General features: G+C 66.3%; 41 protein-coding genes and 1 pseudogene (2 of these 42 cut by a window edge). 25 read left to right on the forward strand and 17 right to left on the reverse strand.

Going from position 1 to position 57671, the window contains the following annotated elements; genetic code table 11:
• The 6 genes from KY501_RS10725 to KY501_RS10750 form a co-directional block, all read left to right on the forward strand.
• Window positions 1-975, forward strand: partial view of a hypothetical protein gene (locus KY501_RS10725; protein ID WP_224362721.1) — the 3' portion only. It extends 4374 nt beyond the left edge of the window; the window shows 975 of its 5349 coding nt (coding positions 4375-5349); the start codon falls outside the window, past its left edge; the stop codon is at window positions 973-975.
• Window positions 976-1227: 252 nt separating this feature from the next.
• Window positions 1228-7200 (forward strand): FG-GAP-like repeat-containing protein, encoded by a 5973-nt coding sequence (locus KY501_RS10730; protein ID WP_224362733.1) that lies wholly within the window; start codon window positions 1228-1230, stop codon window positions 7198-7200.
• Window positions 7201-7437: 237 nt separating this feature from the next.
• Window positions 7438-7986, forward strand: coding sequence for a hypothetical protein (locus KY501_RS10735; protein WP_224362735.1), 549 nt, complete (start codon window positions 7438-7440; stop codon window positions 7984-7986).
• 156 nt (window positions 7987-8142) lie between these two features.
• Window positions 8143-14208 (forward strand): FG-GAP-like repeat-containing protein, encoded by a 6066-nt coding sequence (locus KY501_RS10740; protein ID WP_224362737.1) that lies wholly within the window; start codon window positions 8143-8145, stop codon window positions 14206-14208.
• Window positions 14209-14216: 8 nt separating this feature from the next.
• Entirely contained in the window at window positions 14217-14522 is a 306-nt protein-coding gene (locus KY501_RS10745) for a hypothetical protein (protein ID WP_224362739.1), read from the forward strand.
• Window positions 14523-14741: 219 nt separating this feature from the next.
• Window positions 14742-16025, forward strand: a complete 1284-nt coding sequence (locus tag KY501_RS10750) for a YecA family protein (protein ID WP_224362742.1) — start codon at window positions 14742-14744, stop codon at window positions 16023-16025.
• A 27-nt stretch (window positions 16026-16052) separates the two neighbouring features.
• Here KY501_RS10750 and KY501_RS10755 read toward each other — a convergent pair whose 3' ends face one another.
• On the reverse strand, window positions 16053-17282 hold the full coding sequence (locus KY501_RS10755) for a cyclic nucleotide-binding domain-containing protein (protein ID WP_224362744.1): 1230 nt from the start codon (window positions 17280-17282) through the stop codon (window positions 16053-16055).
• 11 nt (window positions 17283-17293) lie between these two features.
• Complete coding sequence (locus KY501_RS10760) at window positions 17294-18532, reverse strand: cyclic nucleotide-binding domain-containing protein (RefSeq protein ID WP_224362746.1); 1239 nt, start codon at window positions 18530-18532, stop codon at window positions 17294-17296.
• A gap of 677 nt (window positions 18533-19209) precedes the next feature.
• Between KY501_RS10760 and KY501_RS10765 the strand changes: the two genes are divergently transcribed.
• The 4 genes from KY501_RS10765 to KY501_RS10780 are packed head-to-tail and all read left to right on the forward strand — an operon-like array spanning window position 19210 to window position 23094.
• On the forward strand, window positions 19210-20511 hold the full coding sequence (locus KY501_RS10765) for a WD40/YVTN/BNR-like repeat-containing protein (protein ID WP_224362940.1): 1302 nt from the start codon (window positions 19210-19212) through the stop codon (window positions 20509-20511).
• Entirely contained in the window at window positions 20508-21143 is a 636-nt protein-coding gene (locus KY501_RS10770) for a hypothetical protein (RefSeq protein WP_224362747.1), read from the forward strand. The genes KY501_RS10765 and KY501_RS10770 overlap by 4 nt, the downstream gene beginning before the upstream one ends.
• The gene (locus KY501_RS10775) at window positions 21140-22399 is read left to right on the forward strand and encodes a beta-propeller fold lactonase family protein (RefSeq protein ID WP_224362748.1); all 1260 of its coding nucleotides are present in this window, start codon (window positions 21140-21142) and stop codon (window positions 22397-22399) included. The genes KY501_RS10770 and KY501_RS10775 overlap by 4 nt, the downstream gene beginning before the upstream one ends.
• Window positions 22396-23094, forward strand: a complete 699-nt coding sequence (locus KY501_RS10780; RefSeq protein ID WP_224362749.1) for a c-type cytochrome — start codon at window positions 22396-22398, stop codon at window positions 23092-23094. Before KY501_RS10775 ends, KY501_RS10780 begins: the two co-directional genes overlap by 4 nt.
• Before the next feature lie 84 nt (window positions 23095-23178).
• On the opposite strand, the gene KY501_RS10785 is transcribed toward KY501_RS10780, so the two are convergent.
• The gene (locus tag KY501_RS10785) at window positions 23179-23361 is read right to left on the reverse strand and encodes a hypothetical protein (protein WP_224362750.1); all 183 of its coding nucleotides are present in this window, start codon (window positions 23359-23361) and stop codon (window positions 23179-23181) included.
• Window positions 23362-23509: 148 nt separating this feature from the next.
• Between KY501_RS10785 and KY501_RS10790 the strand changes: the two genes are divergently transcribed.
• Window positions 23510-25066, forward strand: a complete 1557-nt coding sequence (locus KY501_RS10790; protein WP_224362752.1) for a serine/threonine-protein kinase — start codon at window positions 23510-23512, stop codon at window positions 25064-25066.
• An 88-nt stretch (window positions 25067-25154) separates the two neighbouring features.
• Here KY501_RS10790 and lnt read toward each other — a convergent pair whose 3' ends face one another.
• The 4 genes from lnt to KY501_RS10810 form a co-directional block, all read right to left on the reverse strand.
• Complete coding sequence (gene lnt / locus KY501_RS10795) at window positions 25155-26618, reverse strand: apolipoprotein N-acyltransferase (RefSeq protein ID WP_224362754.1); 1464 nt, start codon at window positions 26616-26618, stop codon at window positions 25155-25157.
• Window positions 26612-27787 carry an exonuclease/endonuclease/phosphatase family protein gene (locus KY501_RS10800; protein WP_224362758.1) on the reverse strand — a complete coding sequence of 392 codons (1176 nt, stop codon included), beginning with the start codon at window positions 27785-27787 and terminating at the stop codon, window positions 26612-26614. Before KY501_RS10800 ends, lnt begins: the two co-directional genes overlap by 7 nt.
• Window positions 27788-27817: 30 nt before the next feature.
• Window positions 27818-28930, reverse strand: coding sequence for a lipase secretion chaperone (locus KY501_RS10805; RefSeq protein WP_224362760.1), 1113 nt, complete (start codon window positions 28928-28930; stop codon window positions 27818-27820).
• Window positions 28931-28998: 68 nt separating this feature from the next.
• Complete coding sequence (locus KY501_RS10810) at window positions 28999-30063, reverse strand: DUF6891 domain-containing protein (protein ID WP_224362761.1); 1065 nt, start codon at window positions 30061-30063, stop codon at window positions 28999-29001.
• A 338-nt stretch (window positions 30064-30401) separates the two neighbouring features.
• On the opposite strand from KY501_RS10810, the gene KY501_RS10815 reads away from it, so the two are divergent.
• The gene (locus KY501_RS10815; protein WP_224362762.1) at window positions 30402-31691 is read left to right on the forward strand and encodes a Kelch repeat-containing protein; all 1290 of its coding nucleotides are present in this window, start codon (window positions 30402-30404) and stop codon (window positions 31689-31691) included.
• Between the two features lie 22 nt (window positions 31692-31713).
• Here the strand turns inward: KY501_RS10815 and KY501_RS10820 are convergent, their stop codons facing one another.
• Window positions 31714-33549 (reverse strand): ATP-binding protein, encoded by a 1836-nt coding sequence (locus tag KY501_RS10820; protein ID WP_224362764.1) that lies wholly within the window; start codon window positions 33547-33549, stop codon window positions 31714-31716.
• Window positions 33550-33591: 42 nt separating this feature from the next.
• Between KY501_RS10820 and KY501_RS10825 the strand changes: the two genes are divergently transcribed.
• From KY501_RS10825 to KY501_RS10840, 4 genes are all read left to right on the forward strand, one after another.
• On the forward strand, window positions 33592-34179 hold the full coding sequence (locus KY501_RS10825; protein ID WP_224362765.1) for a hypothetical protein: 588 nt from the start codon (window positions 33592-33594) through the stop codon (window positions 34177-34179).
• 346 nt (window positions 34180-34525) lie between these two features.
• Window positions 34526-36196, forward strand: coding sequence for a DUF4231 domain-containing protein (locus KY501_RS10830; RefSeq protein ID WP_224362766.1), 1671 nt, complete (start codon window positions 34526-34528; stop codon window positions 36194-36196).
• Complete coding sequence (locus tag KY501_RS10835) at window positions 36193-37773, forward strand: TIR domain-containing protein (protein ID WP_224362768.1); 1581 nt, start codon at window positions 36193-36195, stop codon at window positions 37771-37773. Before KY501_RS10830 ends, KY501_RS10835 begins: the two co-directional genes overlap by 4 nt.
• A gap of 386 nt (window positions 37774-38159) precedes the next feature.
• Window positions 38160-39137 carry a CHAP domain-containing protein gene (locus KY501_RS10840; RefSeq protein WP_224362770.1) on the forward strand — a complete coding sequence of 326 codons (978 nt, stop codon included), beginning with the start codon at window positions 38160-38162 and terminating at the stop codon, window positions 39135-39137.
• A gap of 402 nt (window positions 39138-39539) precedes the next feature.
• Here the strand turns inward: KY501_RS10840 and KY501_RS10845 are convergent, their stop codons facing one another.
• Window positions 39540-41321, reverse strand: coding sequence for a discoidin domain-containing protein (locus KY501_RS10845; protein ID WP_309242957.1), 1782 nt, complete (start codon window positions 41319-41321; stop codon window positions 39540-39542).
• A gap of 221 nt (window positions 41322-41542) precedes the next feature.
• Between KY501_RS10845 and KY501_RS54260 the strand changes: the two are divergent.
• A pseudogene (locus KY501_RS54260) lies at window positions 41543-41732 on the forward strand (Imm52 family immunity protein).
• Window positions 41733-41751: 19 nt separating this feature from the next.
• On the opposite strand, the gene KY501_RS10855 reads toward KY501_RS54260, so the two are convergent.
• The 3 genes from KY501_RS10855 to KY501_RS10865 form a co-directional block, all read right to left on the reverse strand.
• Complete coding sequence (locus KY501_RS10855) at window positions 41752-43710, reverse strand: choice-of-anchor A family protein (protein WP_224362776.1); 1959 nt, start codon at window positions 43708-43710, stop codon at window positions 41752-41754.
• A 117-nt stretch (window positions 43711-43827) separates the two neighbouring features.
• Window positions 43828-44319 carry a hypothetical protein gene (locus KY501_RS10860; RefSeq protein ID WP_224362777.1) on the reverse strand — a complete coding sequence of 164 codons (492 nt, stop codon included), beginning with the start codon at window positions 44317-44319 and terminating at the stop codon, window positions 43828-43830.
• A gap of 164 nt (window positions 44320-44483) precedes the next feature.
• Window positions 44484-45680: a glycoside hydrolase family 19 protein gene (locus KY501_RS10865; protein ID WP_255636364.1), complete on the reverse strand. Its 1197-nt coding sequence runs from the start codon at window positions 45678-45680 to the stop codon at window positions 44484-44486.
• Window positions 45681-46036: 356 nt separating this feature from the next.
• On the opposite strand from KY501_RS10865, the gene KY501_RS10870 reads away from it, so the two are divergent.
• The gene (locus KY501_RS10870) at window positions 46037-46657 is read left to right on the forward strand and encodes an NAD(P)-dependent oxidoreductase (RefSeq protein ID WP_224362780.1); all 621 of its coding nucleotides are present in this window, start codon (window positions 46037-46039) and stop codon (window positions 46655-46657) included.
• Window positions 46658-46774: 117 nt separating this feature from the next.
• Here the strand turns inward: KY501_RS10870 and KY501_RS10875 are convergent, their stop codons facing one another.
• Complete coding sequence (locus tag KY501_RS10875; RefSeq protein WP_224362782.1) at window positions 46775-48538, reverse strand: DUF5011 domain-containing protein; 1764 nt, start codon at window positions 48536-48538, stop codon at window positions 46775-46777.
• A gap of 501 nt (window positions 48539-49039) precedes the next feature.
• Between KY501_RS10875 and KY501_RS10880 the strand changes: the two genes are divergently transcribed.
• From KY501_RS10880 to KY501_RS10890, 3 genes are all read left to right on the forward strand, one after another.
• Complete coding sequence (locus KY501_RS10880) at window positions 49040-49954, forward strand: hypothetical protein (RefSeq protein ID WP_224362784.1); 915 nt, start codon at window positions 49040-49042, stop codon at window positions 49952-49954.
• Window positions 49955-50122: 168 nt separating this feature from the next.
• Window positions 50123-50812 carry a class I SAM-dependent methyltransferase gene (locus tag KY501_RS10885; protein ID WP_224362785.1) on the forward strand — a complete coding sequence of 230 codons (690 nt, stop codon included), beginning with the start codon at window positions 50123-50125 and terminating at the stop codon, window positions 50810-50812.
• A gap of 150 nt (window positions 50813-50962) precedes the next feature.
• Entirely contained in the window at window positions 50963-51757 is a 795-nt protein-coding gene (locus KY501_RS10890; protein ID WP_224362786.1) for a hypothetical protein, read from the forward strand.
• A 49-nt stretch (window positions 51758-51806) separates the two neighbouring features.
• Here the strand turns inward: KY501_RS10890 and KY501_RS10895 are convergent, their stop codons facing one another.
• Window positions 51807-52412, reverse strand: a complete 606-nt coding sequence (locus KY501_RS10895; RefSeq protein WP_224362787.1) for a hypothetical protein — start codon at window positions 52410-52412, stop codon at window positions 51807-51809.
• Window positions 52413-52629: 217 nt separating this feature from the next.
• On the opposite strand from KY501_RS10895, the gene KY501_RS10900 reads away from it, so the two are divergent.
• Window positions 52630-53460 carry a hypothetical protein gene (locus tag KY501_RS10900; protein ID WP_224362788.1) on the forward strand — a complete coding sequence of 277 codons (831 nt, stop codon included), beginning with the start codon at window positions 52630-52632 and terminating at the stop codon, window positions 53458-53460.
• Between the two features lie 93 nt (window positions 53461-53553).
• On the opposite strand, the gene KY501_RS10905 is transcribed toward KY501_RS10900, so the two are convergent.
• Window positions 53554-54720 carry a hypothetical protein gene (locus KY501_RS10905; RefSeq protein ID WP_224362789.1) on the reverse strand — a complete coding sequence of 389 codons (1167 nt, stop codon included), beginning with the start codon at window positions 54718-54720 and terminating at the stop codon, window positions 53554-53556.
• Between the two features lie 261 nt (window positions 54721-54981).
• Here KY501_RS10905 and KY501_RS10910 point away from each other — a divergent pair, with 261 nt between their 5' ends.
• Both KY501_RS10910 and KY501_RS10915 read left to right on the forward strand, forming a co-directional pair.
• The gene (locus KY501_RS10910) at window positions 54982-55893 is read left to right on the forward strand and encodes an NmrA/HSCARG family protein (RefSeq protein ID WP_224362790.1); all 912 of its coding nucleotides are present in this window, start codon (window positions 54982-54984) and stop codon (window positions 55891-55893) included.
• Window positions 55894-56013: 120 nt separating this feature from the next.
• Complete coding sequence (locus tag KY501_RS10915; RefSeq protein ID WP_224362791.1) at window positions 56014-56727, forward strand: hypothetical protein; 714 nt, start codon at window positions 56014-56016, stop codon at window positions 56725-56727.
• A gap of 6 nt (window positions 56728-56733) precedes the next feature.
• On the opposite strand, the gene KY501_RS10920 is transcribed toward KY501_RS10915, so the two are convergent.
• Complete coding sequence (locus KY501_RS10920) at window positions 56734-57027, reverse strand: YgaP family membrane protein (protein WP_224362792.1); 294 nt, start codon at window positions 57025-57027, stop codon at window positions 56734-56736.
• Between the two features lie 216 nt (window positions 57028-57243).
• Between KY501_RS10920 and KY501_RS10925 the strand changes: the two genes are divergently transcribed.
• Entirely contained in the window at window positions 57244-57528 is a 285-nt protein-coding gene (locus KY501_RS10925) for a PRC-barrel domain-containing protein (RefSeq protein WP_224362793.1), read from the forward strand.
• A gap of 49 nt (window positions 57529-57577) precedes the next feature.
• On the opposite strand, the gene KY501_RS10930 is transcribed toward KY501_RS10925, so the two are convergent.
• Window positions 57578-57671, reverse strand: the end of a protein-coding gene (locus KY501_RS10930; RefSeq protein ID WP_224362794.1) for an ornithine cyclodeaminase family protein. It continues 869 nt past the right edge of the window; 94 of the gene's 963 nt are visible here — the last part of the coding sequence; the start codon falls outside the window, past its right edge; the stop codon is at window positions 57578-57580.

The following is a 57671-nucleotide window of genomic DNA, read 5'->3' on the forward strand; positions in this document are numbered from 1 at the left end:
ATGGAGGGCCGCGTGACGCAGCTGCTCCTCGAGGGCAAGCAGGTGGTGGCGCAGGAGGAGGGGCGGCAGATCGCGCACTTCTCGCACGACTTCTGGCTGGACTCGCGCATCGTCACCGCCCGGGAGCTGTTCGCCACGGCTCGGCGCTCCGGCTTCCTGTTCTCCAAGGCACTGGAATACGAGAAGCAGCAGAGCCACCCGGCGCTCGGGGCCATTCTGGCGGCCACGGGGCCCAACCAGCTCGAGCTGGCGCTCAACCAGTACGCGTTCCAGGTGCTGGACAAGACGGTGAATGGGGCGGAGCCGGATGATGGGCAGTTCGTGGTGCAGCTGCGCGGCCACGTGCTGATGCTGGAGGATCGCTACTCCGTGCCCTCGGGAGAGCGCAGCCTGTCCAAGGGGGAGCGCTTCACTCGCCGGCTGCTGTCGCCCGACAACGCGGTGTACGACGACAACGGCAACTACCTGGGCCAGGGCTTGCGCTTCTCCATGCCCAATGGCGTCTCACCGTTCCGGTGCGGCGAGCGGGTGTGGACGGTGCATGCCCACCTGGCGGGTGATGACCGGCTGGCGGCGTGGATCGAGCGCGAGGGTCCCGCGCCGCTCATCCTGCGCAAGCGCAACACCTTCAGCAGCCACCTGTGCGCCGAGGAGGGTTGGCAGACGCGGGCGGTGCGTCCGTCGCTGCGCAGCGGCGCGGGGACGGCCAAGCCCGGTGAGGAGGGCACCTTCACCCTCGCGAGCGTCTCCGCACTCACCGGCCTCAGCCCGCTGCAGTTCACGACCAACCCGGTGGGCGATGGCTCCACGGAGTGGAAGGGGCGAGGCCTTTACGGCGACTACGAGATCCTCTTCCCGTGGGTGGGGCTGATGACGCGCAACGGCTCGTCCCGAAACTTCCCCCTGGATGGAGTGACGGACGTGTGGCTGCGCTTCGACGAGGTGTCCGTGGCCACGCCTATCGTCTATGAGTAGCTGCGCCCCTGCGGCGTCAGCCGTGGGGTGAAGTGGCGCGCCTCCGCCTTCTTCCGCGAGAGGAAGCGGAGGCGCCTGCGTCGTGAACAAGCCGGGGCCCTCCCGCGCCAACCTCGCCATGCGCAACGGCGAGGTTGAGCGTGAGGAGATGCGCTCCGGCTGCATGTCTCACAAGCGTCCTTCAACATGAGAGGCCTGTCGATGCACGGGCAGAGATGCGTTTTGGAACGAAGCAGGGTGTTGGCGGTGGCGATGGCGTTGTGGGGTGCGACGGCCTGGGCAGTGGCGGATCCGTCGCCTGGGGCGGTGAATGCGCAGACGCTGAAGCTGCCAGACGGGCCGGGCAGCGTGCGGGGGATGGCCGACGACCCCAGTGTGGAGGTGTTCAGCGGACAGGTCAGCTACCAGGTGCCGCTGGACGTTCCGACAGGTATGGCGGGCTTTGCTCCGAAGCTGTCGCTTTCGTACTCGGGCGAGGTGGGCAACGGGCCGCTGGGAGTGAGCTGGGCCCTGCCTCAGATGGCCCTCAAGCGCAGCGTGAGGCTGGGCGTGCCGACTTACGGCGCATCGGATGAGTTGGAGCTGGTCGGCGTTGGAGGGGGAGGTCGGTTGGTGGCACTGGCCGACGGCACCTGGCGGCTGGAGGGACGCGGACAGGCCTTCAAGGTGGAGAGAGACGGCGATGGCTATGTGGTGACGGAGAGCGGGGGCGTGCGCTACCGGCTGGGAGTGACGGCCGCGGGGCGACAGGCCGAGGGCACTCGAGTGGCTGGCTGGTTTGTGGAAGAGGTCATTCACCCCACTGGCCAGGCGGTGACGTATGGCTACCTCCAGCACAACGGGCAGCAGTACCTCTCCTCGGTGGTGTGGGGGCCCAACTCCTCCTTCCGCGTGGAGTTTGCTTATGGGGCCCGGCCCGACACCACCGTCAGCTACCGCACCGGCTTCCGCGTGGAGACGGCACAGCGCCTCACCGAAGTGCGCGTCTTCTCCTTCGGCACCCTGCTGCGCGTCTACGTGCCCGGCTACGACGTGTCCCTTCCTCTCAGCCGCCTGGCCTCTCTCTCCATGCTCGGCAAGCTGCGCCAGGGCTCTCTTCCCACCCTCTCCTTCTCCTATGCACCACGCTCCAACCCCAACCTGGTGCAAACCGAGGCCGCTGCCGGCTGGGCCCTCAACGTCAACGGCACTTCCCTGGTGGACGTGGACGGCGACGGCGTCACCGACCTGCTGCGGCTGACCGCTTCGGGGCATTCCTGGCGCAAGGGCACGGGGACGGGCTTTGCCCCTCTGCGCACCATCTCAGGCGCTGCCGGCGCTGTGCTCTCCTCCTCGCGCCTCATCGACGTGGACGGTGACTCACGCCCGGAGTTGGTTCGCTCCTTCAGCGAGGCCTGGCAGATCAACTCCCTGCAGGGCGAAGCGTTTGGCCCTACCACCAAGTGGCTGGGCACTGATTCCCTTCCCCTCTTCAATGACTCCACCTTCTTTGCTGACTTGAATGGTGACGGGCGCGTCGATGTGGTGCGTACCGGCAGCGAGAGCCTCAGCGTCCGCTGGAACAGGGCCTCCGGGCTGAGTGCCTCGGTGACTCGCCCGGGTATCGACGGAGCCATCCTCATGCCGGGCCCCAACGTGCGCTTCCACGAGGTGAACGGCGACGGCCTGGCTGACGCAGTCCAGCTGGGCAGCGGCTGGTACAAGCTGTTTCTGGGCAAGGGCGACGGCACCTTCGTCTCCGCTGGCACCTTCAACTACCCCTGGGGGGATTCCACCAACACCGCCAACGTGCGCCTGGGAGACCTCAATCGCGATGGCCTCATGGACCTGGTGTACCTGCTCAACGGCTACGCCCATTGGTACCCGGGCCGCGGCAACGGAGCCGTCGAGACGACTGCGCGCATCCTGGCCTGCCCTGGTCCCAACGACACCGCCACTGTGCTGGCGCTGGGAGACATCACCGGCAACGGCAGTGAAGACATCGTGTGGAGCAGCACCAACGGCATGTGGGCCCTGGACATGGCGGGCGCCACCAGCGCAGGCATGCTGACCGGCATCGACAATGGCATGGGCAAGGCCCTCTCCATTTCCTACCAGGGCAGCGGTCAGCTCTCTGTCGCCGCGGAGGCCGCTGGTACTCCCTGGACGCGCAAGCTGCCCACCTCCATTCCTGTTCCCGTCCGCCTGGAGGTGCAACCCGGAGCCGGTGAGCCCGCACGCGTCGTCGAGTACACCGTGCGCGACGGCTTCTGGGACGGTGTGGAGCGCCGCTTCGGCGGCTTCCTCACGGGCGGCACCCGCGCCGTCGGCTCTTCTCCTTCAGACACCCTCTCTATCGAGACGCGCTACGAGGAGGGCTCTGGCGCCTCGCGCGTGCTGCGGGGCCTGCCTCTGGAGGCGACGAAGAAGGATGGGCTCGGCACCTTGTACACAAGAGCCCTCTCCTCTTACGAGGCGCGCCCGGTGGACGGGCTTCCCGATGTGCCTCTGCTTCGCAAGCCGGCACTGCTCGAATCGCGCACCTTCCATTACGAGGGCGTCTCCTCTCCCATCGAAACCCTCACCACCTACAGCTACGACGTACGCGTGCGCCCCATCGAGGAGGTTCACCACGGTCGGCTCGATATCACCGGCGACGAGAAGACTGTGCGGCGCGCCTTCGCCAGTGACGACGTGGCCTGGGTACAAGATGTCCTCTGCGAGGAGCGGCTGCTGGAGGCTGACGGCACCCTGGTGTCCCACTCCCGCGTCTTCTATGGCGACGCTTCCCAGGTCTACTCCTGGACCGATGGCACCCAGTGCCGCGCTGGCCGCCTGGTGCGCGAAACCCATTCCTGGCTTGCTGACTCAACCAACCCTCACTGGGTCCTCCAGTCCTCCACGGAGTACGACGCCTGGGACAACCCCACGCACATCTATGAAAAGGGAGGCTGGCGCACGCTGACGTACGACGCCAACCACCTGCACCCCGTCTCTGAATCCATTTCTCCGGAGTCGGGGCGAACCCTCACGTGGGGAATGCAGTGGGACGACGTGCTGGGCCAGCCCTGGCAAATGACGGATGCCAGCGGCGCCATCACGGAAGTGGCGTACGACCCCTTGGGACGCCTCTCCACGGTGGCGCTTGGCGGCGCGGAGCCCCACGTGCGCTACTTCTACGACTGGACAGCCCCTCAGCCCCGGACCTTCACCTATACCTTCGATGGGACGCCCGAGACACTCGCGGGGAGCTGGACGGGCACCTGGTCGGAGACGGGAGACTGGCGTGAGGTGGTGGCGGTGTCCAATGGCGCCGGCGAGGCGCTGTACTCGGCCACGAGGCTGCTCGGAAGCCGGTGGATCATCTCCGGCTGGCAGGAGCACAACGTCCGCGGTCAGGCGACCTACCACGCGGACAATTTCTACTGGGATGGCGTCGCGCTGCCCACCACGCGGCCTATGCAGGCGACCGGCCAGACGCTCGCGTACGACGCGCAGGGCCGGCTCGTCACCCAGACGCTGCCTACAGGGGTATCTCGGACGCTCCAGTACAAGGCCTTCGAGCTGACACGGAACATGCCGGAGATGGCGTCCGTCATCTCGCGGCAAGATGGATTGGGGCGGATCATCCGCACCGAGCGCTCCGTGAACGGCACCGTGGAGTCGGTGGACGCGGTGTACGACGCGGCGGACCGCATTCACCTCCTGAAGCTGCAGGGCCAGGCGGTGACGCACCGCTATGACTACGACACGCTGGGCCGCCTGGTGTTCGCGCAGGACCCGGACATCGGCTCGCGCTCGATGCAGTACACCGACAGCGGCAGGCTGACGCACCACACCAACGGTGCCAACCAGACGCGCCAGTACTTCTACGATGACGTGGGCCGGCTCACCCAGACGCTGGGCGAGGATGGCGCCACCTTCATCTACCATTACGACACGCCCCAGGATGGCAACACCACGAGCTACACGGCCGGACGCCTGGCCTGGGTGGAGGAGGCGCGCGGTGAGGTGCACTTCACCTATGACGCCTTCGGGAGGGGGGTGCACCGGAGCCGCGCCATCGACGGTTCCTGGGCGGAGGAGGCGACGGGCTTCAGCCCCTCGGGTCTGCCTCTGTTCTCAGAGCTGGACGGAGTGCGTATCGAGACGGCCTACGACGTGGCCGCTCGCGCGATCCAGGTGGGCAGCTACTGGCAAGCACTCCAACTGGATGCGGCCGGCCGGGTGCTGGAGGAGCAGTACGGCAATGGAATCCACCAGCAATACACTTGGGATGAGACAGGCCTGGCCCGCCACATCCAGGTGCTGCGCGACGCCAGTGCGTTGTACGACGTGACGCTCACGCGCAACCCGTATGGAGCTATCAAGACGGTGCGGGATGACGACGGAGTGGGCCTCAATCACTCGGCCGTGTTCGGCTATGACGGAGCGGCGCGGCTCACGGACATCCTCCTGGGAGCGGAGAAGCAGGCGGACGGGACATTGGTGGCCGGAGCGCAGTCGTATGTCTTCGCTTATGGCTACGACGGATTGCAGAACCTGACGTCCAGGACGACCACAGGCCCCAAGGCACTGGGGCTGCTGCAGGGCACCTACCATTACGGAGAGCGTGGTTACGGGCCGCGGCAGCTCTCGCGGGTGTCCTCTCCCACGGGCAACACGCTGCTGGACCATGATGCCGCCGGCCGCCTGGTGCATCTAGGCAACCGGAGCATGGTCTACAACGGGCTGGATGAGCTCGTGCAGGTCACCCAGCCAGGGGCTGGCGGAGGCAGCGACGAAATCATCTCGCACGCCTATGGGTACGACGGGCAGCGCACGGTCACGAGCAGTTCGAGCGGGGAGTCGCAGTACTGGTACTTCCCGGAGCTGACGCAAACGGGCGTGAACCGTGAGCGGTACGTGAAGCTCGGAGACAGGACGCTGGCGAAGGTGACCCAGCTCGCCGAGCTCAGCATGCGAACTGGAGCAACGGGCACGGTAAGTGGATCCGCGCTGAGGAATGGCCTGACGAAGGGCCTTACGGGCCTGCTGTGGGCTGGACTGGTGCTGTGCGCCCTGACGGCCGTTGCCCTGCGCGACTCACCACGGGCCCGCTGGCGGCGCCTGATGGCGGGGGCACTGGCCGTGGCGCTGGTGGGAATCTCCTGCGACACGGGCCTGCCCGCCTCTCGCTTCACCCAGCGGGGACGGGCGCTCTGGGGGCTGGGTGAAACGGTGTACTTCCAGCAGGGAATCGCCGCGGGTCCGGTCATGCTCACGCGAGAGGACGGCACCATCCAGGAGGAGCGGCGCTACGAGCCCTTTGGCACGCCCATCGAGGCCTTCCGCGAGCTGCCATCGGGCAGTGAGGTGGGGGACATCAATCACCAAGCCGAGCCGCTCAACGTGCTCAACAAGCAGACGGACGCCCACACCGGATGGAGTTACCACGGAGCGCGCTGGATGGCACCCGAGACGACGCTCTGGCTCACTCCGGATCCGCCCGCCAAGGCTCCACAGGGGAAGTTCGTCGAATCCCCCTGGGATATGAACCCCTACCAGTATGTCCGCCAGAACCCCATCCTCTACTGGGATCCGGACGGGCTGGATCCCGTCATCATCGCGGGTGAGGTCTCCCTCAAGGGAAGTCTGCCCAATCGATACCAGGGGCGTTTGGTCAACCTCGACATCAAGGACATTCGAAGCCTGCCCGGCTTCGAACAGGCCGCGCGGGCGCTGGCGACGAGCAGCGGGGCATCCGATGTGAGCAGCAGCACGCCGGTCATCCGCGTCAATACCAGGGAAGAGGCGCTCAACGCGCTCAGGAACAGCGGTGCAGGAGGCTCCAAGGTCTACATTGGCCATGCGGGGCTCTATCGCGACATCAACACAAATCAGATCCGGAACGCGGGCAAGCTCGCCATCAATCTGACGAATGTATATACGCATGTGTCAGGAACAGAGTTCGGGGCGATCGTGCGGGAGCAGAAAGGCACGCCCTTCGCGTTGATGTGTTTTGGTGGCACGCTGGATCTCGGCGAGCCCCCAGAGGGGCAGCAGCCTCCTTGGACTCCCAGAGGTCCGAGTGAATACCGCGAACTGCAAGCCAAGGTCGAAGTGCCGCACAAGGCCATGGACCGCCAGATCAACACCCTGAACAATCAGGGCAAACCGTCGAATGCACCGCTGCTGTTCCAGGGTACAGACGGGCCCGAGGTCAAGCGCCTCTCATTGGAGTGGGTCACCCCCCAGGCCCACTAGGGAGCCAGAGCAGACATGCGCGCGCGTGATGGAATGAGGCAGCTCCGAAGATGGGGAGGAGGCCTGGCCCTCTCTCTGCTGATGGCAACCGCGGCCCGGGCGGAAGATGCTGGAACGCGGGGGCAGTGTCTCTCGAAAGAGCATGTATCGCGTTTACTCGAGGCCACCGCGAGGCTCGCCCTGACGCTGGCCACGGACGCCAGGAGGTATTATCCGAAAGGGCCCGCGGAGGCAGGTGTGCGGGTGGACGCCGAGTTGCTCAAGGCTCGTCTGCCGCGGGACGCATTCCCCATTCCCAGGATGCCGCCAACGGGAGACACGCCCCGGTGTCTGACAGCCACGCTCTCTGGAACAGGGAAGGAGGCCGCGCCAGGAGGGGCGAACTGGAAGACGTGCCCCAAGAGTTCCTCGGCTCCGAAGCAGCCGCACTACCAGGTGTTCGCACAGCTCCTCGTGGACTGCGAGAGCCGGACCACGGCCTTCGTCTTCGAGAAGCCCCTCCTGGTGCGTCCAGGAGACAATGATGCCCTCCTCAGCGACTACGATGTCTGGCTCTTGGTGTCCGATGATGGTGCCAGCTTCGGCGAGGTCCTCAGCGGCTGCCTTCCTGGGGGAGGTAAGAGGCTCGACAGCCGTGTCGGCGTGAAGCAGGGCATTGAACGGATCGGGGAGATGTGTTTCCCGTATTACATGCCGGCTCCCGACGGAATGATGTATCCCTGGCAGGGCGTCAAGGACCGCGAGCAACGGCAGCGGGAGATCAAAGTGCTCGGAAGCGCCGGATGAGAGCCGATCCGGACTGCGGAATTCATTGAACGTTTGTCTTTTGCTGTGTGGTGCCCATCCAGCCCCCGAGATTGAGGGCGGGGAGGTGTGCCCCAGTTGCATGTCTCAACATTCTTTCATCACGGAGGCCTGTCGATGCACGGGCGGAGATACGTTTTGGAACGAAGCAGGGTGTTGGCGGTGGCGGTGGTGTTGTGGGGGGCGGTGGCCTGGGCGGCGGCGGATCCATCGCCTGGGGCGGTGAATGCACAGACGCTGAAGCTGCCAGACGGGCCGGGCAGCGTGCGGGGGATGGCCGACGACCCCAGTGTGGAGGTGTTCAGCGGACAGGTCAGCTACCAGGTGCCCCTGGACGTACCAGCGGGCGTGGCCGGCTTTGCTCCGAAGCTGTCGCTTTCGTACTCGGGCGAGGTGGGCAACGGGCCGCTGGGAGTGGGCTGGGCCCTGCCGCAGATGGCCCTCAAGCGCAGCGTAAGACTGGGCGTGCCGACTTACGGCGCATCCGACGAGTTGGAGTTGGTCGGCGTTGGAGGGGGAGGTCGGTTGGTGGCGCTGGCCGATAGCACCTGGCGGCTGGAGGGGCGCGGGCAGGCTTTCAAGGTGGAGAGGGACGGCGATGGCTATGTCGTGACGGAGAGTGGGGGCGTGCGCTACCGGCTGGGCGTGACGGCTGCGGGGCGCCAAGCCGAGGGCACTCGGGTGGCCGGCTGGTACCTCGAGGAGGCGGTTCACCCCACTGGCCAGACGGTGACGTATGGCTACCTCCAGCACAACGGGCAGCAGTACCTCTCCTCGGTGGTGTGGGGGCCCAACTCCTCCTTCCGCGTGGAGTTTGCTTACGGGGCACGGCCCGACATCACCGTCAGCTACCGCACCGGCTTCCGCGTGGAGACGGCACAGCGCCTCACCGAGGTGCGCGTCTTCTCCTTCGGCACTCTGCTGCGCGTCTACGTGCCTGGCTACGACGTGTCCCTGCCTCTCAGCCGCCTGGCCTCCCTCTCCATGCTCGGCAAGCTGCGCCAGGGCTCACTTCCCACCCTCACGTTCTCCTATGCACCACGCTCCAACCCCAACCTGGTGCAGACGGAGGCCGCTGCTGGCTGGGCCCTCAACGTCAACGGCACTTCCCTGGTGGATATAGATGGGGACGGTGTCACCGACCTGCTGCGGCTGACCGCTTCGGGGCATTCCTGGCGCAAGGGCACGGGGACGGGCTTTGCCCCTCAACGTCCCATCTCAGGCGCCGCTGGCGCTGTGCTCTCCTCCTCACGCCTCATCGACGTGGACGGCGACTCACGCCCGGAGTTGGTGCGCTTCTTCAGCGAGGCCTGGCAGATCAACTTCCTGCAGGGCGAGGCCTTTGGCCCCACCACCAAGTGGCTGGGCACTGATTCCCTTCCCCTCTTCAATGACTCCACCTTCTTTGCTGACTTGAACGGAGACGGGCGCGTCGACGTGGTGCGTACCGGCAGCGAGAGCCTCAGCGTCCGCTGGAACAGGGCCTCCGGGCTCAGCGCCTCGGTGACACGCCCAGGCATCGACGGGGCCATCCTCATGCCGGGCCCCAACGTGCGCTTCCACGAGGTGAACGGCGACGGCCTGGCTGACGCAGTCCAGTTGGGCAGCGGCTGGTACAAGCTGTTTCTGGGCAAGGGTGACGGCACCTTCGTCTCCGCTGGCACCTTCAACTACCCCTGGGGGGATTCCACCAACACCGCCAACGTGCGCCTGGGCGATCTCAACCACGATGGCCTCATGGACCTGGTGTACCTGCTCAACGGCTACGCCCACTGGTACCCGGGCCGCGGTGGCGGAGCCGTCGAGACGACGGCGCGCATCCTGGCCTGCCCTGGCCCCAATGACACCTCCACCGTGGTGGCGCTGGGAGACGTCACCGGCAACGGCAGTGAAGACATCGTGTGGAGCAGCACCAACGGCATGTGGGCCCTGGACATGGCGGGAGCCACCAGCGCAGGCATGCTGACAGGCATCGACAATGGCATGGGCAAGGCCCTCTCCATTTCCTACCAGGGCAGCGGTCAGCTCTCTGTCGCCGCGGAGGCCGCTGGTACTCCCTGGGTGCGCAAACTGCCCACCTCCATTCCCGTTCCCGTTCGCCTGGAGGTGCAACCCGGAGCGGGCGAGCCCGCACGCGTCGTCGAGTACACCGTGCGCGACGGCTTCTGGGACGGTGTGGAGCGCCGCTTCGGCGGCTTCCTCACGGGCGGCACCCGCGCCGTCGGCTCTTCTCCTTCAGACACCCTCTCTATCGAGACGCGCTACGAGGAGGGCTCCGGCGCCTCGCGCGTGCTGCGGGGCCTTCCTCTGGAAGCGACGAAGAAGGATGGGCTCGGCACCTTGTACACAAGGGCCCTCTCCTCTTACGAGGCGCGACCGGTCGACGGCCTTCCCGATGTGCCTCTGCTTCGCAAGCCGGCACTGCTCGACTCGCGCACTTTCCATTACGAGGGTGTCTCCTCCCCTATCGAGACCCTCACCACCTACAGCTACGACGTGCGCGTGCGCCCCATTGAGGAGGTTCACCACGGTCGGCTCGATATCACTGGCGACGAGAAGACGGTGCGGCGCGCCTTCGCCAGCGATGACGTGGCTTGGGTACAAGATGTCCTCTGCGAAGAGAGGCTGCTGGAGGCTGACGGCACCCTGGTGTCTCACTCCCGCGTCTTCTATGGCGACGCTTCCCAGGTCTACTCCTGGACCGATGGCACCCAGTGCCGGGCGGGTCGCCTGGTGCGCGAAACCCACTCCTGGCTTGCTGACTCAACCAACCCTCACTGGGTCCTCCAGTCCTCCACGGAGTACGACGCCTGGGACAACCCCACGCGCCAGTATTCCTCCGGCACCTGGCGCACGCTGACGTACGACGCCAACCACCTGCACCCCGTCTCCGAAACCGTCTCTCCCGAGGCAGGCCGCAACCTCACCTGGACGCTGCAGTGGGATGACGTGGCGGGCCTGGCGGGCACGCTGACAGACCCCGATGGCATCACCACGGAAGTCACCTACGACAGCCTCGGCCGCCCCATGACCCTCGCGGTGGGCGGCGCCTCGCCCCACGTGCGCTACTTCTATGACTGGGCAGCGCCTCGTCCCAAAACCCTCGTCTATTCCTTCGACGGCGCCCCCGAAGCACTGGAAGGCAGCTGGACGGGAGACTGGGTCGAGGGCGGGCCCTGGCGCCAGCAGGTGACGGTGTCCAACGGCGCTGGCGAGGCGCTCTACTCCGCCACCCGTCTCTCCCCGTCACTCTGGACGGTGTCCGACTGGCGCGAGAGGGATGCACACGGCCGCGTCGTCTACGTCGCGCAGCCCTTCTACTGGGACGGAGCCCTGCCCACCGCGCGGCCCACGAATGCCGTGGGGCAGCTCCTGGCCTATGACGCGCAGGGGCGCATCGTGCAGCAGACGCTGCCCAACAACGCCATCCGCACGTTCGGCTACAAGGCCTTCGAGACGACGCTGACGGACTCGGAGCTCGCCCCCGTGGTTTCGCGGTACGACGGGCTGGGGCGCATCACTCGCACCCAGCGGCAGGTGGACACCACCCTCGAGTCGGTGGGTGCTTCCTACGACGCCGCCGGCCGCATCCGTACGCTGAGCCTGCAGGACGGAACCGTCACCCACAGCTTCTCCTATGACTCGCTGGGCCGGCTGGTGAGCGCGGACGACCCGGACATTGGTGCGCGCACCTTGCGCTATGACGATCGCAACCGGCTGACGCACCACACCAACGGCGCCAACCAGACGCGCCAGTACTTCTACGACGACGTGGGCCGTCTCACCCGCACGCTGGGCGAGGACGGCACCGCCTTCGTCTACCACTACGATCTCGCCCAGGACGGCACCTCCTCCGGCTACACCTCGGGCCGCCTGGCCTGGGTCGAAGAGCCTCGAGGACAGGTGCACCTCACCTACGACGTGTTTGGCCGCGAGGCGCGCCACCGCCGCTCCGTCGACGGTATCTGGGCCGAAGAAGCCACGTCCTACAGCCCCTCGGGCCTGCCGCTCGCCTCCGAGGTGGATGGCGTCCGCATTCCCACGACCTATGACCCCGCCGGCCGTGCCATCCGCATCGGGACCTACTGGGAGGCGCTGCAGCTGGATGCAGCGGGGCGAGTGCTGGAAGAAAGGTACGGCAACGGCGTGCGCCAGGTGTACGAGCGCAACGTGCTGGGCCTTCCCCGTCACATCCAGACCCTGCGCCCCACCACGGGCGTGGCCCTCTACGATGTCACGGTGACGCGCAACAGCTACGGCGCGCCGACCACCGTCACCGACGACGACGGCGTGGGCCTCAACCACGCCTCGACCTTCGACTATGACGAGGCGGCCCGCCTCACCGATGCCATTCTCGGCGCGGTGAAGCTGCCCGACGGCACCCTGGGCGAGGGAACCGCCTCCTTCCACTTCAGCTACCAGTATGACGGCCTGCAGAACATGGTGCAGCGCCAGGCCTCGGGCCCCAAGGCGCTGAGCCTTCTGCAAGGCAGCTACCACTACGGCGAGAGGGGTTTCGGCCCGCGCCAACTCACGCGCGTGGCTTCCGCCAGTGGTGACACCCTCCTGGACTACGACGCCGCCGGCCGCCTCATCAGCCAGAGCGGACGCACCATGGAGTACAACGGCCTGGACCAACTGGTGCGCGTGACGCTGCCGGGCACGGAGACTCCCGCCGCCACGGTGGAGCACGCCTACGGCTATGACGGCCTGCGCATCCTCACCCGCGATCCCGACGGGGACACCCAGTACTGGTTCTCCTCCCAGCTCACCGAGCGCCAGGGCCAGCGCGAGCGCTACGTGATGCTGGACAGCCGCGTCATCGCCCGAGTGACACAGACGCCCGTGCCAGAGTCGGGCGCCCTCGCGCGCGCCACGGGCCTGGGAAGCGTGACGGGCGCCACCGTGGACGAGGCCGTGGCCTTCGGCCTGCCCGGGTTGGTATTGGGCGCCATGGGCCTCGTCCTGCTGGCAGTCCTCGCGCTGCGGGCACCCATGCGCGGCCGAGGCCAGCGCCTGCTGGCAGGCACGCTGGCCGTCTCGCTGCTGGCGCTGTCCTGTGATGCAGGCGTGCAGGGGGCACGGCTGTCACTTCAGCAGCGCGCCCTGTGGGAGGCAGCGGGCACCCTCTACTTCCACGCGGGTCTGTCCGCCGGTCCCGCGCTGCTGACGCGCGCGGATGCCAGCGTGTACGAGGAGCGCCGCTACGAGCCCTTCGGCGTACCCATCGATGCGTACCGGGAATTCGAAGGCGGAGGCAGCCAGGTGGGTGAGGTCGACCACGCGGGCGAGCCGCTCAACACCCTCAACAAGCTGACCGACGCACACACCGGCTGGAGCGATCACGGTGCGCGTTGGATGGCACCGGAGACAGCTCGCTGGCTGACCCCCGATCCTCCGGTGAAGACTCCCGATCCGAAGTTCCTCACGTCTCCCTGGAGCCTGCACCCCTACCAGCACGTCCGGCAGAACCCCGTCCTGTACTGGGATCCGGATGGACAGATGGAAGTCCCCATCGTGACTCCGGGCACGCCGACATACGTGCCACCGCCCTCCGGGAACATGCCCTACGCGGACCCCACGCCGGTGCGCGTACCCATGCAGTTCCCGACAGTCCGCGGGCCTCCCATGGTGGCCCCCCCGGTGCCCGAGCTGCCTCCCATCGAGGCGCCACCGCCGGGGTTCTGGGTGACAGCCGGCCGCGGACTCCTGGCGGCCGTGCGATTCGTCGGCAGCGCCGCCGTGGTAGGAGTGACCGTTCTCCTGTTACCCGGTACGGCTCATGCCCCTGGCCCTCACACGGGGATCAAGCCTTCACCGGCTGATGTCATGCAAGCGGCTCCGGGTGACGCCGCAAAGAACCTCGGGCGAGTCGTCTACCCGCGCGGGCCCGGAGCAGCGACCAGCCCTGTCCCGCCAGGGTATGTGCCGGTGAGCCGATGGGTCACGGAGACCGAAGCGAAGCTCTGGATCGATAATGGTGGCACGTACATCCCTGGCGGAGTCGGCGGGGAGAGTGGACGCATCTACGTGACCGTGCCTGGGGAACCACGACCTGGAGGGACCGGGCCCGTCCGTATCGACTTCACAGTAGACTCCGCAGCGCTCAACAAGGCTGGCAAGGAGGGTTGGTTCCAGATCTTCCAGCCCGTCCAGAACATGCCCGTCCACAACGTCACGATCACATACCCACCAGAAAAGTAGAGGCGATCATGGCCACCGTGAACCTCTCATCGGAGTTCGGCCTTGTGGTGCGGCGAGCGGCGCTTGAGCAGCGTGGCGTAAGCTACCGCAAACTGCTCGACACGATGGAGACCGAGGCGCCACTGGATGTGAACGAGGAGCTGATCTCCTTCGGTCCGCATTTCGGATTGGAGGCGGCGACAGAGTTCGCCCGTCGCCTGGAGTCCATCGGACTGATTAACATTGATGACTTCTTCGTCTTCGCTGGCGACTTCCCGGAGTGGTGTGGGTTCACCGGATACTTCAACAAGCGGGACACCCCGTCGACAGGCTGATCGCGGGGCACAACCTTGCTAAGTGCGATGTCCGAAGCCATCGCGGCGGCGCAGGGTTTCTCCGTTTCGTTCGAGGAGGACTGACGGCGCAGTTGCGCACGCAACGAGGGGCGGCCTGCTTGCCGCGGGCCGCCCCGAATTCATGGGGTGTACAACTACTCCGCTCTCGGGCCTGCCGCGAGACTCTGGAAACAGGTCGAAGGGCGGTAGGGTGGCGCCATGAGCTCGTCCAAGCCCGGCCGCAATGATCCCTGCCCCTGTGGCAGCGGGAAGAAGTACAAAGCCTGCCACGCCGCCGAGGATCGCGCGCGTGCCGCGGCCCCGTCTGCCGCCCCCCACCCGCTCGCCGCGGACCTCAAGGCCGCGATGGAGCTGCTCGGGGATCCGGATGTGTCCAAGCTGTCTCGCGCGCTGGACCACCTGGGCTCCCTGCTGGCGAAGTGGGGCCCCGCTCCGAGCCTGCGCTTCGACTCAGCCGCCTTCGATGCCCACCTCACCCAGGCGTTCGAGGCCCTGCCGGACACCGTCGAGCAGAATCCCGCCCAGGCCCACCGGGAGCTGCTCATCGGCACCGTGCGCCAGTTCGGCACCCGCGCCTTCCTGGATGCCTTCCGCGCCGCCGTGCTCCAGCGCGCCGTTGAGTCCGGCCTCTCGCCCGAGGACCGCCAGGCCCTCTGTGTCGCGGCGCTGCTCTCCTCGCCTTCGAGCAAGGGCACCTTCCGCCCCGAGGACATCCCTGTGCTGGATGTCGTCTTCGACGTCCAGTTCCGCGAGTGGTGCACCCAGCACCACGAACTCGCCAACAAGTTCGAGGCGCTCACCCGCTTCGCCGAGGACGAGCTGTCCCCCGAGGTGCTCGACGCGCTGAACAAGGCTCGCGAGGGCAACATGGATGCCCTGCTCCAGCACGTGCAGTCCGACCCGCGCATCATCGAGCGCATCACCCGCGAGGCCAAGGAGCGCGCCACCCGCGTCGAAGCGAAGCTCCGCGAGCGCTCCACCCCGCCCCTCTTCACTCCCGAGGAGGAGCTCTGGTTCACCTGCGTCCTCTGGGAGCCGCTGCGCGCTGTGAAGGGCTCCGCCACCAGTGAGACCACGCGCCGCGCCGCCGTGGAGAACCTCATCCGCGCCGTGAAGGGCGCGCTCGACTCCGAGCTGCTCTCCGGCATGCTGGAGCGCCTGCGTCAGAAGGCTCGCGATACCTCTCTGGACGAGGCCACCCGCACCTGGTTCACCGACGCCGCCATCGCCGTGGAGGCCGAGCCCTCGCGCATGGTCATGGCCGCGCTCTTCACCGCCAGCCAGGAGGCCGTGGGCCGCTCGGCCGAAGAGATGGTCATGCTCGCCGACATCAAGGCCCGCCCCGTGTGGACGCCCGAGGACTTCGAGCCCTACCGCAAGCTCCTCGAGGACATGGGGCTACCCACCGCCGCCGCGCGCATCCGCCGCTGCCAGGACTGGCTGAGCGAGCACCCCATCGCCCTGGCTCCCGAGAGCGCCTGAGCAGCGCCCGGCCGGGAGCCGAGAGATTCAGACGCGCAGGTCGCCCTCGTGGAGCTCCCGCCCCGAGAGCAGCTTCGCCGTGCGCTGGAGCCGCTCCGTGCCCACCCGCGTGAGCGCGCCCCGCATCCCCGGCTGGCTGAGAATGAGCCGCTCGAAGGCGGCCCGGTCCAGCTTCAGCACCACGCTGGGCACCTCGGCCCGCACCGTCGCCGTCACCGGCTTGCCGAGCAGCAGGGAAATCTCTCCGAACACATCGCCCTCGCGCAGCGGCGGATAGGCCCGCTCCCGGCCATCCCCCTGCACGTGGTACGGCGTGCAGCGGCCGCGCAGCAGCAGGTAGAACGCGTCGCCCTGCTGCCCCTGCTCGAGCACCACCTCGCCCGGCTTCACTTCGCGGAGCTCGAACTCGCGCGCCACGGCCTGCTTCTGCTCGGGCTGAAGCGGCGTGAACACCGGGTTGCTGCGCAGCAGGTTCTCCACCATCCGCTCGCGGTAGAAGGACTGCACCACCTGCCCCACCACCGGGTGCCGCCGCTCCAGTTGCACCAGCCGCTCGCGCGTGAACTCCAGGAGCACCACCGGCGCCAGCGTCAGCACGCTCGCCAGGCGCGGCCCCTCCGAGATGAGCGCCAGCTCTCCGAAGAAGGAGCCCTCGTTCAGCTCGCCCACCTTGCGCCGCTCTCCGCCCTCGAGGTGGCGCACCACCGCCACCCGGCCCTCCACCAGCGCGAACATCGACGCGCCGTGATCGCCCTCCTCCACCACGGACTGGCCCAGCGGCAGCTTGCGGACCTCCATCGCCTCCACCACCGCGGCGAAGGGCTCGCGCGCCAACTGCGAGAACAGCGGCACCGCCGGCATCCCCGCTGCAGGCCCACGCCCGTCCGGCAGCGGCGCGAACTCCTTGTGCGGCGGGTTCGCGGTGCCTCGCAGGCTGGGCCCCTGCCATCCATAGAGATCCGCCAAGGAGCGCGGCGTCCGCGTGTGCCCCGGCTCCAGCTTCAGGAGCCCCTTGCACGCCACGATGGCGCGCAGCAACTGGCCCACCCGTGCGAAGGCCAGCGCAGCCTCCTCATAGGCAGCCACCGCCTCCGCCCGGCGCCCGAGCCGCTCCCGCAGCTCGGCCACCTGCTGATGACTCGCCCCATCATCTGGCGCGAGCTTCACCACGTGCTCATACTCCGCCAGGGCTCCCTCGAGCTGTTCCAGCCCGAGCAGCCGAGCGCCCTTGTCCTTGCGTCGCTGAAGCTCGTCCATCGCGCCGAGCCTCACGCACTCAATGCGCGCACTCGAGCCGCGAGGTTGCGCGTGAAGAGTCGATAGATGCGCAGCGCAGCGCCCTCGTGCGTGTCCAGGTAGTGCTGGAACCCCGCGCGGGTGATGCGCAGCGCCCGGACGGCGGTACGAGCCCGAACATGCGCCGACGTGGGCCCGTCCTGGATGAGCGAAATCTCTCCCAGGTAGGCACCGGGCCCCAGGGTGTTGAGCCGCTTGGCATCCGGCTCCGGGCCACTGAACACGTCCACGGTGCCCTCCAGCAGCACGAAGAGCCCCGTGCCCTGTGCTCCCTTCTCCAGCACCGTCGCCCCCTCCGGGATGAGCACCTGCTGCGCCACCCGGTACAGATCCTTCATGTCCTCCAGCGACAGCTCCCCGAAGATGGGGATGGCCTTGAGATAGCCATAGCCGCTGGTGGCCGGAGTCACCCGAGCCACGGGCGGCACGCCCGAATTGGAGCTGCCCAAGCCCGGCAACTGGGCCAGCACCTCGTCCGCCTCCGCGTCCCGGCCGACCCGCCGCAGCAACCGTGCCTGCTCGGCCAGCACCGCCGGATCCTTGCGCGCCTCCTCGGAGCCCCTCAGCGTGTCCACCAGGAGCGCCAGCGCGCGCCGTGGCTGCCCCTCGTTGTCCAGCAGGGTGCAGATGCGAAGCACGGACTCCAGGTGCCGCGGATCATCCACCGGCACGCCGCACAGCGCCTCCACCTCGGCGTGCACGTTGCCCAGCTCGCGGTACACCGCCGCGGCCTCCAGGGGCCTGCCAAGCCGCGCCAGGCACTGCGCCATGGACTCGCGCGCGCCCAGGCCGCGGTACAGCTCCAGCGCCCGCTCCAGCGCGCCGCCCCGCTCCAGCGCCGCCGCCGCCTTGGCGATGTCGCCCGCGCGGAAGTACGCCTCGGCCGCCTCCACCTGGTTGCCACCCTGCTCGAACAGCGCCGCCGCATCCGCGTCCGAGCCGAAGCCCTGCAGCAGCCGCGCCGCGCCGGTGAAGTCGCGCGCCTTGCGCAGCACCTCCACCAGACTCTTGCGCTCTTCCACCGTCGCGCCGACCGCTTCCTTCAGCAGCCGATCGCGCTGGGCCGCGCTCATGTCCTCGTAGAGCTGGACGGCCGTATCCACCTCATCGCGCGTGGCCAGCCACTGCACGACTTGATAGGCGCTCCCGCCGGGTGCGCCCGGCTGCCCGCTCTCATCCACTTTGTTGGATCCCGCCGAGGATTGCTCCATGCCGTATTCCTATACCGCTTGGAACTGTCTGGCGACGTGCTTCAACCCCCACCGTGTCGGGACAGACCCGCCGGAGGTGGACCAAACAACCACACCCCGCCCGCGTGCACCGCTCTGAAGAAGAGGGATTCCCTCAGGGGGCCTTCGACAGCCCACCACCGCGAACCAGGTGCGGGGCTGGCCCAGCATCCCGCCCACCTTCTCGGCCATGCGTGCGTTGCGCTCATAGAAGCGCTTCTCGTACAGGGGGCGCGGATCGGGGTGGGCCTGCTCCGCTGTTTCCAATTCGACAATTGGGTTCAATCCGCGCGGGTGAAGACGAGAAAGTACTGGTTCGGGAGGAAGCAGTGGTCCTCCACGCGCCCGCGCGGCGGGCGGGAACGAGCCCAGAACCCGCCGGAAGGAGGACCGCCGTGAGGTTGCTCAGCCCCTCGTGCCGTGCGCACTCGGCCAGATAGCGAGCCATGTCCGGCTCAAGGGCCGGGCATTTTCGCGGCGGGCGCGCGTTGGGGGACGGATCTCCTGCGCGAAGCGGGCAGGCAGACCGCGAAGCTGCTCCCCTGGGGCAAAAAGCCACATCGACTCACCGCGAAGTCGATGCAAGGCTCGCGCTCGGACAGCGTCCGGGCGCTATCGTAGGAGCCCCGTCCGCTGCCCGGAGTCCATCCGTGAAGAAGATGTCCCCCCTTCCCCCCTGGAGGCTGCTGCTCGTCCTGCTGACGCTGAGAGCCGCCCCCGCGCTGGCCCACGCGGGTCTGCCCGAGACGAGCAACGCCAGCGTGCGGAGAGGAAGCGAGAACGACTTCATCCTGGGAGCATCCTTCGGCGCGGTCATCTCTCGCGACCACGGGCAGACGTGGCGGTGGCTCTGCCCCGAGGGCATGGGCATCGGCGCCTGGCGTCCGGAGCGCTACTTCTGGCTGACGGGCGGGGAGATCCTCGCCGCCACGGGCAGCACGCTGATCCGCTCGAAGGACGGGGCGTGCACGTGGACCTCGCATCCGTTCTTCAAGGACACCTGGGTGACGAACCTCGCCGTGCACCCCACGGACGAGCGCATCATGTACGCCACCACGGGCAAGCCCTCGGCGGGCAACGGCATCTTCCGCTCGGAGGATGGCGGAGAGACGTGGACGGCGCTCACCCCGTTGACGCCGGACATCCGCTACTCCGCCATCCGCATCGCGGCTTCGGACCCTCGGATCATCTACGTGTCCGCCCAGGACACACAGACGGCGATGTTCCTCCTCCGCAGCGAGGACGGAGGCCAGACGTGGACGCGCCTGCCCCAGCCGCTGTCCCAGTTCGAGCGTCCGTATGATCTCATCCTGCTCCTGGTGAGTGACGCCTCTCCGGACGTGCTCTGGGCGCGGGTGTCCGCGCAGGGCCTCAGCTACCTGCTCAAGAGCACGGACCGAGGCGCCACGCTGACAGCAGCGATGGATACGGCGGATGTCATCATCGGCGCGGAGGCCTCGGCGGACGGGCGCACCGTCTGGGTCTCCACGCCCGTGCACATGTATCGCGGAAAGGATGACGAGGCGTTCACCGAGTTGACCCTGCCGAACGGCAACGCGTGCGCGCTGCGCGTGGGCAACACGCTCTATGGATGCGGCTCGAGCTGGGTGCACGACTGGGCGTTCGCGAGCAGCCAGGACGAGGGCACCACCTGGGAGCCCGTGTTCGGGCTCACGGGCATCCAGGGCTCACACGTCTGCGCGGCGGAGACTCCGGTGGCGCAGTTCTGTCCTTCGCGCTGGCCGCAGCTCGCGGCGATCCTCGGGGCCCCCACCTACACCGACGGCGGCGTGGAGCCTCCCCCGCCTCAGGACGCGGGCACGGGACCAGAGCCGGAGCAGCCCCAGAAGGACGGCTGCAGCACGACCTCGGGCCTCGTCCCGGCGGCCCTGTTGTTGATCACCCTCACCCTCGGGCTTCGCTCGCGGCGGGCCCCTCACCAGAGAGACGGATCCTCATGACGACACGACGACGCATCCTTGGGAGTATCTGCGCCTCCGCGCTGCTGCTCACCTCCGCCTGTGGCAAAGACGAGGAGGAGGAGCCCTCGAAGTGCGGCGATCCTCTCTACGGCGGCTCGGCCACGGACGAGGCGTGGATGACGATGGTGGACGCGCAGAAGAAGCCCCAGGACTCCTCGCGCGCCGTCACGGTGACGTCGCCGTCCGCAGGGGCGACTCTCGCTTCCAACGCCAGCCCGCCCCTGATCTCGTGGACGTCGCCGCTGCGGGCCTCGCTGGACCGCGACACGCCGGGACGACTTGCCCGGGCATTCCCTCGGCAGAAGCGGGGCCCTCTGGCCTGGCTGGGAGAGTTGCTGGTCCCCACCGCCGAGGCGCACCTGCCGCCCTACACGGGAGACATCTATCTGGTGCAGGTGACGGTGCCGGGCCGTGAATGTCCTCTAGAGGTGCTCACCTCGGATCTGTCCTGGCAGATGGACGCCGCATCGTGGACCGCCGTGGCCGGTGCGAATGGTCAGGATCTCTCGCTCCAGATCACGAGCGCGTACCTTCAAGAGAACCGGCTCAAGGAGGGCCCCTATCGGCTGGCGACGCCGCACACGTTCCGTCGGGCGGTCGCCACGCCATGACACGGACCCGACTGCTGCTGACAATCCTCGCGCCTCTGTCGCTGGGAGCGTGCGGGGACAAGGACACCACGGGCCCGCTGAAGGTGCCCGAGCTGGAGTACGGCACGGATCGGCCGTGGCCCTCGCCAGAGCCGTTGCCACCCATCGGCCCCGCCGGACGGCTCATCATCACCAACAACATGGATGACACGCTGAGCCTGCTGGACCTGGACACGATGGGCTCGGCGGATTGGAAGGAGCTGGCGCGCATTCCGGTGGGGCTCAACCCCGTGGAGCTGGAGGGCCCTCACCACACCGCCGTCTCTCCGGACGGCACCTCCTATTATGTGGGCATCTCCAACTACGTGCCCGGCTCAGGCTCGGGGCCCCACGGCACGCACGGCTCGGGATCGGCGGACGGCTACTGCCTCAAGCTGGACTCGACCACCAACACCATCATCGGCTCGGTGCGAGTGGACCCCAACCCGGGTGACGTCATCATCAGCAAGGACGGGCGCACGCTGTACCAGACGCACTTCGATCTGCTGAGGATCTCGACCGTCGCCAAGCGTGGGGGGACGGAGCAGGAGATGTACGCGCGCCTGGCCATCCTCGACGCGGAGACGATGACTCGAAAGGGGGAGATGGTCTCGGTGTGCCCTGCTCCGCACGCGGTGCGACTGTCGCCGGACGAGCAGCGCGCGTATATCGCCTGCTGGTCGGATGAGGTGGCCATCGTGGACCTGGCGCAGGCGAGCCACCCCGTGACACACGTGAAGGTGGCGCCCAACGCGGGGACGGCCGTGGCGCCACGGCATGAGCCCTATGCCCTCACGGTGTCGCCCACGACAGGAGAGGTGCGGGTCAGCTCCCTGGCGACGCACTCGGTGCAGTACCTCAACCCGGAGACGCTCACCATGGATCCGGACCGCACGGTGATCCTGGATGGGGCACCGATGTTCGGCGAGTTCACCGCAGACGGCCGTACGCTCTACATGCCGTATCAAGGAGTCGAAGCGATCGCCATCATCGACCCGGAGGCGATCGTCCCTCCGACCTATCGGCCCCCGTCGATTCCGCTGGCTCCGAGTGGCTGCGTCAACGTGCACCAGTTTTCGATGACACCGGACGAGCGATACGGGCTGGTCGTCTGCGAGGGCGACCACGTGGGCCCCGGCACGTTCCACGTGGTGGACCTGGCCGAGAGGACGGTGGTGAAGACGGTGCAGGTGGGAATCTTCCCGGACTCGGTGGCGCTGGTGCGGAGGAAGCCATGAGGTGGGGATGGCTGGTGGCCAGCGTGCTGACCGTGGGCTGTGGCGGAGCCACCTCGGCGGAGGACTTCGGCGAGGAACTGTTCCAGGACTCGCGCCTGTCAGAGAGCCAATTCAACAGCTTCTCGTGCGCGACGTGCCACGCGAGCACGGCCAAGCCAGAGGAGGGACACGTCCGAGCGGGCTACTCGCTGTACAACTCGGCGTTCCGGCCGAGCTGGTGGGGTGGCTACGAGACGAACCTGCTGAACGCGGTGAACTTCTGCTACGTGAACTTCATGCGGGGAGTGTCACCGCTGACGGCGGAGGATCCGAAGTCTCGCGCTCTGTACGAGTACCTGGTCCACATCAGCCCGGACTCACAGGCGCCGGCGCTGCCGCTCACGGTGGTGAAGGACATCCAGGACGTGCCTAGGGGCAGCTCGAGCCGAGGCGCCGAGGTGTACAGCGCGGCCTGCCAGACGTGTCACGGCGAGCCGCACACGGGCAAAGGGCGGCTGACCCAGCTCGCGTCCATCCTTCCGGAGGTGACCGACGAGTACGACTCGCTCTTCCCGGGCGTGCCGCATCAGCTCGTGGTCATCGAGAAGGTACGTCACGGCCAGTTCTTCGGAGTCAGCGGCAGCATGCCGCTCTACAGCCGAGAGGCCCTCTCAGACGAGGACCTGGGCGCACTGCTCGCGTTTCTGGGGCTGTGAGCCAGGGTAGAGGCCACGGCTCAGCCTGCTCGCTCGTACGGCCCACGGCCGGGTGACCGTTCAGGAGGAAGAGAGAGCTGTCACCTACTTCGAGTCGTCGCGATGAGCGCGCTTGTTCGCCTCAGAGGCCGTCTCGCGCACGGCACGCTCGCCGACGGAACCTTGGCGCATCCACTCTGGCCAGCTCTCCAACTTGCGGCGATTGCGCTCGAGCGACTCTCGGAACTGCGCCTTTTCGTCCGTGGTGCGGCTCTTGCCAGTGGTCACGCGGCGTCTCCCAACAATCCGTAGGTAGTGGCTAGCCCAAAAAGCTCACCGGAAGCGATGACTTCCTTGAGACCAAGTCGAAAGAAGCGCCGACCCGTGCTCATGGGCGTTCTCCACAGCACGCGGCCAACATACTTGACAGAGCGGAATGACGGCGGCCTACTCATTGGGTAGTCTGCGCGCCCCGGCGGAGCTGACCGCCCTGCGCACCGTGAGGCATGCGATGACGGACGAGCCAACCCCCGACTCGCTCAGACCTGGGAGTCTGGTCGGCCCGTGGCGCGTGGAGACCTATGCCGGCGGTGGCACCTACGGTGTCGTCTACCGGGCTCGACGCGCGGGGCATCCGGGCTCAGTGACGGTGGCGCTGAAGGTGGCGCGCTTCCCCCATGATCCGCGCTTCTTTCGCGAGGTGGAGCTGCTCACGCGCTCGCGGCACCCGGGCATCCCGGAGCTGTTGGACCGGGGGTGGTGGCTTTCCAGTGAAGGCATCACCTACCCCTATCTGGTCATGGAGTGGATCCACGGGGCGCCGCTGTACGAGTGGGCGCGGGTGCACAAGCCCTCTTCGCGCAAGGTGCTCCAGGTGCTGGCGCAGGTGGCCTGGGGGCTGGAAGTTGTACACCAGACCGGCGGCCTGCACCGGGACGTAAAGGGAGACAACATCCTGGTGGAGCCCGAGGGCCGGGCGTTCCTCACGGACTTCGGCTCGGGCACGTGGGCGGGCGCATCTCCGCTGACGGAGAGCCTCATGCCCCCGGGGACTCGCGAGTACCGTGGGCCCGAGGCGCTGCGCTACCAGTGGCACCACCTGCGTCAGCGCGGTGCGCACTATGCGGCGCGTTCCTATGACGATCTGTATGCGCTGGGAGTCACGGCCTACAGGTTGGTGACGGGGAGGTATCCACCGCCGGGAACGGATCCGGAGGCGAAGATGGATCCGATCCGGTCCCCGCCTCCACCGCGCGAGCCGCCTCGGTCGCTCAATCCGAGGGTGATTCCGGAGCTGTCAGAGTTGATCGAGCGGATGCTCTCGGCGGAGCCAGAAGCGCGGGGACTGGCGAGAGAAATCGCCGAGGCCGCAGAGGCTGTGGCGGAACACGCGGGGCCCGAGGCGGATGTGCCACTTGAGGACTCGGTGCCTGCTCCAGCCAGCTCAGAGGCCCAGCCGATGAGCGTGCGGTGGCAACCAGAGGTTCAGAAGGTTGTATCGGAGCGGGTGCCTGCAGAGGAGGTCAGGGTCCCAGTCATTGAGCCTACCAAGCCCCATGTAGAGACAAGACTTCAGCTGCGCGGACTCGTCCCGATTGCAGCGGTACTGCTAACGGTGGCGTGCATCTTGTGGATGGGGCACGGTCCTCATCCGAGAATCACAGTCGACACATCGGGCGAAGCACCGGACATCGAAGCACGGAGAGATGATGATGCCGCGTCGCTCGCCGATGCTTCGGTCACTGTGCGAGTGTCATCGCAAGGTGCACCCGTTGCGCCTGGAGCGATCTCGCTCGATGTGCCAGAGGATCCCCTTCCTGGACAGAAACGTGCTCCCTGTCGACGTCCGGGGGAACTTGAGATCAACGGGGGATGCTGGGGGCTAGCCAATTCGGATCCCCCGTGCCCAAGCCAAACGTACGAGTGGAAAAGCACGTGCTATTGGCCCGTTCTTGAACGAGCACGCCGACCTACCTCGAAGAAGCCACAGTAGTTCAGCGCGTGGATCGAGTCCTGATCCCCCTGCATCCAGCGCGGCACATGGGATGCCTGGGGCTGGAGAACGGCATTGAGCGCGTCCATCAGGGGCGCTGAGCGAGGAACCGGCGCCAGCCGCTGTAGGGAGTCGCCGCAGGCTGAGGAGTGGCGCGTATGCGGTGCAGCGTGGCCGGCCCTGCCACTGCCGTCGTGTCACTCCAGTCGCCCGAGTCTGGATCGAACGCGCCGCTGAACCCCTCCGTCACCGCGCGCACCAGCGGCAGGCCATACTCCCGCGCTCGTGCCACCCCCATCGCCAGCGTCATCCGGTGGAGGAGCTCCCGGCGGAACCATTGCTCGTTGCCGACGTTGAGCAGCACCTGGCGGCGCTCGTCGGGCTCCACCAGCTCGGTGAAGGCGACCTCGTAGCAGAGCAGCGGCCGCAGAGCCACGCCACCCGCCGCATAGGCTCGCTGCGGGCTCCGCCACGCACTCACGTTCGTCTTCAGCGTGTTGAGCTCCAGCGCGGCGAACAAGTGGCGTAACAGCTCGCTCGGGACGTACTCGGAGAACGGCACGAGCTTCTGCTTGTAGTAGACGGGCTGGCCGCCGCGCAGCTCGACGAGCGCGTTGTAGCGCCCCGCCGCTGGCGCCGGGAGCAACGCCCCCGCGAAGACAGGAGCTCCCCGCGGTCCGAGTACCTCCGAAAGTCCCTGGAGGCTCACGCTTCCGTCGCGGATGACGGACTCTGGCCAGACGACCCAGTCCGCGCTGGCCTCGCGGGTGGCCGCCACATACCGAGACAGCAGCGAGAGATCATCGCGCACGCTGTCCCCCGTCTCCGCGGATGCCAGGGTGATGGCGGCGATCGTGAGGGGACGCGAGTCCGTGGAGGCGCTCCAGCGCGTGGGGAGCAGGAACCCCAGGCAGAGCACCCCCGCCGCCAGCCCGGCGATGCGAGCCGCCCGACGCGTCAGCCCCCAGAGCCCCAGCCCCGCCGCGACCCAGAGCGGGAGCAACCCCGTCCCCTGAGCGCAAAGAACTCCCAGCCAGCGTCCGAGCGGTCCGAGCGCCAGCCAGTACCCATAATGCAGCCAGGGAAAACCGAGCCACGCGTCATGGATGAGCGCCTGGCAGAGCACCAGCCCCGGCGCCTGGAGCCATGGGAGCCAGGGAGCCAAAGCGCTGCGAGACAGCCGGTTCGCCGCCCACCCCCACAGTCCGTACGGCAGAGCAATCAACAGCAGGAAGCTCCCCACCACCGCGCCGCCGACAATGCGCTCTCCGGGCGTCAGCACATAGAGGACATCCGTGAGCCAGTACAGAGTGCTCGCCGCCAGCGTCGCTCCGAAGAGCGCGCCCGCTCGCAATCCCTCCCGCGGCGTGGAGCTGCTAGCCAGCGCTCGGAAGTAACAGGCGAAGCCGGCGATGAGCCCGAGCACATTGGCCGGAAACACCAGCAGCAGGTGCGCGGAGGCCCCCACCACCAGTCCTCCAGCGCCAGCCCACGCGTACGCCTTCCACGGCTCGGGCAGCGCGTGCCAGCGTGCGCTCACCGCGGTCAGCAACCGGGCTTCACCTTCAGCCAGCGCCCGTAATGATCCGAGTGCGTGTAGTAGGGCCAGAGCCGCTGCACTCCATCCAGCGTCTTCCACCCGGGCGCCCACCCGCTGTACCCGAGGACCTGAGCCTGACAGGTGCCGAAGGTGGCCGGCTTGCCCAGCAGCACCGTGTCGAAGTCCGCCTTGACACCCGTGGCCATGCCGTTGGGGCCCGTGTCCACCGAGCTCCCCACCCAGTTGGACTGGAAGCTCGCCGACTCGTAAGCCCCCATCACCGCCCCCGCCTGCCGGTAGGCGTACGGCTCCGAGAAGGCACTGTCCGCGACCGCCTGCATGAGGAGCTGGTGCCCCTTGGTGCTCGCCGCAGTGCTGGTGAAGTCCGCGTTGAAGTCTCCGCCGAAGAGCACCGTCGCCGGCGGGTAGCTGGCCCGGTTCGCGGTCACCTGCGCACGGAGGTAGGCCAGCGACTGCTTCATGTTGGAGATGCGCGAGCTGTCCGACGCCGCGTCTCCGTCCAGGTGGCTGTTGCTCCCGTACGTGAAGTGCGTGGTGAACACGTAGTAGTACAGGCCTCCCTTGGCGAGGATGGCGCCCCAGACGCCCTTCTCCTTGTGCACGTCCGGGCCGTTCACGTCAGTGAAGGCCTGGAAGGGAAGCTCCTTCACCAGCGTCGTCCCGCTCTTGTAGAAGAGCATGAGCCCACTGCAGTCATTCTCGATGGCGCCATCCATCGGGTCGTCGCAGTAGTACCCGCTCGGCGTCAGCATGCTGTAGCCGCGCGTCGCCAGGTCCGCCTTGGGCCCGTCCTCGATGATGTCGTCGTAGTCCCAGGCCTCCTGGAACACGAGCACGTCGGCGCACTTCGTCACCTTGCCGAGGCTCTGCTCCATCTCGTCCCCGAAGTCCGTCACGAACGGGACGTTGTGGAAGATGTTGTACGAGGCCATCGTGAACGCGCCGGTGTCATCACAGGTCTCGTTGAGCTGCCACGAGCGCGTGAGCGACGGGTTGAAGTAGTCCGTCTCGCTCACGGAATCGAACCACGTCTTGGGGTGGCTCGCGTAGTTGGCATCGAACGCGGGGGTTGAATCCGCGCGAGCATCGCCGGCCAGGGCCAGCACCAGTATGGCGATGGAGAGGGAGAGACTGCTCGGCACGAGCCTGTGAAGCTGCATCGCGGCCTCCTGTGTTGCGTGGGGGATGGGTTACCGCAGGTGGTACTTCTCGAAGAGACGTTGATCGATCTCGGGAAGGCGCTCGCGGAGCTGCTCCGGAGTGAGCCCCTCACCGCGCAGCCTGGCCAGGAGCTGATCGCGCTCCGCGTTGAAGGCGCTCAAGCGCTCGGCGCGATCCTGCTGCTCCTGGCGGAATTCGAGTTGCCGGGCGGCCACCTCCGGTCCCGCGCGGCGCTCCATCACCGCGCGGCGGGCCTCCTCATCCAGGGGGCCGGCGGACTCACGCAGCCGCAGCTCCTGCCGGGCCAGCTCCATCGGCTCGAGGAGCTCCGAGAGCCGCACGCCGTGCTCGCTCTCGATGCGCCGCAACTCGGCCTGCCACGCGGCCACATTCTGCTCGACGGAGGCACCCGGGCTGAGCAGAAGCGCGTCCACCTTGGACGGCAGCAGGAGCATGTCATCCGAGAGCCCGAAGAGCCGAGAATCCAGCTCCGGGCCGAGGATTCGGCGACGAGCCTCGCGGAAGTGCTCGACGGCGGCGAAGTAGCCGCTCTCGCTCGCCGAGGAGGCATCTCCCACGACGAGCTGCTCGTAGGCCGCGTCCACCTGCTCCAGCAGGCTCCAGAGGCGCGCGGAGGTGAGTTCGTCCGGCAGGGCGAGGCGCTCACGGAGCGAGGAGAACAGCAGGCTGCGGCACAGCTCGGCGCCGGTAGTGCCCTCAAGCCCCCACTGTGGCATCCAGGCGCGGAGCTCGCTGGCGTGGGCCTCCACGAGTCCACAGCGCCGATCGAGGATGCTCTGGAGGATGTGCCCGGGAGCCAGGGAGAAATCCCCCTGGGCGGCGGCGCGGCGCCAGACCCGCTCCAGGGAGTGGCGAACCTGCGCCATCAAGAGCCTCGCCTGGATCTCTCGCTCCTCGGGCAATGGGGGGACCGGGCCCATTCGGGCCTGTGAGGGCGCGGCCTCCATGACATGAGAGCTCGCCGCTACTCCGGATGGACGATCCGCCACCCCGGGCGAGACAGCCGCGGGCTCGACCTCCGCGGGAGCAGAGCTCGCACGCCAGGCCCAGAGCGCTCCGGCGCAGAGCACCCCGCAGACCAGGAGCCCCAAGGCTCGTCGTGGGAAGGATCGCTTGTCCATGGAAAGCGTCCCTTAACGATTTTCTACCGAGCGTGACAATCCGCCACTCGGACGAGGGGGACTCCTCCTCAGTCTCCTTCTGGGGGAAGGTGCCCGAGAATGCCGTCCCGAAGGTCCCGAGCTGTCCACGGCAGCAGCTTCCTGCCGGAGGTGGTCAGGCGGAGAATCTCGCCATACTGCATGTCCTGAGCGCGAGCCTCATAGACATCGTCCGGACGATAGAAGAGCTGAAAGAGCAGCTCGTCGCCCGGTTCAACATCTGTACCCAGCAGACCTAATTGGGCCTGGGTCCGCTGGTTCTCGGACTCGGATGGATCTTCGGAGAGCTGCTCCACGACCTGAAGGGCCTGATGGACCGTCACGAACCCGCGCTCCGGATCGTACTGAGCCATGAGCTGACGTCCCGCGCCGTACTCCTTCCGAGCCGCCTCCAGGATGAAGCGTTCGAGGGCAGCAACCGCTACCTCCCAGCTCACGCCCTTCTCCTGCACCACCCGCCGCAGCGCCCGCTGCTCGAGGGTGCTCCCGTCCTTTGGACGTGAGACTTCGCGGCGCTTGCACCACTCGAAGGGGAGAATCTGGATGCGCGTCTTCACGCGTCCGTTCCACTCTGTCGGGACTCCGTGACGCGCGAGCGTCTCGCGAATCTCACGGGCAATGGCGACCCGCGCCTCGTCGCGAAGCCGTGGATCGTCTTCGAAGGCGTCAAAGGCGAGCATGAGGCCCGCGCCCTGCACACCCCGCTCGACATCCTGGCCATGGAAGAAGGTAGCCCCCCGAACGAGCTCGAAGCGCTCCTGCTCGGCGGCCTCTACCTCCCTCCAACCGTCCGACAGCGAGCCGCCCGCGTTCTGCAAGGCGATGATGCCTTGGCGATTCAGCTCCTCGAAGGCGCGGTCGATCCGGTCGTTCATCGTGGGCTCGGTCCAACGAGCCTCCTCCGCGCGGAGTTCCTCGAATCGCCCCCGGGAGTACACCAACAACTGCTCCACCGCTTCGCGATCCTCCCGCAGTTCGTCCCTCAAGAGCTCTTCAACCGAGGCGAGCACCCAGCCCTCCTCCCCGTACCCCGCCAGGACCAACGCCTCCACCCGGTCGCGGAGGCTCTCCAGCAGTGCAGCATCTGTCGCCATGGGGAGAGTCTACACAGCCACGTTTCGACAGTTGGGCGCCCTCGCCGGCTCGTGCTCCCCCGCAGTCGCGCTCCAGTCACGCACCGCTTGCCATGGTCCACGCCTCGGCAATGCGAGGAGGCACCATGAAGGACGCGCGTGGAAGTATGCAGCCTTGGCTGCTCACCGTGGTGGTACTCAGCTGGGCTTGCGGTTGCGGCAAAGCTCCCCAGGAAACATCCCCTTCCTGGCCAGAGGAAGAGGCTTCTCCTGAACCCTCTTCTTCAGCAGCGGATGGTGGATTCAACCCCACCGACGCCGGAACTCCTGCGCTGGAGGATGCGGGTGTTGTCCCCAGCATGCCCCCTGAGCTGCTGGAGTCCTGGCAATCTGTCTCCTCCACACCGGGCCGGGGAGCAGTCACCCTTCGCGTCCGTGCCCGTCCACCTCGAGACGGCACCCTGACGTTCACCTGGCAGAGCCTGACCGGAGCCTTCGAACCACCGAGAGAGACGGCCACCACCAGTGAGATCACCTGGACAGCGCCACCCTGTGGAACGGGGCTCTCCACGCATCTTCTCCAGTCCTCGATCCGCCACTCCTCGGGCCTCTCCGCCACCAGTGTGTTCAGGATCTCCGTCGTATGTCCGCAATGGATCCCCACGAGCGACATGGGCACGGCACGGCACGATCACACCGCCAGCGTGCTGCCTTCAGGCAGGGTGCTGGTCGTCGGCCGCTATTCCGGTGATGCGCTCGACAGCGTCGAAGAGTACGACCCAACGACCTCGACCTGGATTCCCAGGGACGACATGCACTGGGCCCGCAGGTTCCACACGGCCAGCGTCCTCCCTTCGGGGAAGGTGCTCGTGACGGGTGGGTCCAACAATCTCAACACCATCATCTCGAGCACGGAGCTGTACGACCCGGTGGCCCCCAGCGGTCACTCATGGTCATGGGCAGGCGACATGGCCGAAATTCGCACTGCGCACACCGCAACGGTATTGCCATCGGGCAAGGTGCTCATCGCCGGTGGTTTTGGCGTCAGCGGCGCGCTGGGCAGCGCGGAGCTGTATGACGGCTCGGCCGCGGTGAAGTGGAGTCGGACAGGGAGTATGAAAACGGGCCGCTACGGGCACACGGCTACCGTGTTGCTCTCGGGCAAGGTCCTCGTCGTGGGCGGCGATGGCCCCAACGGTGCGCTGGCCGACGCGGAACTCTACGACCCGGCCACAGGCTCCTGGACCGCGGCAGGCTCACTGCCCGGCCCAGGCCGTGCCAACCACACCGCGACCTTGCTCCCCTCGGGACAGGTACTGGTAGCAGGAGGCAACACCGCCGATTCGGCGCTCTACGACCCCACCTCGGGTACCTGGCTGGCTGTAGCTCCCATGGGAGCAGCCCGCGCCTATCACACCGCGACCCTGCTCCCCTCGGGAAGGGTGCTGGTGGTGGGAGGAATGACTGCCATACCGCTGGCCAGCACCGAAGTGTATGACCCGGACTCCAGAACATGGTCGCCCTCGGCCGTTCTGGACGTGGCGCGTTCCCACCACGCCGCATGCCTTCTGTCTTCGGGCCAGGTGCTGATCGCGGGAGGCCACACGAGCAGCGCTCCCCTGGCCAGCGCGGCGCTGTATGAACCGTAAGCCCATGCCAGAGTGTGACACTTCAGGAGTGGCGACGCCGGTAGTCCTCGAACCGAGCGGACAGCTCCTCACGCCTGGGCTCGGACAGAGAGGCCAGAACCACCTCTCCCACCACGTCATGGAAGAACCAGCGGCCATGAACGATGTGGGCCTCCACCAACTGCTGCCAGAGCTTCTCGAACTGGGCTGTCGAAATCCCCAGCACTTCTCGAACCATCCTGAAGTCGAAGTCCGTTCGCGCCACGGCGAAGACCTGAGCCACCTGGAGTGCCTCTTTGGACAGGGAGTCCAGGCGTTGCTGGATGATCGCCATCACCCTGCCGGAAGGCGGGAGCGAGGACGGAAAAGCCCCGTCAAAGGACTCGGACCGCAACAGGTGACGCACGGTCTCGACGATGAAGAGGGGGTTGCCACCGGTGTGGGCCATCATCTCCTCCGCGATCGGCTCCAGCCGGGGATCTCCCATGCCTCGCAGCATGAGCCGGACCGCCTCGGCATCCAGCCGCGTCATGGGAACCCACTGCACCAGACCCGAGCTGACGGCCCCCTGGAGCATCTGCCGCGCCCACGCGTCCTGGGACTCAGAGGTGCGGAAGACATTGATGATGAGGGGAAAGCGTCCGGCCTCCATCTCCTCGCGGAACTCCCCATGCACCCGGACACCCAGCGCGGTACTGGCATCATCCATGTACTGCCCATCGTCGAAGATGAGCAGCTCGATGTCACGCAGCGCGACCCGGAGGAACTGCATGACCGCTGCGAAGAATTCCGACTGTTCCTCGGGGCTGGAGGGAAGGGGCAGGGGCTTCTTCTCGAGATGAGGTATCACTCGCGACAGCTCCCGGCGCACCCTCCCTTGGGGCCGCGCGCTCGGCACATGCCGCAGCACCGTGCCCAGACTCCGCATGTGTGTACTGAAAGCCTGCTGTCGATCTCCAGGCCTCGCGTCGAGCAGGAGCCATCGCCCCTTCCCCACCTTCGCGGCCGCGAACTCCGTCACCAACCGGGACTTGCCAATGCCAGGCTCTCCTTCGACGAACATGGGCTTGCGCGCAGCCCACGCATCCTCCATCAACCCCCACTCGTACTCACGGCCGGCAAGCAGGGGGGGACGGCTCACCGCCAGGGGAATCACGGGCCCGACCCGGGGCGATGGCAGCTGGCGAGCGGCTTCGGCGTTCTCGATGGCGTGGGCCAGTTCGCGCGTCTCATCCGAGGGCAGCGCACCGAGCTCACGCATCATCATCTCCCGGCACTGGCGGGATGTCTCCAGTGCCGCCGCTCGGTCCCCCTTCAGGTAGTACAGGCGCATCAAGTGGCGGTAGGCGTTCTCCGAGTGGGGCTCCATGACGCGCAGCCGCTGCGCCCCCTCGAGCGCTTTGGCCAACTGTCCCTCGGTCTCCCACTGCAGCACGAGCCGCTCCATGGCGCCAAAGCGCATGTCGCGCAGATGCCTGCGCCATTCATCCAGCCAGTGGCTCAGGTCGGGGCAGTCATCGAAGGTGAGTCCCTGCAGCAGCTCTCCCTCGAACGAGGCCACCCGCGCGTGCTCCTCAGCCTTGTGGGCAGCGCAGAGTTGAAGGACATCCATCGGGAGTCCTTCGCACAGCCGCAGCCGCTCCTCGTTCTCGACGCACTCCTGCCCGAGCTGTCCCCGGAGTCTCTTCAGGATTTGGCGCAGGTTGTTGCGCGCGGTGGACTCGCCCGCTTCGGGCCACAGCCTGTCCGCGAGCTCGGAACGGGACGCGGACTTCTCAAGCGCCAGATAGGCCAGCAGCGCCGCCTTCTTGCGCTCCAGGCTCACCCGCTTCCCCTGGGGCCCCGTGGCCCAGGCGTCTCCGAGGATATGAATTTCCAACGCTGCTCCCCCAAACGCTACTGCCGTGGATGGCCCGCGCGAATGCCTCAACTCGACAGCAACTATAAGTCCTTGGCCTTGAAACACAAGAACGTCAAACTGATCATCATCGGAGATTCTCCGTACAAGATTAATATGCCCATTCCGTTTGCCAAGGCCAGCTGGGAAGAACTATCCAATCCCATATGTAGCGGAGCATATGTCCTACAAGCATTGACCGGAACATGGATCCATGCACTGGCCCAGGAGCATCAATCCATGACGCCAACGCAGTACTTCACCGACATCCTCTTGGGTACCCATGGTGTCGTGTTCCTCAACGGCTGTTATGTGGACCAAGGCAACCTGTCCAAGGCAAAGTACAAAGCACTCAAACGCAAGAGAATGCCCAAGGACTGGAACAAGGTAAACCGGCAGATAGTCAACCAGATAGCCAAGAACGACCCAAAGCCGTCCATCATTCTGTGCGGGGAGTTGGTCCAAGAAGCGCTGAGCCAGCTGATTGACAGAGCCGTTCCAGGAAAGCGTATCGACGCACGCCACCCCTCCACCCTCGGTTTGGATAAGCCTACCGAGTATCAAAAGTGGTTACGGCACTGGGGCCCAGGCGCCCTCCATTCTTTTCTATAAAGAAGGATGGGGGCCGTGTTGAAGGGAAGGAGCGAGAGCAGAGAGGCAGAGGAGGGCTGCTAAGGAGTGCCGGAGAGCCCAAGGCCACGTAGGTATGCCCACCGCGCAGCCGTAGAGGGTACACGGCTGCTCAAGCCGCCCTCGCGCCTTATCTTCATATGAGCAGGAAACAAGGGGTAGCGTCATGGCAAGGGGTTACGCTCTCCATCATCCAGGGTTTCCCGCGCGGGATGAGCCACGGCGGGTGAGGCCTGATGCCGGTCGCACGCCTCCTACGGCGCTGCCTGCCTCCCCGTCGGCCAGCATTGGGCAGATCCGCTTCGCGAATGGAAACCTGGCCACAAGGGTGACGGTCTCGCCTGATGAGGATCCCACCGAGGTGATTCGGATGCTTGGGGTAGCTCCTCCCAAGTCGCTGCTCTTGCTCATCGGTGGCGCGGACGCGATGGAGCCGCCTCTCCATGCGCGTGTGCAACAGCTCTTCGGCCGAGGGCTCGTACCTGCCGCCGCCGAGTGTGGGGCACTCATTCTCGACGGCGGAACGCACTCGGGCATCATGGCCCTCATCGGGCAGGAAGTCGCGGACCGAGGGCACCGCTCCCCACTCGTGGGAGTTGCCCCCGTGGGGCAAGTTGCTTTTCCGGATGAGGGGGCTGGGAGTCCGGAGAGGCCCCGAGCCAAACTGGACCCCAATCACTCCCATTTCGTGCTCGTGCGGGGCGACGCCTGGGGCAGTGAAACGCACCTCCTGTTTCGTCTTGCTTCAACGCTCGCGAGCGATATTCCCCTGCTTGTCGTCCTCGTGAACGGCGGGGCAATCACGAGGGAGGAACTGCTCCAGGCTGTACGGCGGCACTGGCCCATCGTCGTCATTCAAGGGAGCGGCCGGCTGGCAGACGAACTCGCGACCGCCGTCCAAGCGCCTGCGCCTCCCGCAGGGGACTCGGTGCTCGCAGAGCTCGTGGGTGACGGCGACATCTCGCTGTTTCCACTCGAGGGCGCCGCGGATGGCTTCGAGTGGCTGGTCGCGCGGCAGCTCCGGCAGGAGACGGTCCTCAAGCTGGCCTGGCAACGCTTCGCGAGCTACGACGCTAATGCCTCACGTGAGCAGTCGACCTTTCGCAGGCTCCAGTTCTGGATCCTGATCATGGGGGTTACCAGCACAGCGGTGGTGCTTCTTCAGACGCAGCTCGAGCGAGCCGGCGTGGTGGCGCCGCGGACCTTCCCGGTGTACCTGTTACAGACCCTGATCGTCGCAATGGTCGCCAGCATGACAGCCCTCATTGCCGCGGCGAGCCGGTTCAAGGCGGGAAGCAAGTGGATCCTCCTGCGCGCCAATGCGGAGGCCATCAAGCGCGAGATCTACCGCTACCGATGCCGGCTCAACCCGAGTCTCGCGCGGCCCAAGGGGGACCCTGAGCAGGACCTCGCCCGCAGGCTGAAGGCCCTCGGCCCCCCACGCACAGGGAGTGAGCCGCTCCTCACGGCGCTTCGCTCCTACAAGGGCCTGTTGCCACCGCCTGGAGGCAAGGCTCGAGGGGACGACGGACTCAGCCCGCTGACTCCGGTGCGGTACATCCACTTCCGGCTGGATGACCAGCTCGGTTACTACCGCGGCAAGATCGACACGCTCGATCGGCAGCTGGTGGCGCTGCAATGGATTGTCATCGCGGTTGGAGGCATCGGGACGGTGCTGGCCGCCATTCGCCTCGAGTTGTGGGTTGCCATCGCGACCTCCATCGTGATGGCGATCACCACTTATCTCGGGTACCAGCAATTCGAAGCCAGGCTCACCAAGTATCAGCAGGCCGCGACCGACCTGGAGAATCTGAAGGCATGGTGGAGCGCTCTGTCTCTCGAGGAGCAGAGCGACTACCGGAAGTTCGACACCCTCGTGGATGGCACGGAGCTGATCCTCCAGAGTGAGGTCTCCGGCTGGGTGCAGGACATGAAGGGGGCCATCCTCAGGATGGATGCCAGGCACGAGCACGAGCGCAGTTCGGGAGAACGCCAATGAGCACACACCCAAAGGACTTCTCCATGGGACCTTCCCCGGAAGCTCAGAGGCTGACGATATTCGTGGGCTCGTCCAGTGAAGCAGCGGCCCACTATGAGCGCGTCTGCGGGACACTCGAGGAGCAGGGCCATCACGTGAAAGGGTGGAAGTCCGCGTTCGACAAAGGTGAGGGCTTCCTCGCAGCGCTGCTTCGGATAGCTGATAAGGTAGATGCAGCGCTCTTGATAGCGACACCCGATGACATTCTATACAGCCGGGGGGAGCTGTGCCCTTTTCTTCGCGACAACGTTCTCTTCGAGGCAGGGCTCCTCATTGGCGCGCTTGGCCGACTTGCCACTGGCCTTGTCGTGGCCGGGAGTGAGCCCGTCAGGCTGCCCAACGACCTGGCGGGTGTAAGCATCTTCTCGTTTCGCGATGGTCACGACAATGCGTTCGCAAGGGACGTAAGGATTTGGGCAGAGCAGGTTCTGCTTATGAAGTCCAGCTCATCCATCGCTCGAGACATCGCAGCGCGCATACGGAGTATCCCCCTCTCCTCCTTTGGTGCCACAAGGAGGCTTCTGATTCCAAGAATAAGAACCTTACTCACGCAGGCCTCCAGGGGTGTGATTGACTTGACTCCTGAGCAGTACTTCGAGCGGATCAGATCTGAAATCGAGAGCGCTTCAGCCGGAACGGAAGTGCTGGCCGTTGCTTCGTCCTTGTCGACCGTCCGATGGGCAAACGATCCCATGCAATGCTACTACATCGAGCAGAACTTCGTGGCACGGGAGCGGGGAGCTGACATCAGGCGTCTATTCATTTTCAATAAATCCTCCGTCACTACGGCTGAAGCAAGAAACATTCACAACCATTTGTGCCACGACGTTCCCGTCCGCTGCATATCACTCGAGGCCCTGGCAATCCCCATGGACGACCTTGTGCTTTTTAGATCGCCCAGCGAGGGAGCCCGCGCCTACAAAGCCTACCCAGACATGGCCTTCAGCAAGAGAGTCGTAGAAGCCCAGCTGATGATCGATCCTGATCATTGCGCTGACTTACAACGGCGTTTCAACGAGATCTGGCGTATCGCCTGGGAGCCTCGCTCCATCGAGGAAGCTATCGAAATACCGGGGATGCGCATTCCACTGCCAGCAAGGCATGAATTCCCCCCAGGCCTGGAGATGGAATCTCGATGGACCGGCGTCGAAGCCATCACGTGCCGCTCGGCAGCGAAGGCAAGAGGCCATGAGCTCCATCGCGAGCTGAAGAGTCTGGTCCTGACGACATCCCAAGGCTTGTGCGTCGTCCACGTTCCAGGCGACTGTACTGTCTCACTCAGGAAGGTCAAAGCCCACCTGGGTACCGATGAGGCGTTTGTGGCTGACCCAGAGCAGCTCCTGGAGTTGAACCTGGGTCCGGGGACCGTGTGCGCCGTTCTTGATCCGGTGTGGTCCATGCGCCACCTGGTTGACCAACGTGTATTGGAGATACCCGAGGTCTTCACGAACAACGGAACCCGTAATGGCTACTTCACCTTCAACCCGGACGAGCTTCGAGCAGCACAGAGAGTGGGGATAGGTGATTTCGTGGATTAGGTGGAAATGTAGTCACCAGGGTTATGGAACGGAGCTGCGTCTCACGCGTGACAACTTTTCAATCAACTGCACGGGTCGCGGAGGCCGTAGCCCACGTACTAGTCCGGGCGCACTAGATAGGCGCAAGGTGTCCCTGCACCGAAACGCAGGTGCGCCTGCCGTGTGTACCCCAAGGGGCTGCGCGGCTTCTCCCCCCGCTTGGCTCACTGCTCGGGCGGCCCCTGTCAGCAATCCTCTTCGACACCTCCGCTCCAGCCCTCACCCGCCACATGGCCTCTATCCCGCCTAGACGCCGAGGACCTGTCCACAGGCATGCCCTCATTCACCCGTCATCACACAATGCGGTCTGGGACTCCCTCTTGAGTACGAACGAAGGAGGATGTCCCATGGAGCAGAACAAAGCAGGCGAAACCCTGGGCTCGGTGCAGGACCTGGCCTCAGCACAAGACGAGAGTCCCGCGGACGATTTCGGCCCCGATGAACTCATCGATTCGTCGCAGGAAGCCCCGCCGCCGCCGAGCGACAACGGCTTACGCGAGGGAGATGAGGATCTGGCCGGACCGAGCAATCAGGACCTGGCCTTCAACGACGACGACCTCGACGACGATCCCGTGGCCCTCGATGCCGCGCAAAGCGACGGCACCGGTGAATTGGAAGTAGCGCAACAGATGGGGAAAGACGGCGCAAGCGCCGCGAAGGCCATGAAGGTCACGCTGGCCCCGAGCGACCAGCTCAGCAGATTCCTGCGCGCCGCCCAGAGCCAGATCGGCTACCGCTCCCGCCCTGGAAATCCACCGTTCTCGAAGTATGGGAGGTGGCTCGGCTTCCCTAACGGAGGCCAGGGCCACTACTGCGCGGCCTTCGTCTCGTGGTGCGCTGCCAAGGCTGGCATCAGCCAGAAGGTCGGCAAGTCCGGGTGGGTGAAGTTCTTCCTCGACGCGTACAAGCGGAGGGGTCGTTTTGGCTCGACGCCGCGGGTCGGTTCCCTGGTGATCTTCGACTTTGAGCGGGACGGAGTGGTCGACCACATCGGGATCGTGACGGAGGTTGGACGCAACTACATCAGGACGATCGAGGGCAACACCGGCGACCCGCGAGGGGTCCGCGATCGGAAGCGCATCGGGCCCTCCATCCGTGGCTACTGCTACCCCTCCTTCACGGACAAGGTGAATCAGCCCCAGCCGCCCACTCCGGCCCAGCATGTCTGGCACACCGTGCGAAAGGGCGAGACGCTCACGAAGATCTCCAAACAGTACGGCGTGTCGATCGCCCTCCTGCTCAAGCGCAACAAGGGACAAGCAGGCCAGGGGAAGATCACCAACCCGAACCAGATCTTCGTCAACCAGCGGATCCTGATCCGCTAGTCGCGCGCCGTGGGCCTTCCGAGGGAGCAGGGGCCGCCGGCTGAAATGCGGAAAGGACTGCGTCCACCCAGGTACTTGGCGCGCGTCCCGCTCGCCAGGGCACACGCTACAGGGGGCGATGGTGCTGTTGCCGCTCTTGCGCGGGGTGTGGGTGCGGAGTTCGAGGAGGTCCTTCCGGACTCCATCCATGTGGAAGATGCAACCCACGCCGCCCAGGGCTGCGGATTGCTCCCTCGAAGGTGGACGATGCTCGCATCTTCGGCGCATGGTTTGTCGAAGTTTGAGCCATCTTCTGGCCTGGACCCAGCGGCTCAAACCCGGAGGAATCCCACCGGACGAGCTGGAGCCTCGGCGCCAGCTCGTCGCGGGGGATGGCCCCTCAGGGATCAGGAGGTGACTTCCTCAGGGAGCGCACTGCCATGCCCCCTTGTGGGTAAGGCACATGCCTTCATTGATCACCGCGGCTCTGAAGTCGGGGGCTGCGGTCAGAGAGGGCGGCCCGAGCCGTTCGGCGCCATCCATGCTCATGTTCAACCCTCTCCAGTTGAACCCAATCACCCCCTCCACGCTGCTGTCGTTCTGCGCGATCTTCCGCAGCCGCTTGAAGTTCTCGGCCAGCCAACCCCGCTTGGTTGCATCATTCTGGCTGCTGGGAATCGCCGTCTCCGCTGTGAGGAAGTATTTCTTACCGGGCACCAGTTGCTTGAGCCGATTGAAGCGCGCTTCCGCCGACACAATCGCATCGACTCCGGGAGCATCCCTGCCACAAGCGTCGGTGCTCGTGCTTGTCGCGGTGAGGTACGAGATGGGGTAGCAGTTGTAGGCGACCGCGTCCGCGGAAGCGGCCCCCACGGTGTTTCCAGCCGCATACATGGGCACCGCCAGGTATGAGTACATGAGCCCCATCTTGGGAATAATGGCTCCAGAGCCAAACCGAGCCCTCGCCGCATCCGCGAGGATCTGCTTCACCGCGGCAAGATTCGCATTCGTTGCACTGACATTCGAAATCAAGTCGGGCTCATCCACAGGGAAGACCCAGGCGATCTTCTGATACTCGGCAGCCGTCAGTTGTTGCAGGAAGAAGCCATACCGTTCGCTGGCGGACATGGGGCTCGGCGGCCACCGGGGAGTACAGCCATTGGCTCCGTCGAAGAAAGTCTTCCCATGGGTGGATCCATCAGGACATGCGACTTCGCCGTAAAAGATATTCGTCCCATCCAGCACAATCTTCACGCTGGGGTCATCTCTCACGTCCGGCCTGTTCAGCATGGCTTTGAAGTTACTGACATCATTGGCACCGATTCCAGGGGCCGCCCAGATCAGATTGGAGTGAGCAATCGTGTCATTCACTGTACTCGTTGCTTGTGGATTCCACGCCTCCCACGCTCCGAAGTAGCCATAGAACTTGGCGGGGGGCGGCTGCTGCTTCACGCCGCTGACATACACCGAGCTGATGACGGCTCCGTTCGCATTGGCGCCCTCCCGCAGCTCGAACTTATAGGTTCCCGCCCGAATCCAACCCACGTCCGCGTATCCGGAGTAGGTATCAAAAACCCACCCTCCCAGCTCAGGCGCACCCGGTGCGGCTTCCGCGACCCAGACCCGGCCGTATTCGCCCGTGGGGATGGAGGCACTCAGCCGGACAGCACTGTCGCAGAACGTGCCATTGTAGGGCACGGAGCAGCTTGCTCGATTCGCGGTCACCGTTCCCGAGGGGACATATCGGTACGTCCTCACCTCAGACCAGGCGACCCACGAGGGGCTCGCTGTGGTGATGATCCGGATGTATCGCACGGGAGTGTGGTTGTATATCTTATAGCTGATCAGCATTCCGTCAGCGGTAAAGCCGCTGTATGTGCCGAAGCCAACCGCCACCCACTGGTTTGTATAACCGACCACCTGATGTGACGTCGAACCACTCGGGTATTGCGCCACCCTCAGCTCGAGTCGATCCAGCGCGAACTCACCGCCCAGATCAATCTGGAGAAATGGCTGCGCCGAGGCATACACGCCTGAATTCCACGCCGTATACGGATTGCCGTCCACGGCGTATTGAGGTGGAGCTCCGGAATAAGAGCTGGAGGCGGCAACGCTGTACGGAGTGAGCGGGACTTGCGCCCTGGCTGTGGACACAGGGAGCCCCACGAAAATGAGCGCGACGAGCATTCGTAATACAAGTTTCATATTCCTACCTTTTGAGGTTCTGCCACTGCTGCGGGTATGCAACAGCTGCGCCTTCTTTTGATTCGTTACCGGACGTCCCCTTGTTCACCGGGAGAGCGGGCGTCCGAGGCGCGGGTGAGCTCGGTTGCGGGAACCCTTTCCGAGCTGAGACATCCCCTCATTTTTGCAAGTGGGGAGTAGCTACCTCCGGGCAATACGATAATCTCATTTCAGAGAAAGTCATGCCCGCAGGCACCTCGGTGGGCTGGGTGATGTACTTCTCGCGGCGAGGACAAGGGCACCCTCTTCATGCTCACCCCCGACCGGTTTGCCGCTTCCAACCCAGAGCACGTCGCGCTCGCCGCTCGCGTCCATGAGTTGCTGGACCAAGCCGGGCTGCTGCGGCCGTTGCAGCCCTGGCCAGCAAGGTAAGCGCCCAGGGAGCACTGCCTCAGTGGCAGACGTCGCGGTCGTCCAGCGCGTTCAGGTGGCCCGCGGCGTCACCCGTGAGCGACACGGCATACAGCCCGCCTTCGAAGCTCCCGTTGCTGAAGCTGACGTGCGCGTAGGGGGCGAGCACCGTGCCCTGGAAGCTGTAGCCCGAGGCCGTGACGGAGGTGGCATCCACGAAGTTGTAGAGGATGCCCCGAGGCTGGATGCCCCCGCTCAACGAAGTACCGAAGCCGGCGAAGGTGGCCGCAGCACCACGGATGTTGACGACCACCAGGGACCCGGTCGGCGCGTCGATCGACAGCAGCCTGGCCCCCGTAAAGGCGCTGGCCTCCACGTCGAACGTGTTCGTCTGGGGGTTCGTGCCGCGCAGCATCACGCCTCCCCAGGAGGTGCGCGTCGTGGAGCCATTGGCCGACACCCGGGAGAGCCAGGAGGACAGCGCTCGCAATTCCCCAAAGCGGGCCCCGAAGTCGAGGGGCGTGCCCTGGGACACCGTGTTCCCCTGGGGGAAAGAGACGGTGCTGTCCACGCTGTAGCTGCCTCCATGGACGGCGTCACCCCAGACGGCACCTCGCGCGAGGCTCAGGTTCCCGCCCGCGACCAGCGACGGGGTGGCGGAAGCGCTCGGCACCGCCTGGCCCACCGAGAAGTCCGTCAGGGTGATGTCTCCGCCGACCGCCACGCGGCCCTCCACGTGGTGACCTCCCGTGTAGTCCTCGAGCAGGAAGAGGTTCTGCTCACTCAGGCGCACCGGAATGCAGCTGGGGTCGGCGGTCCACAGGGTTGCTCGATAGGGATAGTAGCCCTCCGCCAGGTCTGATCTTCCCACCAGCTGACCCGCCTCATTGAGGTCATAGACGTCGCCGGAGAGACCACCGAGGGTGCTCAGCTTCGTCATCACTCCGTCCTTCCACACGAACGGATGGCTGCCGACCTCCTCGAAGCACCCGGACACCTGCCCCGCATTGTTGATGCGATAGGTGTAGCAGTGGCCTTCCCCGGGGGCGTCCAGCATCGTCAGCACCCCGTCCTTCCACACGAACGGATTGTGACGGTAGTTGCTCGCGTCATAGACATACCCGACCACCTGGCCCGACGCATTGATGTCGACCGCCAGGCTGCTGAATTCAGCGGGAGTTCCCAGATCGATGATCTCCCCGTTCTGCCACAGCACCGCGCGGTAGAGCTTGTTCCCAGGGACATAGGCATACCCGACCACCTGGCCTGAATCATTGATGGCCACCGCATTGCTATAGCTTCCACCAAGAGTGCCGAGATCGGTCATCACCCCATCCTTCCACACGAACGCGTGTTGGCCTTTGTTCCCAGCGATATAGGAAAACCCGATCACCTGACCCGAGGCATTCAGACCCGTGACGTCGCTCTGGGCTCCCCCGAGAGTGCCGAGATCCGTCATCACCCCGTCCTTCCACGAGAACCCATGGAGGTTCCCAGTCACTCCCACCACCTGGCCCGAGTCATTGATGGCTTTCGCAGAGCTGCTCCCAGGACCGGGGGGGCCCAGGTCCTTCATCACCCCGTTCTCCCAGAGGAACGCATGGTTGTAGGACCTGCCCGCGATGATGATGCTGGCACTCCCCACCACCTGGCCATAGGCGTTGATGTCAACGGCGGAGCTGCTCTTCCCTCCCAAGGTGCCGAGGTCTGTCATCACCCCGTCCTTCCATAAGAGCCCGTGGGTGTTGAAATCCGTGTCGGAGAAGGAGGAGTTCCCCACCACCTGGCCTGCGTCGTTGATGGCCCAAGCCTGGCTCGCGCCACCCAGGGAACCCAGATAGGTGGCAGGAATGGGACCGGGCCCCTCCAGTCTCGCCAGGCCTCGTGGGAGAGGGGGACTGGATTCCGGCAGGGCTTCATCCGAGGAACCACACCCCGTGATGGCCAAGCTCACCGCGAACACGACGAAAAGGGATCCCGACAATCCGCTGCGCTGCATGGGGGGCTGCCTCCTCAGGAAAATACTGCTGAGGCGACAACGCTCCTCGCGAAGGATCTTCCCAGCCCCTCAGCATGCACGCCTTGGCACCGTCCCCTCCGAAGGCATGATGGAGATTCAGGCGGCTGATTCGCGCCGGCTCCGCCGGGTGCGCAGGAAGGTGAGCATGGCGTCCTTGTCACCCGTGGCCAGCTCGTACGGCGTGCCGGGGGAGATGACACCCAGCCGTGCCGCGACTGCCTCCACGGCGAGCTGGGCCTGGGTGAGCTGCACCCCAGCCCCGCCCCCGCCGAGCACGAGTGGCGCCCCCATCTTGAGGTCCAGCACCAGGACGTAGCGCCGCGCGGGGCGTGGCTCCGACATGTCCACCACCACGAAGTCTCCCGCGAAGCGGCGCTGATCGCAGCGGAAGGCCCACAGGTTCCGCTTGCGGCCCAGCAGCTCCCGCACAAAGGGCTTCTCGTCGCTCTTCAGCGCATAGCGCTCGGACAGGAACGCGGCAGTGGAGGGTGAAAAGCCCTCCTCGTTCGCGAGGAGCAGCGCCCACGGGTTGGCGTACCCGAGCAGTGGAAGAGTGACGGGCAGGACGACAGGGGGCTCACGAGCCATGCGTGGGAGTTCTCCACAAACGGTCCAGTGTCTGCCGGCACGATCGGTGAACCCGCCACCTGACGTGCATCCCGCCTCCGAGAAGCTCCGAGCGGCTCGCTGAACGACGAAGGGCCCCGGAACGTATAGTCCCAGGGCCCAGGTCTTTCAAACGGGAGTGATCTCTAGCAGCCGGTGTTGCTGCCAGCGCTCACGCCAAGCCTGCCCGTGAAGTCGAGGTAGCTGTTCACGCGGCTCTGGACCTGGCCGGGGTTCCTGCCGCCGCACTCCAGCGCACCGTTGATGGTGCGGATGGTCTCGCCGAAGCCCCGGTTGTTCACCATGGCGTCGTGCGCCGTCATGCTGCCCGCGCCCGTCTGGGTCATCCAGAACCACAGGCCCGTGCGCCAGGCGATGGTCGCATCGCGAGCCACGAGGTCCGGGTCATCCTTGAGGTTGACGCCCAGCGCGTTGCCCGCGGCGCAGTAGTTGCCATTCCACGACAGTTGGATGGGGCCACGGCCGTAGTACCACTTGCCCGACGCGCAGCCGCAGCCCGGAGGGCCCCAGCTCGTGTCGCACATGACGCTCTTGTTGATCTCCTCGATGTACACGAGCCCGCCCGTCTCGTGCGCCACGTTGGCCAGGAAGGCCGCGACCTCGCGCTTGCGCGTGTCAGTGTCGCCCGAGGTGGCGAAGGCGGAGAAGGTGTTGGCCGCGGCCACCAGCGCCGAGTAGGAGTAGAAGCCGTTGCGGCCGGGGAACATGGAGTTGAAGGTGGACTCGCTCAGGATGCCAGCCAGGCCCGTGGCGGGAGGCGGCGTGGTGCCGCCGCTCACCTTGTCGAAGGTGAAGAGCTGGTTGGCGCCGCCCGTGTACGGGTACTGCACGTAGATGGTGCCGTTATCGGCCGAGCCCCAGTACAGGTCGATGGCCATGCCCGTGTGGCGCGGGTGGAAGCTGAACTGGTTGTTACCGCGAGCGATGAACTGGAATTGCTGGTTGCCGCCGCCCACGTACGACCACTGGTGGACCTGGGCGTTCTGGGCGGTGCTCACCTCCTTGATGTCCAGCCCCTTGCCACTGTTGACGTTGATGATCTTCCAGAAGCCATCGGAGGTGGGGGAGATGTGGAACTTCTGGGCGTTGGTGCCATTGCAATCCCACTGCTGGACCTTGGCGCCATCGGCAGTGCTGGACGAGGCGACGTCGACACACTTGCCCGTCATGACGGAGCGGATGACGTAATCGCCCTCGGAGATGCTGGACACGACGGCGGCGCTCTCCACTTGGGAGAGTTGTTCTTGGGCCTCCCACTCGTCGGCGGCACATCCGCCCAGTCCAACCACTCCCAACAACGACACACAGCGCAGCATGCTCATTCGAGACACTTGGTTCTCCTTGTGAGGAAGGGACGTCGGCGGCCCCCAGAGCATCTCGCGTGCCAACCCAGTCTTCTTTCGGAGATACCTGATTTCAATGACTTGACCGCTTAGCAGGGGCTCCGTGTTGGTGACAACCGTTGTCACCCCTGGTGACTCCTCTCACCAGAACGCACCGCGTTATCTACGTGGCCCGTGAAAGCCCCAAATGCGAGCAGCGGTCGCGAGGAGCGAGCTCGGTCCCCTCGCTGCGAGAACGGGAGGAATGCGAGTATCCACCGCGAGCCACCGTTCATATCTTTGACGCGTGAGAAGGGAGGTGAGCCAAACCCTCCCACTTCGACAAGGAAATCCTCATGCGTATCGCTGTCCTCGGAGCGACCGGTCAGACCGGCCGGCAACTCGTCATTCAATCACTCGAGCGCGGACATACGGTCGTAGCGCTCGCGAGGAGTCCCGAGAAGCTCGCGGATATCAAAACCCCGGGGCTGGAGGTCGCCCGCGCCAATGTGTTCGAGCCCGATACCGTCCGCGCGGCGGCGCATGGCGTGGATGCGCTGGTCAGCGGGCTGGGCGTCACGGATGGCGACTCGGGCACGCTGCAAGCGGGAGCCCGAGCCGTGCGCGACGCGGGGATCCAAAGGGTGGTCTGGCTGGGAGCACTCGGGACGGGCGTCACGCGGGGAGCTGCGGGCCCCCTGATCGACGTGTTGATGTCGCTCTTCATGCGCAAGCGGCTCCCGGACAAGGTGCTCGCGGATGAGCTCGCGCGATCATCGGGAGCCTCGGTGGTGCATGCGGGCGCCCTGACCAACGACAGAGGGCTCGGAGGCGGCCGGCTCGTCCCTGTGACGCAAGTACCCCGGCGCCTCCTCCCACCCAGCATCGCACGCGCCGACCTGGCGGCATTGATGTTGGACGAGGCCACGAACCCGCGGTTCCAAGGCACGACGGCCGTGGCACTCGCAGGCCCATAGGTGCGGCGGCGCGTCTGCGTTCCACCCTCCACCTGGACACTGAGCCTCCTGGCCTGAGGTTCCGGGAACTGCGGGGAGCCTTCTGCCCCCGCAGTTCCCAACCTCAATGGACCCGGGCTACCAGGGGCAGTCGACGACCTCGACGGTGCGCGTGACGGGCGTGGCGCTGTTGCCGCCACTGTCGGTCAGCGTGTAGGTCACCGTATAGGTGCCCTCCGCCCAGCCATTCACCTCACCCGTGTGCCACACCTGGGCCGTGAGGTTGCCGTAGCACGCGTCCGTCGCCTCCACGCCGGGGTCCACCCATTGGCTGCCGCACGTGTGCGTGGACGTGGCCGGGCCCTTGAGCGTCAGCGTCGGAGGCCTCGAATCCTCCACCACCACGGTCCGCGTGGCATTGACGGAGCCCGAGGAATCCCAGGCCGCATACGAGACGGAGTAGGTGCCCTCCAAGCTCGTGTTCGGGCCCGGGCCAAAGGAGTCCTTGCCCGTGTTGTACCCCGTCACGGACAGTGGGAAGCCGCAGCCGTTGAACGCCTGGGCGCCCGCGTCCACATACGGCCCCGAGCCGCACTCCACCGTCAGCGTCTCGCCACCGTTGAGGACCAGGGCCGGCTGCCCCATGAGGCACTCCTGCACGTCCGAGACGCCGCGCACCATGATGCGCGAGTAGTACGCCGTCGGAATCCACTGCTTGTAGGCCACCAGCTTCTGGGTCGTGCTCAGGGACGCGAACGCGGGCCGCTCCGTGCTCGGCGTGGTCGCCAGCGCCTGCTCCGCGTTGGGCGCCACCGTCCCATCGGGGAGCACCCGGGTGCTGACCAGCTGGGCCACCCCATTGCGCGTGGCGTGGTAGGTGACTCGGAAGCTCTCCGAATCCGCGCTCACGACCGCTGGCGAGGTGGCACCCTGGGCCACGGTGAAGCTCGTGTCGCTGAACGGCTGCCCCTTCACCTGCGACAGCCTCACCCGCCGCGCCTTCACGATGCCGCCGGCCTCGTTCCACACCACGAGGAAGGTGGTGCCGTTGTAGGCAATCGAAGGGTTGCTGCCCCCCGACTCGGCCACGGTGAAATACAGGATCACCTGGGGCACGCCCGGAATGAACCAGCCCACGCGGATCTTCCCCTGCGGCTCGGACCAGACGGCGAGGGAGTCGGTCCCCGAGCCCAAGGCCAACTGAGAGTTGAAGGCATTCGGAGTCACCTGGAAGTTCGGCAGGGGGTTCTGAGGCGGGCCCGACAGCGGCACATAGGCCCCATAGAGCGCCCAGCCCGGATAGATCAGGCTCTCCCACAGGACCAGGAAGGAGCTGCCATTGAAGACCACCGAGGGGTGGAGGGTATCGTCGGTCTTGGAGAGGGTGCTGATCGTGATGGGGTAGCTGTCGACCAGCGCTCCATCCGAGGCCCTGACCCGCCTCCCAAAGATGTTCTCGTTGAAAGAGTGGTTGCTGGGATCGAGCCTGCTGTAGACCACCAGGAAGTGGGTCCCATCGAAGGCGATCGAGGGCTCCCCCACGCGCCCATAGGAGTCAGACTGCCCGTCGATGGAAATGGGGGAGGAATCCAGCACGACTCCGTCGGACGCTCGCACCCGCGCCGCGAGGAGCTGGGTGGTGCCGCCGATGTGCTCCTTCCAGGCCACCAGGTAGATGCCATTGCCAACCCCAATGGCAGGCGTCTCCTGATCCTGGCTGGCCAGCGGGTGGAACATCCCGATGCTGACCTCACCCGAGACGGTGAGGGCACGCTGGGCTACCGCAGGTGAGGCAGGGGCCGAGTCAACGGAATCCGTGGGGCCACAAGCCGAGATTGCGCTCAACAGGAAGCACAACGCGGCAGTGAGCGACAGCCGGGTGCTGTTCACAAGAGGTGTCATGGTCTTCATTGCTGTCCTGGGAGTTTCGCCCGCCCGACGCGAGCGAAGGGCATCTACTGCCCCAGTCAAATTATGAAGTAAGGATTTACGATAGTCATTCTCATTCCCATACCCATACATCAAAGAGTTGTCCTACCCTGGAGGTGAATGCCTTTCACGACGCGACGTTCACCTCTATGGGGAAGGCGCTACCTGGCTGGGAATGGGCTGGGAATGACGCGGCAGGACAGCAGCGTGCTCACGCCACGCCTTCGGGAGGGCGCGCGATCGGGACCCGCGGGCGGTGACAGGAGTCATCGGTGGCAGACGCCTGTCACCAGGATCACCCGGTGCAGGCCACCCTCAGTTCCTCTCCGCCCAGCGGCCCCATGCGCCCAACCTCTTGAAATTGCTGGGGCCCACCGGCTCCTCATCTCGGCTGTTCCTCGTGGCACACCGGGTGCACTGAGGCTGAGCATACGGACCGACCTTCCCCGTCGGCCCTCTTTCAGGAGCCCCGTCATGCGCGTTGCCAGCCCTCCGCAGCCCGTCATCTCCCAGACCCCAACGACCACCGCCTCCCAGCCCACGGCTCAGGCCACGCTTCCCCTGGCCCAGACCGCGGAGAAGAAGCTCGTCAACCTCATCCCTCGCGACACCTTCCAGGCCCCCTCCGCTGACAAGAACGTGCGCTCCACCCAGAGCCAGCAGCTGGGCCAGATCTCCGACGGAATGCGCGACGGGAAGATCTCCGCGGGCGAGTCCGAGAAGCTCCTCGGGGAGCAGCAGGGCATCTCCGATGCCACCAAGAAGGCCATGGCCGATGGCACCCTCAGCGGCGATGAGCGCCTCCGGCTGAACCTGATGCAGACCCTGGCCGACATGAACATCTCGGATGCCGGCGCGAAGGGCGTGCCAGACCTGGCAGCGGCTTTCTCGAGGGACGCCGACCCCTCCCGCCAGGCGGATCAGATCGACAAGGTGGCCAAGGGCATCTCCAACGGCAACATCACCAACTCCGAGGCCTCCAAGCTGCTCGGCAAGCAGGGCGAGATCTCCGAGGCCCGCCAGCCCAACGATCCCTTCTCCGGCATTAGTCCCATCATCAAGAAGGATCCCTTCGTGAAGAAGGAGTCCTCTCTGGACAGCAAGCTCGACGCGGCCGACCGCGACATCACCCGCCACAGCAAGCCGGGCACCCAGTTGGACCTCGACAAGGTCTTCGATCTGCCGCGCCCCCCCGGCGCCATCGTGGACACTCCGCTGCCCCTCCTGAACAAGCCGCTCATCCGCCAGCAGCCCGGCGCGATCGTCGAGAACAGGCGGCCCCTCGACGACAGCCGGCCGGTCGGGGCGCTCATGCATAACAGCCTCCCGGAACTCGCCCCCAAGCTGGCCAACGATCTGAAGACCTCCTCGGCCGACGGCAATTCCTGAGCCCATTCTCCTGGCGCTCTCCACTCCGGCCCTTCCCCGCGCACCGCGAGGGAGGGCCGTGCCTTTTGGAGCGCACGGCCGCCCTGAGCGCCACCGAGAAGAGGTCGACTGGGAGACGGTTGCATGGTTTGAAGCACACGCTGTCCCCTCCCTGGCTCGGTGACCGGAATGATTCTTCACGCTCATGCATCTTCCCGGCGTCTCTTGTGGCTCTTGCTGAGTCTCGTCACGGTCACGACAGGCGCATGTCGCCCCGAGAGCGGAGAGAAGAAGCGCACCGAGCCTGCCCCGGCAAAGGCCGAAGCTCCCGCGGCGGAGCAGCCCTTCGAGATGCATGGCATCGGCGGAGTCGAAGGCGAGAATCCCGCGTTTGACCAGTCTCGTCAGCCCGCCAAGTTCATCGCCGCGCTGGCGATTTCTCCAGGACAGCGGATTGCGGATGTCGGTGCGGGGCTCGGTTACTACACGGTGCGGCTCTCGGAGGCGGTCGGCCCGACAGGACAAGTGGTCGCGACCGACATCGACGATGACGCCCTCGCGAAGCTCCGCGCGCGGGTGTCCGAGCGGAAGAACATCGAGGTGCGGAAGGTGCCGGCGGACGACCCAGGGCTCGAACCCGGCAAGTACGACCTGATCCTTCTCTCCGAGGTGGATCACTTCTTCGCTGACCGGGTGGCGTACCTGACCAAGCTGCGTGCCGCCCTCACCCCGAATGGCCGTATCGCGGTGACGCACCTGCGGGCGATGCGTCCGCCTCTGGTCGCCGCCGCCCAGACCGCGGGCTACACCATCGTCTCCGAGTACAACGACCTTCCGCAGCACTACCTGCTGTTCCTCCAGCCCGCCTCCAGCCAGTGAGGCCCTCGGGACCGGACCCCGGCCCTCTCTTTCAGCGCGGTACGGGTCTGGAGCGAATCCGAGCGTCGGGCCGTGGACTCCCGGCCATCAAGGGGCTGGGAACCGTCCGCGGGTGGACTTAACTTGTGGGCCATGAGCCTGGGGCCGCCCATGCAGCTCTCGCTCTTCAGCGTGCCGGGGTCCTCCCACCCCGAGCCCGAGAGCACTCGCTCGCCCAGGGATGGGACGCCCACTCCCTCTGCAAGCGAGCAGCGTGCCCTGCCCGCCCGAGCCGAGACCCTGCCTCGCGCCGCCGAGCTGGCGCACCAGCTGTCCTCCCTGCTGAAGCTGCCGGTCCACCTCACCCTCACCGACAACCGCGCGACCCTGGTCAGCTTCCGCCGCCACCCCGAGGAGCTGCGCCTGCGCGTCCACCACCTCTTCCTTGATGCTCCGGATGCCGTGGTGCGAGCCATTGCCACGTTCGTAGGGCAGGGAGACGCGCGCGCGCGGGCCATGCTGGAGGAGTACACCCGGGCACAGCGAACCCAGGTGCGGCGCACACGCCGGCCCGGCGCTCCACTGAAGGCTCGTGGACAATGCTTTGATTTGCAGCCCACCTTCGAGCGCCTCAACGTCACGCATTTCCAGGGGCAACTTCAGGCGGACATCGGCTGGGCACGGCGCCCGGGGCGCAAGTCCCGAAAGACCATCCGTCTGGCTACCTACGACGCTCGTCTGCGGGAGATCCGCGTCCACCCCGCGCTCGATCAGCCTCACGTCCCCGCCTTCGTCGTGGACTCGGTCGTCTTCCACGCCATGCTGCACGCGCTCTTTCCGGACGAGACGGGGAACTGCCCCTCTTCACACTCAGCGGAGTTCCTCGAACGCGAACGTGCGTTCCCGCTGCTCGACGCGGCCCTGCGCTGGCAGCACGAGAACCTGCGCTCCCTGATGCGGGCGTAGGGCTGGTCTCGCCCCCGATACAGCTCCGAGCTGACGCCCGGGCACGGCCTCAGGAAGAGGCGAGCCCCTTGCGCAGCAGGTTCAGCTTGTTGCGCGCGGAGAGCAACTGCTGGCGCAGCGAGTCCGACTGCCGCCCCACGTCGGTGAAGTCCTGCTCCTCGGCGAGCCCGGTGACGGATTGGGCCTCATCGGCTACCTCCACCATGCGCTGGTTGAGCGTGTCCAGGGTGGAGATGAGCTCCGTGTTCTGCTCGGGCGTCTGGGCCTTGGCTCGCTGCGCGGCGAACTCCTGCATCCGCTGGTTGAGCTCGGCGGCGCTCTGCCCCAGGGCGCCATAGCGCTCCAGGAGCGCCTTGAAGGTCTCCGCGCGCTGCTGAAGTTCCTGGGCGCGAGCGTTGACGGCCTCGGCCTGGATCTGCTGCCTGTCGCGCGCCGCCGTCACAGCCGCCACGAGCGCGCTCACGCTGGCATTGAGGACCTGATCCTGCTCGGCCACGTCCCGGAGCAACTTCGAGGCGCGCTCCAGGCTCTTCTCGGAGTTCAGCGGGGCCTTGCGGAGCTGGTCCGCGAGGGACTCGAAGCGAAGGAGCTGGGATTCCAGGGACTCGGCGGCGGCAACCAGCTCGGAGGAGGGCGACTTGTCGCGCTTGCTCATAGGGCGGCCAACATGGCACGGCCCGAGCGGGTTGCCACTTCCCGAGCGAGGCCACGACCCCAGAGCGTTGCCTGAGAACACCGGGCCAGGCCCTCTCGCTGGCCACTCGGCCCCAAGCAGCCCTGGCTCGCCTGCCTGCTTCGAGTCGTTCTCAGGCTGAGGGGACTGCCTACCTTTCCTCCGGGGGCTCGCATGCCCCTGCGAAAAGGAGAGCGGCATGCCCAGGAGCTACAGCTTCGATCACTTCACGGCAGCGACACCGGACTCGAGCAAGATTGGCGCCACGCACGACAGCCATCACCCGCTGAAGAGCGAGACACCTCTGCCCGAGCAGGAGGGACTGCACTACGGCCAGCACCACGCGGAGACAATCATGCGGGCGCAGGCACGGCAGATGGAGCGGGAGACGGAACAGATGCTCGCGGAGTCCTCCGACGAGATGGACGAGCAACCTCCCACGGAGCTTCTGGCAGCCGACGAGCGCCAGGAAGAGGCAGCCGACGACAGGGAAACAGATCTGCCTGCCTCAGAAGACCCGACGCAGCTCGAAGCAGAGCCGCCCGCTTCGGAAGAGCCTCCCCAGATGGAGGCAGCGCCACAAGTTCAGGTCCCTCCACAGGAAGCGGTGGAGCCGACGCTGGAGGCTGAGCCCACCCCGACTGTAAAAACAGTCACGAAGCGTGCCATCCCTCAGCGCAAACCCGTGAAGCGCGCAGCCGCCAAGAGGGCGCATCACACCACCGTCGCGCGGAGAAGCACGGGCAAACAACTGGCCAAGGCTCCATCGAAGGTCAAGGCCCTCTCGAAGGCCAAGGCCCGCCCAAAGGCCAAAGCCCTCCCGAAGGCCAAGGATCTTCCGAAGGCCAGGCCGAGCAAGCCGGTGAAGGTGGCCAAGGCGACAACTCCTGCGCGCAAGACAGCCCGGGGAACGAAGCGCATCGCCAACACGACCGCAGTAGCCCGAACGGCCCGTGGGAGCGCGAAGCCTACCGCGAAGGCAAAAACGAAACGGGCCACTACGACGCGGCGTCCGGCGAAGAGACGCTAAAGCCTCGAGCAGGAGCCCCACTGCCGGCCGCATCGGACCGAACTGGTATGACAAGCATACCGGTTCGCGCAGAACGGACCGGGAGGGGCCTGCTCAGGTGGACTGGGCCGGGGCGATGCGCAGCGTCCCCTCCAGGGGCGCTCCGAGATCCACCATGAGCCTCGCGAGTGAGTCGGCAGCGGACTCCGCGTCATTGCCCAGGCGGACCAGCATGTCGCCCACCTCGTCCGGAGTCCGCGCGAGCGCCAGCGTCTGCAGCCCCACGTCGCCCTCCCAGAGCTCCATCGCCTCCGTGCGCGCCTCCCGCTCGAAGCGCTCCGGATCCATGCCATTGCGCTCACACACCCGCAGGCGCGCCAGATCCCTCCACAGCATGACCTCCTGGTCCGCCAGCAGCAGCTCGGCGTGCCACCGCCCCTCCAGTCCTTCCGCCTCGCCGCGCAAGCCCCGCGCCAGCGCTGCCACCGTCTCCGGCGACAGGTGGCTGAAGACCACCGACAAGTCCCCGTGCGTCTGGTGCCCCGCGGAGTCGATCACCACGTGCCAGAGCACCATCCGCCCCGTGAACCGGGCCGACGCGCGCACCTCCACGCTCCCATCGTCGTACTCGGCCGACCACTGCACGTTCAGCACCCGCTCGGCGTCCAGCCTCCGGAACTGCCGCAGGAAGCTCAGCTCCGGAACCAACGCCCGCTGCTGCGTGAACACGGCCACGCGCCCCGAGCGCAGCACCCCACCGTCGGGATCCGCCAGCGGCACGGCACCCGTGCTCACGAAGTGATGATACGCCCCCAGCGCTCCCTCTCGGGACAGCTCCAGATCCGCCGTCCGTCCCAGCGAGCGCTCCAGCACCGGCAGCGCGCTGCCCTGCACCTCGCCGCCGAGCGGCTCCAGCCCCGCGAACGGATCCTCCACCTGCCCCCGCATGGAGGTGGTGGTGACGCGCATCAACTGCGCATCCAACCGGCTCACCTCGTGGAGCCGACCCTGTGCCCCCTGCCCCTCTCCCGAGGCCTCCCAGCGCAGCGTGCTGCCCTCCGGCACCGTGAGCGGCTCGGAGAGACTCAGCGGCGGAAGCTCGCCCGACCGAAGCTGTGCCGCCACCGTGACGTTCGTCTCCAGGTAGCAGGAGGGCGGCACATCCTTCACCCACGACATGCCTCGGCCGGCCCCCGCATCGAGCAGCAGCACGTAGGTGTCCTGAAGATCCTCGCTGACGAGCGTCTCGGCCCCTGGGGACTCTTCATCGGAAGTTGCCATGCGGGAACCCAACCAGAATCTGTCCTTCTCCATGACACCCGCCGCAGAGGGCTCGAAAGGATTCGCAGCCTCCCAGGCCTAGCATGCTCGCCTGGATGCTGTCCGCACGTCCAGGAACCGTCTGTTTCGAGTTCAGAACAAGGCGGGTCGGTCGCGACTCCATCCCCTTGGCCGGCCAGCATCCAGGCACGAAAGGGCTGCTCGCGGCCACTTCGGGGCACGCGCAGCTTACAGGCAACAGATGTGCTGGAGGCAGCGCACATGGATCTTCCCCGTATCCTGGTGACTGGCGCCACGGGCCGACAAGGCGGCGCACTGGCCCGTCACCTGCTCTACCAGGGACGCCGGGTGGTGGCCCTCACCCGGAACCCGGACTCCCCCGTGGCACACGAGCTGGAGAGCCTGGGAGCAAAGCTGTCACTCGGTGACTTCGAGGACACCAGCTCGCTCGAGGACGCCTTCCGCGCCGTGGAAGTCGTCTATGCGATGACCACGCCCTACGAGGCGGGCATCGAGGCCGAGGTGCAACACGGCGTGAGCCTGGTGGACGCCGCCCAGCGGGCCGGAGTGAAGCACTTCATCTACTCCTCGGTGGCGGGGGCGGATCACCACACGGGTGTGCCCCACTTCGACAGCAAACACGAGGTGGAGCGCTACCTGCGCCGCTCCAACCTGCCCCACACCATCATCGGGCCCACCTTCTTCATGGAGAACTTCACCGGCCCCCTGGTCCGCGAGGGCCTCCAGTCCGGAGTCCTCAGCCTGGCCCTGCCTCCCACGCACGGCCTGCAGATGGTGGCGCTGGAGGATCTGGCCCGCTTCGTCGCCTTCGTCATCGACAACCCCGAGGACTTCATCGGCGAGCGCATCGACGTCGCCTCGGACGAAGTGACGCCCCAGCAGGCCACGGATCTGCTCTCGTATGCGAGCGGCCACCGGCTGCACTACCAGCAACTGCCGCTCGCGCTCCTCCGCGAGGAGAGCGAGGACAAGGCGCTGATGTATGAATGGCTCGATCGCGTGGGCTACCACGCCGACATCCTCACCCTGCGTCACGAATTCTCGAAGCTGGGCTGGCACACCTTCGAGGAGTGGGCGCGCGGCCAGGACTGGAGCTTCATCGGCGGTGCCACCCGCGCCGAGGGCGGGCTGGGAACGCACTCGGGACCGTGAGTCAATGACATAGAGAGCCCTTGCTCTTGCAATTGGGAGACATTTGCTTTTTGGAAGGGTCGTTATGTCCCTCCTGAGTGGGCGCCTTACAGTGGACGCCACCTCAGGGAGGTCTCCTATATGCGGAAGCGCTGGCTCGGAGTCGTCGCACTGCTGGTCACGGCGGGCTGTACACACAATGGGCTGCTGCGCCCTCAGTCAGGAATGGTTCCCCTGACCGAGGACGGGACGGCCGCTGTCACCGGCGACAAGGGTGTGATGCTGGTGGCGTACGCCTCGAACTGGAAGGGCCAGCCTCGGAACCTCGAGCAGCACTTCACCCCCATCGAAGTCCGGGTGGAGAACCGCAGCGGCCGGGCCCTGAGCATCCGCTACGAGGGCTTCGAGCTCGAAGGCCGCAAGCAGTATGTCGCGCGGGCTCCGAAGGAGTTGGGCCAGATCCTCGCCATGAGGGACGCCACCTTCCAGCCCGCCCGGGACGTGTACGGTACCTGGCGCCCTCCTCGGAGCGCGTACCAGAACAGGACATCGACCGGAGCAGTGCCATCCCCGGATGACACGACGTACAACTCCTACAATGGCATCTCCCCCTACACCGCGCCGCCCTGCCTGACATGTGTCTCGGATACCGAGACCGCGTCCCTGCCGAGCCAGGACATGCTGCGCATGGCGCTCGCGGAGGGCGCGCTGGAGGATGGGCAGTCCCGCCAGGGCTTCCTCTACTTCGAGGAGCCCCTTCGGACAGAGGCTCAGGCCACCCTGAAGGTGGCGCTGGTGGACGCCACCACGGGTGAACCGTTTGGCTCACTGAGCATCCCGTTCGAGGTCCACTGAGCCAGCTCAGTGCAGCAGCATGCGGGCGCGCGGAGAGAGCTGTTCATAGCGTGTCTTGAACAGTCGCAGCTCCGCGGGCAGCCCCAGGCTCCGTCGGACCTCCGCGCCACGGATGGGGTGGCCGAAGAGCGGGCCGAGCAGGCACAAATCGAGCGCGCCCGCCAACAGCGGCCCCAGCCCCGCCAGCGCCACCACCGAACCTCGTGGCGAGCTGGACGAGAGCCCTCCCAATACCATCCCAGCCCCCGCCAGGATGCGGAGCCATCGTCCCGTTCGCGAGACCATGAAGCCAACGAGCATGCGGCACCTCCATGGCGAAGATGGACATGGGCCCGGGCCACACCACCGCTCCCTGTTCCGCTCAGGCGCTCGCTCGCCCTCCCGCTTCCCAGGGGCTCATGACTCAGGAACAGGCGAGGGCCCGCCATCCCGCTGGCTCACCAGTGCACCCCATGTGTCCAGGCCACAACTTCCCTCCAGGGCCGCGAGCCCAGAGCGGCTCAGGGGGCAGAGCGCATGTTCGAGCGATCGGAGATCCAAAAAGGGATGACGGTGCGCAGCATCGACGGGCACAAGCTCGGGCGCATCGTGGACATCACGGACGAGGAGCTCATCGTGGAGAAGGGCTTCTTCCGCCGCAGGGACTTCGCCGTCCGCTTCTCGGACGTGCGCGAGGTGGCTCATGGAGAGGTGCTGCTCCAGCACGGCCAGGACAGCCTCTTCGCCGCGCCTCGCGAAGTGCCCCACCAGGTTCACTCGCGCAAGCCGCTGGCCCACCTGCCCCTGCGTTCACACCGATGAGCAGCGCGATCCTCTAGGACGCGCGTCCCGAGTTCCACGCGGGCCCACCTCATGCGTGGAAGTCCACCCGGCGCACGTCCTCGTCTCCCACCGCCGCTTGATAGACGTGCCACGCGGCGGCCAGATCCTGGAAGGGCAGCCCC

This window comes from Hyalangium versicolor (genome assembly GCF_020103695.1).
In the GTDB taxonomy this organism is placed as follows: domain Bacteria; phylum Myxococcota; class Myxococcia; order Myxococcales; family Myxococcaceae; genus Hyalangium; species Hyalangium versicolor.

Bases quoted from the DNA above. Each gene is read 5' to 3' on its own strand.
- KY501_RS10730 (WP_224362733.1), top strand. From the start codon at position 1,228: ATGGCGTTGTGGGGTGCGACGGCCTGGGCAGTGGCGGATCCGTCGCCT.
- KY501_RS10745 (WP_224362739.1), top strand. From the start codon at position 14,217: ATGGCCACCGTGAACCTCTCATCGGAGTTCGGCCTTGTGGTGCGGCGA.
- KY501_RS10750 (WP_224362742.1), top strand. From the start codon at position 14,742: ATGAGCTCGTCCAAGCCCGGCCGCAATGATCCCTGCCCCTGTGGCAGC.
- KY501_RS10755 (WP_224362744.1), bottom strand. From the start codon at position 17,282: ATGGACGAGCTTCAGCGACGCAAGGACAAGGGCGCTCGGCTGCTCGGG.
- KY501_RS10760 (WP_224362746.1), bottom strand. From the start codon at position 18,532: ATGGAGCAATCCTCGGCGGGATCCAACAAAGTGGATGAGAGCGGGCAG.
- KY501_RS10765 (WP_224362940.1), top strand. From the start codon at position 19,210: ATGTCCCCCCTTCCCCCCTGGAGGCTGCTGCTCGTCCTGCTGACGCTG.
- KY501_RS10770 (WP_224362747.1), top strand. From the start codon at position 20,508: ATGACGACACGACGACGCATCCTTGGGAGTATCTGCGCCTCCGCGCTG.
- KY501_RS10775 (WP_224362748.1), top strand. From the start codon at position 21,140: ATGACACGGACCCGACTGCTGCTGACAATCCTCGCGCCTCTGTCGCTG.
- KY501_RS10780 (WP_224362749.1), top strand. From the start codon at position 22,396: ATGAGGTGGGGATGGCTGGTGGCCAGCGTGCTGACCGTGGGCTGTGGC.
- KY501_RS10790 (WP_224362752.1), top strand. From the start codon at position 23,510: ATGACGGCGGCCTACTCATTGGGTAGTCTGCGCGCCCCGGCGGAGCTG.
- KY501_RS10800 (WP_224362758.1), bottom strand. From the start codon at position 27,787: ATGCAGCTTCACAGGCTCGTGCCGAGCAGTCTCTCCCTCTCCATCGCC.
- KY501_RS10805 (WP_224362760.1), bottom strand. From the start codon at position 28,930: ATGGACAAGCGATCCTTCCCACGACGAGCCTTGGGGCTCCTGGTCTGC.
- KY501_RS10810 (WP_224362761.1), bottom strand. From the start codon at position 30,063: ATGGCGACAGATGCTGCACTGCTGGAGAGCCTCCGCGACCGGGTGGAG.
- KY501_RS10815 (WP_224362762.1), top strand. From the start codon at position 30,402: ATGCCCCCTGAGCTGCTGGAGTCCTGGCAATCTGTCTCCTCCACACCG.
- KY501_RS10825 (WP_224362765.1), top strand. From the start codon at position 33,592: ATGCCTCAACTCGACAGCAACTATAAGTCCTTGGCCTTGAAACACAAG.
- KY501_RS10835 (WP_224362768.1), top strand. From the start codon at position 36,193: ATGAGCACACACCCAAAGGACTTCTCCATGGGACCTTCCCCGGAAGCT.
- KY501_RS10840 (WP_224362770.1), top strand. From the start codon at position 38,160: ATGGAGCAGAACAAAGCAGGCGAAACCCTGGGCTCGGTGCAGGACCTG.
- KY501_RS10845 (WP_309242957.1), bottom strand. From the start codon at position 41,321: ATGAAACTTGTATTACGAATGCTCGTCGCGCTCATTTTCGTGGGGCTC.
- KY501_RS10855 (WP_224362776.1), bottom strand. From the start codon at position 43,710: ATGCAGCGCAGCGGATTGTCGGGATCCCTTTTCGTCGTGTTCGCGGTG.
- KY501_RS10860 (WP_224362777.1), bottom strand. From the start codon at position 44,319: ATGGCTCGTGAGCCCCCTGTCGTCCTGCCCGTCACTCTTCCACTGCTC.
- KY501_RS10865 (WP_255636364.1), bottom strand. From the start codon at position 45,680: ATGAGCATGCTGCGCTGTGTGTCGTTGTTGGGAGTGGTTGGACTGGGC.
- KY501_RS10870 (WP_224362780.1), top strand. From the start codon at position 46,037: ATGCGTATCGCTGTCCTCGGAGCGACCGGTCAGACCGGCCGGCAACTC.
- KY501_RS10875 (WP_224362782.1), bottom strand. From the start codon at position 48,538: ATGACACCTCTTGTGAACAGCACCCGGCTGTCGCTCACTGCCGCGTTG.
- KY501_RS10880 (WP_224362784.1), top strand. From the start codon at position 49,040: ATGCGCGTTGCCAGCCCTCCGCAGCCCGTCATCTCCCAGACCCCAACG.
- KY501_RS10885 (WP_224362785.1), top strand. From the start codon at position 50,123: ATGATTCTTCACGCTCATGCATCTTCCCGGCGTCTCTTGTGGCTCTTG.
- KY501_RS10890 (WP_224362786.1), top strand. From the start codon at position 50,963: ATGCAGCTCTCGCTCTTCAGCGTGCCGGGGTCCTCCCACCCCGAGCCC.
- KY501_RS10895 (WP_224362787.1), bottom strand. From the start codon at position 52,412: ATGAGCAAGCGCGACAAGTCGCCCTCCTCCGAGCTGGTTGCCGCCGCC.
- KY501_RS10900 (WP_224362788.1), top strand. From the start codon at position 52,630: ATGCCCAGGAGCTACAGCTTCGATCACTTCACGGCAGCGACACCGGAC.
- KY501_RS10905 (WP_224362789.1), bottom strand. From the start codon at position 54,720: ATGGCAACTTCCGATGAAGAGTCCCCAGGGGCCGAGACGCTCGTCAGC.
- KY501_RS10910 (WP_224362790.1), top strand. From the start codon at position 54,982: ATGGATCTTCCCCGTATCCTGGTGACTGGCGCCACGGGCCGACAAGGC.
- KY501_RS10915 (WP_224362791.1), top strand. From the start codon at position 56,014: ATGCGGAAGCGCTGGCTCGGAGTCGTCGCACTGCTGGTCACGGCGGGC.
- KY501_RS10920 (WP_224362792.1), bottom strand. From the start codon at position 57,027: ATGCTCGTTGGCTTCATGGTCTCGCGAACGGGACGATGGCTCCGCATC.
- KY501_RS10925 (WP_224362793.1), top strand. From the start codon at position 57,244: ATGTTCGAGCGATCGGAGATCCAAAAAGGGATGACGGTGCGCAGCATC.